Genomic DNA, 54296 nt, shown 5'->3' with positions numbered 1-54296 from the left:
CCCTTTTTCCAAGGCATCAATTTGTTCGGCAGACAGTTTTAAACGTGAAGCAACATCTTCAATATCGATTTTGGCATCAGTTCTGTGCTTGCGTAATTCATCCCCCAGTGTTTTGGCGGCTTGTGTGTCGTAGTTGATTTTATCGTTATTTTCCATTTAGTGGCCTGTTGTAACAGTTTGTAGTTCGTCTGAATAAGGGAAGTTTGCCCTAAGTTGGGCTTCGTATTCGTATGCGGCGTGTTTATTACCCAAGGCGGTAGCCAAACGCCAGCCTAAAAGCAAATCGTCAGCCTGCAGGACATCGACTTTGCTTTGGTATTGGCGGAAATAATAGTCGGCATCGTTCAGATTGCCTGCCATCATTTTGGTTCGGGCAAGCTCTTTGAAAGCAGGGAAGAATTGTGGATTGGCTGCCAAAGACCTTTCTAAATAGGCTTGAGCCAAAGAGTATTGGCCTAACCTTGCGCTGCAAATGCCTTTATTCATATTGGCAATAAAGGGGCTCGGGTAGGTCGGGTCAGCCAGTGCTTTATCAAAATAAGCCATGGATTCGGCAGGTGCATTCATTTGATTGCATAAGAACCAACCGTAATTGTTGTTAACTTCCGCACTATCCGGTTTTAAAGACAATGCTTTAAGAAAGCTTTCCTGAGCTTTATCGCGGACCTTCAGATATTGATAAATTTCAGCACGTACCAACCAAGCAATATCGTTTTTTGAATTGAATTTAAGCGCCTCTTCGATACTTTCAGTAGCTTGGCGGTAGTTTTGGCCGCGCATATATTCCACAGCAAGCTGGGTTTTGATATTGGAAACCTGAATGGCACGTTCTTTGGGGCTTGGTCCGGAAGAGGATACGCAGGCAGAAAGAGTCAGTGCGGTAAGTAAAGCGAATCCGAACTTGATTTTCATAATTAACCTTATTGTTCGACCAAAATTTGTTGCCATTTTTGTTGGCGGCGTGTTTTATCTTGTACTTGTCCGGCCAATTGTCCGCAAGCGGCATCAATATCGTCGCCGCGGGTTTTGCGGACAGTAACGACAAAGCCGGCTTGTTGCAGAATGTCGCGGAAGATGCGGATATTCTCGTTGGTAGAACGTTCGTAGCCGGAATTTGGGAAAGGGTTGAACGGAATCAGATTGAATTTGCACGGTACGTCTTTAACCAATTCAATCAATTCGCGCGCGTGTTGGGCCTTGTCGTTGATGCCGTCGAGCATAACGTATTCAAAGGTAATAAAGTCGCGGGGGGCTTTGACCAGATAACGTTGACAGGCCGCCATTAATTCTTTCAACGGATATTTCTTATTCAGCGGAACGATTTGATCGCGCACTTCGTCGTTGGAGGCGTGTAAAGATACTGCTAAAGCAACAGGCATTGCATCGCGCAGTCTGTCCATTTGCGGAACCATGCCCGAAGTGGAAACGGTCACGCGGCGGCGGCTCAAGCCATAGCCGTGATCATCCAGCATAATGCTCAAAGCGGTAACAACATTATCAAAGTTTGCCATGGGTTCGCCCATACCCATCATCACCACGTTGGAGATAACGCGTTCATTTTTAGGGGTAACACCCATGGCTTTATTGGCCCACCAAAGCTGGCCGATAATTTCTGCGGCAGTCAGGTTGCGGTTGAAACCTTGTCGTCCAGTAGAACAGAAGGTGCATTCCAATGCGCAACCTACTTGGGAAGAGATGCACAAAGTACCGCGTTCGGCTTCGGGAATGAAGACGGTTTCTACACCGTTGCCCGTGCCGACATCCAGCAACCATTTGCGTGTGCCATCCGTAGATTCTTGTGCCATCATTAATTTAGGCACTTCGATTGTGGCTTGTTCATTCAGCTTGGCGCGCAATGATTTGGCCAAGTCAGTCATTTCTTCAAAGTTTTGTGCACCGGCTTGATGCATCCAACGCATGACTTGCTTGGCGCGGAAAGGTTTTTCACCCATTTCGGCAAAGTGTTGCGTCAGTCCGTTTAAATCGTAATTCAGTAGATTGGTTTTCATGTATTTTTATGTTTCTCAATAAAGCTTTTAAAGTAAAGAGGCTTATCGGTCAGCTTTGCTTTAAAAGCCTTTAGGGGGTTTCAGACGGCCTGTCATTTGCAGGGCATACAAAGCAGTTTTGCCGTCCGATATGGAATCGGACGGCCGTATAGCGGCTACAGGCTTTTTGCTTTTATCGTGGGCAGATTTCGCTTTGGCTGAAGAAGTAGGCAATTTCAATCGCAGCGTTTTCCACGCTGTCAGAACCGTGCACAGCATTGACGCTGACAGATTCTGCAAAGTCGGCGCGGATTGTGCCTGGAGCGGCATCAGTCGGATTGGTTGCGCCCATCAATTCACGATTTTTAGCAACGGCGTTTTCACCTTCCAATACTTGAATCATGACGGGATTGCGTGTCATGAATTTAACTAAGTCTTCGTAAAAAGGGCGGCCTTTATGTACGGCATAAAACTCTTTTGCTTCGCGTTCAGACAGCTGTTTCATTTTTGCCGCAATAATGCGCAGGCCGTTTTCTTCAAAGCGGCTATAAATCTTGCCGATGACGTTTTTTTCTACCGCATCGGGTTTGATGATGGAAATCGTACGTTCGATGGCCATGTTATGTCCTTGTTTTTATTGATAGGTAAGTTGTCGCAACCAAGAGGCGAGGGAAGTGTATTCTAGCAAATTTCGCCCCTTTTTGGGAAAGGCATTATTTGCTTAAAGTCAGGTGTGGTTGTTCCAAATAGACTTCAGATTGCATTTCGATCATACGGCTGGCTGTACGGGTAAATTCTTCGGCAAAATCGCCTTCGACATAAATATCGTTTACGCCAACTGCACTGGTGGCGCACAATTTCACACGGAAATCGTATAAAACGTCAATTAACCATGTCAGACGGCGTGCTTCTGCTTTTTCTTGCGGGGTCAGGCGTTCCAATCCTGATAGAAAAACCATCTCGTAATGTTCGGCCAAATAAAGATAGTCGGCTTGTGAGCGCGGACCGAAACACAATGCACGGAAATCAAACCAGATGGCGCGTTCCGACTGGGCTTTATGAGGAATTTCCCGTCCATGAATAATGCTGATTCCTGGATTCAATTCAGAGATTCCGCTCATTTCTTTAAATAAAGTAGCCAGTTTTTGCTCGTTTTCTTCATTATTGGGCACAAAGAAAATTTCGGCAGGGCGCAATGTGCGCAATCGGTAATCTTCTCCGCCATCTACATTTAAAACGGTCAGGTTAGATTCGATAAGGGCGATGGTTGGCAGAAAGCTGCTGCGGTTTTGGCCTTGAGGATAGAGTTCGGATGGGGCGTAGTTGGAAGTGGCCACCAAAACAACACCTTCGCTCAGCAGGTTTTCCAACAAACGGCCTAAAATCATTGCATCGGCAATGTCGCTGACGTGAAATTCATCAAAGCATAATACGCGTGTTTCTTTGGCAATTTCTGCTGCAACGGCTTTTAAAGGATTCGCTTCACTCTTTAAAGCTTTCAGCCGTTGATGAATTTCGGCCATAAAGGCATGGAAATGCACGCGGCGCTTACGGCGATAAGGGAGGCAGCCAAAAAAAGCGTCCATCAGGAAACTTTTACCGCGTCCTACGCCGCCATAAAAATAGAGTCCTTTAGGTACTTGAGGGGAACGCAGGCTGCGGCCGAGAAAACGGTTGCGTTTGCGTTTGAACATCATCAGCTCGGTCCACAAGCGATCCAAATATTCAATGGCTCGTGCTTGTGCTTCGTCACGGATGAAGTTGGGTTGTTCGGCGGCGGCCTGATACCAAGTCAATGGGCTGTGGTTTTCAAATGGCGGTGGCGTAAATAGTTGGTCTCTATTGCTCATGTATAACCTTTATTATGTTTTGCTGGCGATAGTCGAAACATCATCCGCAATAATTTGGACAGTAGTCGGAATGATGTTCTCATTATGGAATAGTCGGTCTATTATAAATGATTTCAGACGGCCTGCGTTTTTTGCAAAGGCTTTGTTGTCAATATAGTTGGAAAAGTGTGCGATTAAAGTGCAAGTAAAAAGGGCTGGCTTTAGTATTTTTTGAAAAAACAAAAAAACGCCGCATTTCTGCGGCGTTTTGCTACTAAGTATTAATGAGCACTTTCTTGCAATGCCAAGTCTACACGCTCACGCAACTCTTTACCCGGTTTGAAGTGGGGAACATGTTTTTCAGGCACTTCCACACGTTCGCCGGTTTTAGGGTTGCGCCCGATACGGGCAGGGCGGTGGTTCAAGTCGAAGCTGCCGAAGCCGCGGATTTCGATACGTTGTCCACGAGCCAGTGAGCGGGTCATGGTATCAACCAAGACTTTTACACTGTATTCGACATCTTTAGCCAGTAGTTGGTTGCCATTTTTTTCGGCAAACACTTCTGCGAGGCGAACCATCAATTCAGACTTCGTCATGTCTGCAACCTTATTCTTGGTCGCCGGACAGTTTGGCTTTCAGCAAGTCGCCCAAGCTGGTAGTACCGGCATTGGCAGTTGCAGCGGCGTTAACTGAATTCAGCGCTTCGCGGTTTTCTTTAGCGTCTTTCGCTTTAACAGACAGACGGATGCTGCGGTTTTTGCGGTCAACGGTAACGATAACGGCTTCAACTTCGTCGCCTTCTTTCAGTTTGGTAGTCAGGTCTTCAACGCGGTCAGCGGCGAATTCAGAAGCAGGCAGATAGCCTTCAACTTCTTCAGACAGAGCAATTACGGCACCTTTGGCGTCAACAGATTTCACAGAACCTTTAACCAAAGAACCTTTGTCGTTTACGCTGATGAAGTTGCCGAACGGATCACCTTCAAGTTGTTTGATACCCAAAGAGATGCGTTCTTTTTCAACGTCGATGGCCAATACAACGGCTTCAACTTCTTCGCCTTTTTTGTATTTGCGTACAGCTTCTTCGCCGGCTTCAGTCCAAGACAGGTCGGACAAGTGAACCAGGCCGTCGATACCGCCAGGCAGACCTACGAATACGCCGAAGTCAGTGATGGATTTAACTGCGCCGGAGATTTTGTCGCCTTTGTTGTGGTTGGCGGCAAATTCTTCCCAAGGGTTAGCTTGGCATTGTTTCATACCCAAAGAGATACGGCGGCGGTCTTCGTCGATTTCCAGGATCATGACTTCAACTTCGTCACCCAGTTGAACAACTTTGCTTGGGTGTACGTTTTTGTTGGTCCAATCCATTTCGGAAACGTGTACCAAACCTTCGATGCCTTGTTCGATTTCAACGAACGCACCGTAATCAGTCAGGTTGGATACTTTACCGAACAGGCGGGTACCTTGTGGGTAACGACGGGTCAGACCGCTCCAAGGATCTTCGCCCAATTGTTTCATACCCAAAGAAACGCGTTGTTTGTCTTGGTCGAATTTCAGGACTTTGGCTTCAACTTCTTGACCGACTTCCAGAACTTCGCTCGGGTGTTTCACACGGCGCCATGCCAAGTCGGTGATGTGCAACAGACCGTCGATGCCGCCCAAGTCAACGAATGCACCGTAATCGGTGATGTTTTTAACGATACCTTTGATAACTGAACCTTCTTGCAGGTTTTCCAGCAAGGCTTTGCGTTCTTCGCCCAAAGTAGCTTCCAGAACAGCGCGGCGGGACACAACAACGTTGTTGCGTTTTTTGTCCAGTTTGATCACTTTGAATTCAATTTCTTTGCCTTCGAAGTGAGAAGTGTCTTTAACGGGACGTACGTCAACCAAAGAACCCGGCAGGAATGCGCGGATGCTGTTGATCATAACGGTCAGACCGCCTTTGACTTTGCCATTGATAACGCCGGACAGGATGTCGCCGTTTTCCATCGCTTCTTCCAAAGCGATCCAGTCGGCAGCGCGTTTGGCTTTTTCGCGGGACAGTTTGGTTTCGCCGAAGCCGTTTTCAACAGATTCGATGGTAACGGTAACGAAATCGCCAACTTTAACTTCAATCTCGCCCTGAGCGTTTTTGAATTCAGCAACATCAATCAGAGATTCTGATTTCAGACCTGCGTTAACGGTAACGAAGTTTTGATCGATGCCGACTACTTCGGCAGTAATCACTTCACCTGGGTTCATCTCTTGCAGGGTAAAGCTTTCTTCCAGCAGCTGGGCAAAATTTTCCATAGTCATATATACTCTTTTCGGTACACCGCCAAGGGGTGCGGGTTAGGTTTGAAATGACCTGCCGTCCTTGGCGCGGCAGGTTGGGAAATGTTTTCAGACGGCCTTGTTATACGGTTAACAGGCCGTCTGAAATGAAAACTTCGCGATTATACTCCAAATTTTAAACTTTATGATACCAATCAAGCACTTTTTTTACAGCTTCTTCGATAGAAAGGTTGTCGGTATCTAAAAGCAGGGCGTCGGGCAGCTGTTTCAATGGGGCAACAGGGCGGCGGCGGTCTGCTTCGTCGCGCGCTTCAATGTCCGACAAAATGCGCTCGAATGCCACGCCTTCGCGTGGGAGGCCGAGCTGCTTGGCACGACGTTGGGCGCGGACATTGGCACTTGCGGTCAGGAAAATTTTTAATGCGGCATTAGGGAAAATAACCGAGCCGATATCGCGGCCGTCGGCGACCAAACCTTTTTCGTTTAGAAAGTCGCGTTGGCGCTGCAAAAGGGCTGTGCGCACTTTAGGCAACTGCGCGACGGCAGATGCCCCCATGCCGATGGCTTCGGTACGGATTTGTTCGGATACATCTTCGCCGTTTAATAACACGACGCTGCCTTCAAATTGTGCGGGCAAAGTTTCTGCCAGTGTGCTGACGGCGTCTTCATCTGTCCAGGCAACATTTTGTTTTTGTGCGTAAAGCGCCGTCAGGCGGTAAAGCGCACCGGAGTCGAGGTAAACAAAACCCAAGGCTTCGGCTACGCGTGAGGCAACCGTCCCTTTACCGGATGCGCTGGGGCCGTCGATGGCGATGACTTTTTGCTTGAGGCTCATGTGTTCTCCTGAATGCGATAGGTATTTGAATTAACCGTTTATTATACGTTGCTTTGGCCGCCTGAAAACGAAAATTTTTGTGTGATTTAAATTTGAAGGAAAAGTGGCTCGGCCTTATCGGGTATAATGGCCAAAATCATAATTTAACCGCTTTGTCTGATTGTTCGGGCCGTCTGAAACAACGGGTCGGGAATAATCTTAGAATTTAGAAACATTATGTTACAAACCGATAATCTTACTTCTGCACAACCTCAGCGCATTATCACTGCTCAAAATATTTCAGCTCAGGAAGAATTGCTTGAACGCGCTTTACGTCCGAAAACTTTGGATGACTATATCGGGCAGGATAAGGCCAAAGAGCAGCTGGCTATTTTTATTCAGGCGGCGAAAAAACGTGGCGAAGCACTTGACCATACTTTGCTATTTGGCCCACCGGGTTTGGGCAAAACTACTTTGGCGCATATTATCGCCAAAGAATTAGGCGTTAATTTGCGCCAAACCAGCGGCCCTGTTTTAGAGCGCGCCGGCGACCTTGCAGCCTTATTGACCAATCTCGAGCCGCATGATGTGCTGTTTATCGATGAAATCCACCGTTTAAGCCCTGTGGTTGAAGAAATCCTTTATCCTGCGCTTGAGGATTATCAGTTGGACATCATGATAGGCGAAGGGCCGGCCGCGCGTTCGGTCAAAATCGATTTGCCGCCGTTTACATTGGTGGGCGCGACGACCCGTGCCGGTATGTTGACCAATCCGTTGCGCGACCGTTTCGGTATTGTGTCCCGATTGGAGTTTTATCAAAACAAAGACTTGGCAACTATTGTTGCTCGCTCCGCCCAATTGTTGCAGTTGGACATGGGCGAAGAGGGTGCGATGGAAGTGGCCAAGCGCAGCCGCGGTACGCCGCGTATTGCCAACCGCCTTTTGCGACGTGTACGCGATTATGCCGATGTGAAAAACAATGGCGTCATTGATGCGGGAATTGCCGATGCGGCCTTGAGTATGCTGGATGTGGACGGTCAGGGTTTGGATGTGATGGACAGGAAATTCCTTGAGGCGATTCTGCACAAATTCAGCGGCGGCCCTGTCGGTTTGGAAAACGTGGCTGCTGCGATTGGCGAATCGACCGATACCATCGAAGATGTGATTGAACCTTATCTGATTCAGCAGGGCTTTTTGCAGCGTACACCGCGCGGACGCGTAGCAACCGAACGAGCCTATCTGCATTTCGGTTTGAAGGTTCAAGAATAATAATGAAGGCCGTCTGAAAACCGCTTTCAGACGGTCTGATACTTTCAATTTCATATGATTGTCGGTAAATATCTGCCGATAATCGGTTAAAATGTCCCCCTTTTCTTTTTTGAAGTTTCCCCATGAATATCTTATCCGTAGAAAATGCTTCTTTTGCCGTCGGCCATGTCGCCTTGCTCGACAAAACTTCTTTTCAACTCGACAGCGGCGAGAAAATCGGTTTAATCGGCCGCAATGGTGCGGGTAAGTCTTCGTTTCTGAAAATCCTCTCCGGCGTGCAGAAACTTGACGACGGGCAGATTATTGTTCAAAACAACCTCAAAATCGTTTATGTGCCGCAGGAGTCCTTTTTTGATAAGGACGCAACCGTATTTGATATCGTTGCCGAAGGTTTGGGCGAAATCCGCGATTTATTGCGCCGTTATCATCACGTTAGCCATGAGTTGGAAAATGGTTCGAGTGAGGCTTTGTTGAAAGAACTCAACGAATTGCAACTCGAAATCGAAGCGAAGGACGGCTGGAAACTGGATGCGGCAGTCAAGCAGACTTTGGGCGAACTCGGTTTGCCGGAAAACGAAAAAATCGGCAACCTCTCCGGCGGACAGAAAAAGCGTGTTGCCTTGGCGCAGGCTTGGGTGCAGAAGCCCGACGTATTGCTGCTGGACGAACCGACCAACCATTTGGACATCGACGCGATTATCTGGCTGGAAAACCTGCTCAAGGCGTTTGAAGGCAGCCTAGTCGTGATTACCCACGACCGCCGTTTTCTGGACAACATCGCCACGCGCATCGTCGAACTCGATCGCGGCATTTTACGTTCCTATCCCGGCTCGTTCTCCAAATACAGCGAAAAAAAAGCGCAGGAATTGGCGGTTGAGGCGGAACATAACCGCCTCTTCGACAAATTCCATGCGCAGGAAGAAGCGTGGATACGCAAAGGCATTGAAGCGCGCCGTACCCGCAACGAAGGCCGCGTGCGCCGTTTGGAAGAACTGCGCCGCCAGCGCGCCGAACGCCGCAACGTGCAGGGACAAGTCAACTTCAAGCTCGACAGCGGCGAGAAAAGCGGCAAAATCATCGCCGAACTGGAACATGCCTCGTTTGCCTACGGCGACAAGGTCATCATGGACAAATTTTCCGCCATCTTGCAGCGCGGCGACAAAATCGGCTTAATCGGCCCAAACGGTATCGGCAAAACCACCTTCCTTAAGCTGATTTTGGGCGAATTGCAGCCGACCTACGGCAGAATCCGTATTGGCAGCAAGCAGGAAGTTGCTTATTTCGACCAGTTCCGCAGCGCGTTGAATGAAAACGACACCGTGTTTTACACGCTCGGCCAAGGCAACGATTACGTCGAAGTCGGCGGCAAGAAAAAACATGTGATGAGCTATCTGGAAGATTTTCTGTTCCATCCAGCCCGTGCACAAAGTCCTGTTTCATCGCTCTCCGGCGGCGAACGCAACCGCCTTCTGCTGGCAAAACTCTTTACCCGTCCCGCCAATATTTTGGTCTTAGACGAACCGACCAACGACTTGGACATCGATACCCAAGAGCTGCTTGAAGACTTGCTGCGCGATTACCAAGGCACGGTATTCCTTGTTTCGCATGACCGTATGTTCTTGGATAATGTGATTACCCAAAGCATTGTTTTCGAAGGACAAGGCCGTCTGAAAGAATACATCGGCGGCTATCAGGATTATATCGACGCAAAATCGCGAGAAGAGAAAATTCAGACGGCCTCTGCGCCTAAAGCGGTTGCCGAGCCTGAGAAAGTCAAACCCAAAGCCAACCGCACGGTCAAACTTTCCTACAAAGAACAGCGCGAACTCGACGCCCTGCCTGACGAAATCGCCGCTTTGGAAACCGAGCAGGCTGAAATCAATACCCAGCTTTCCGATCCTGAAATTTTTAAAGATTACGAAAAAGCAGGTGCATTGCAAAGCAGGGCTGAAGAAATCGAGATGTCGCTTTTGGAAAAGCTGGAACGCTGGGAATGGCTGGAAGCGAAACAAAATGGAGAAGCGGTTTAAATTGGGAATTTTGTCCCAAAGTAGGGCGGATATTTTTCTAAATCATGCCGTCTGAACCCCGAATATTCAAAAACAAGGTCTACAACCACATGAAAAAAGTCGAGAAAAACGTATTGGTACTGCATAGCGCTGAGGAAATGTTTGAGCTGGTGGACAAGGTCGAGGACTATCCAAAATTTTTGCCGTGGTACAGCAAGACCGAAGTCATCGAACGCAAAGGCAACGAGCTCAAAGCGCGCCTGTTTATGGACTATATGCGTGTCAAGCAGTCGTTTGCAACGCACAACCACAATATCCCGGGGCAGGAAATCCGCATGGATTTGCTCGAAGGGCCGTTTAAAACCCTGCGCGGCACTTGGAAATTTATCGACTTGGGCGATGATATGTGTAAAGTCGAATTCAGATTAGAATACGATTTCTCCAATGCCGTACTCTCTGCCATGATTTCCCCCGTATTCGGCCACCTCGCCGGCACGCTGGTGGATGCTTTTATTAAAGAGGCTGACCGCCGCTATGCTTGAGATTGAAATTGTTTACGGACTGGCTGATAGGCAAGTGTTGAAGGGTATGACCGTTGCCGAAGGGACAACCGTACGCGAAGCCGCATTGAAAAGCGGTTTGGAGGTAGAGTTTCCAGAGTTGGATTTGCAACAAGCGCCTTTGGGTATTTTCGGCAAGGCCGTGAAAGACGAGACGGTGTTGCGCGATGGCGATCGGATTGAGGTTTATCGTCCATTGTTGATCGATCCGAAAGAAGCGCGACGTAAACGCGCCGGGCAAGAATAAATCCAAGGCCGTCTGAAACTTTTCAGACGGCCTGTCAAACTGAAAGAACAGTAATGAGCTTGAAAATTAAATTAATCGTCGGTTTGGGCAATCCAGGCCAAGAATACGAACAAACGCGCCACAATGTCGGCTTTTGGCTGTTGGACGAACTGGCGTGGAAATGGAAAGTCAATTTTAAAGACGAAAAGAAATTTTACGGCGAAGTAGCGCGCGCTGCTACGCCTGATGGCGATGTTTGGCTGCTCAAACCCATGACTTTTATGAACCGCTCCGGTCAGGCAGTTGCCGCTTTGGCTCAGTTTTACAAAATCAAGCCGGAGGAAATCTTGGTGGTTCATGACGAGCTGGATATCCCATGCGGCCGTATCAAATTCAAACTTGGTGGCGGCAACGGCGGACACAACGGTCTCAAAGACATTCAGGCTCGTTTGGGTACGCCTAATTTCTACCGTTTGCGCTTAGGTATTGATCATCCTGGCGACCGTAATCTGGTTGTCGGTTATGTGTTGAATAAACCGTCGGCGGAACACAGACAGCAAATTGATGATTCCATCGCCAAATCCCTGCAAGGATTGCCGGCCGTGTTGAATGGCGAATGGGAAGAGGCAACGCGTTTTTTACACAGTAAGTAAGCGTGCCCAAATCAAACGGGCAGCCTTGCACATTAGTTCAGACGGCCTGAAAACAGACGGCGCAGTCTGGCTAGCGATAAACCAATTAAAGAAACAGTAAATATGAACGAACTGACCAGCCTGATGCAGACCGAAGCCCCAGGCATTGTTGGCGAAACATTAGACTTCTGCCTTTACGAATGCAGTATTGAAGATGCCCCGGATGCTGAAGAAGTAGCACAATGGCGTGATATTTTGAAGGCACGGGGTGGAAAATTTGTCCGCTTGGCAGACATCTGTCAAACATGGCTGGATGAAGAGGCCAAAAAATGAAAGCCTTGCCATTAAACAAATTTACTGCCGCTGCCTTGATCTGGTTTGCCGCCGCCATTTATGCCTTACTTTTCAAAGAGGGCGGCAATAGCGCTCCACCATTCCCCCATTTTGATAAAGTCGGCCATTTCGGACTGTTTTTCGGCCAGGCATGGTTGTGTGCAAAAATATTTATTCAAGACAATAGGACTATTCCCTATAAAGGCATTCTGTTTGCCGCTTTATTGTTTGCCATAGGAAGCGAGCTGGCTCAGGCATTTCTGACTGCTACGCGCCAAGGTTCAATCGCGGACGGCATTGCCGATATGGCAGGTACGGCTGCGGCACTGTGGTTTGCAGCAAAAGTAAAAGCAGCAAAAGTAAAAGCAGCAAAAAGTTAGATATATTTAAAGAAGTTAAAAGGCCGTCTGAAATCCTGAGCAACAGGTTTCAGACGGCCTTTTGTTACTTGATATTTGAAGCAATGATTGCTTCATGTCAAGTATTCAAATATTAGAATTTTACGCGTACACCGGCAGATACTTCGTGAGTATGGAGCTTAACGTTATTGATCTTGCCCCAATGGTTATAGCGATAGCCAGCGTCCAAAGCAACGTTAGGAGTTACTTCGTAGCTTACACCAGCCATTACACCCACGCCGGTTTTAGTTTCTTTACGTTCATGATATGAATTAGCTGTCTCAACTTTTGTTGAAGCATGATTAACAGCCACACGAGCACCTACCCCAACAATTATTCTGATTGTATTTTCTTGTGGAAAATTAAGCAAATCTAAAAATGTTTTAGCTGTTGTAAAACTGCATTTATAAAAAGCATTGTAACAAATCGTTTAAGAACAAACGGCCTTGCTCGGTCGGGCGGAACACGGTTGGGTCTGATTCAAGCAGGCCTTTTTGTCTGGCGGTTTCGATTTGAGCCATAATTTTTGCAGTGGGTACGCCGGTACGTTCCTGCAACGTTGCAGCAGGTACACCGTCAGTCAGGCGCAGGGCGTTCATCATGAATTCGAATGGAAGGTCTTCGGCAGCAACAGTTTTGCGTTCGACTGCTTCATGCGGATTGCTCTGCATGGCGGCAAGATAGTCGTTGGGATGACGACGGCGGACGGTGCGTTCGATATGGTCGGGATAGGAGATTTTGCCGTGCGCACCCGCGCCTATCCCTAAGTAATCGCCGAACTGCCAATAGTTCAAATTATGGCGGCACTGCATGGCAGGTTTTGCAAAAGCCGATGTTTCATAGTGGATAAAGCCTGCGCTTTCCAATGCGCCGTGTACGGCATCTTCAATATCCAATGCTGCTTCATCTTGTGGCAATCCTTTGGGCGGCGTATGACCAAAAGGCGTGTTCGGCTCCATGGTCAGATGATATGCGCTGATATGCGATACGCCTGTTGCGATAGCGGTTTGCACATCGTTTAAGGCCGTCTGAACCGTTTGGTTTGGTAGGGCATACATCAAATCGATATTAACTTTTTCAAATAATTTCAAGGCAGTGTCAATGGCTGTCAGGGCTTCTTTGCTGTTGTGAACGCGTCCCAATCGAGCAAGCATATCGTCATTAAAACTTTGCACGCCGATAGACAGACGCGTAATGCCTGCATCTTTAAATCCTTGAAATTTCTCAATTTCAAATGTGCCCGGGTTCGCTTCCAAAGTAATTTCCGCTTCGGGTTGCAAGCGCAACAGCGAGCGCACGCCGCTTAACAAGCGGTCAATCGATTCCGCTTGAAACAGGCTGGGTGTACCGCCGCCGAAAAATATGGTTTCCACCGGTCTGCCCCAAATATTGGGCAATTCAAGCTGCAAGTCGGTTAATAGGGCATCGATATAGGCTTCTTCCGGTAGGCCGTTTTTGAGACTGTGGGAATTGAAGTCGCAATACGGGCATTTTTTGATGCACCAAGGAATATGGATATAGAGTGATAAAGGAGGTAGGGCAGTTAGCTGGCCGGGGCGTTGGAAGGTGATTTGGGTCATGATATGTGTTGAGGCTCGAGGCCGTCTGAAATTTTTAGGCCGCTATTTTAACTGAAATGTCAGCTGGGAAAGTAATCAGTAGGAAATTTGCGAAGTCTAAGCGCTCAAAAAAGCTTCAATTTCTTCTTCTGATAATTTGGAATTGCAGACGGATTTTATTTTGCCTTGTGAGATTTTGAGTAATGCGGGAACAGTTTTGATGCCGTATTGTTCACGAAAAGTTTTTAAAGCTGCTTTGTTGCTGCTGTCTGTAAAGCGGATGGTAAGCTGCTTGTTTAAGGAAACGGTAAGCAGTTTTGCAACAAAACGGCGACAGTATGAACAGCTTGGTTTGCCTAAAAATATGATAGCAGTTTCTTGACCGTCAATGAGTTGCAGAAGTTCGTCAGTTGTGGTTGGGATGAAGGCAGCGACATGTTTTGCAAAGGCTGCCAATTCTTCAGGAGAGGGTTTGGGCATGGGAATGAATGTGAGGTAGGCTGTCTGAAGGCTTCAGACGGCCTGTTATTTTTATGTGGTTAAAGTCTTTTGCGTATCCAAGACGAGAGTTTGGGTGCGCCGAATAGCAGGAAAATGCCGATAAAAAGCTGCGCGATGTTGGCAAGTATACCGGCTTGGTTTTGTGCGCCGAGGTCCGCCCAAACGGATGTATGTGTGTCGATAGCAATAGACTGTACAAAAAGATAGAGAGAGAACTGGTAAATTAGGTCAGGGATGGCTTGGAAAACAGTATATATGCCTATTAATACAATACCGGTCGTCAGCCATGGTGCAGGGTGTTTGGGGGCTTCCTGTACGGTTTGCAGATGTTCGGGCAACAGGCGGTTGGCAATGGTGGCAGGGAAACACCATAGCAGCAGCCATGCAATTAAATACAAGCCGTAGAGCATCAGTACGGATGAGATTTGTTTACTGCCATACATGCTTTCTGTCTGTACGAATATGGTCGCGATGCTACCAAGTGTTTGTACGATACCGATTAAAACAACCAAGCGGATGGCGACAATCAGGATTTGCTTAGGGGACATGGATTTCTTTCATTATTTGTTGGATCTAGAACATCTAAAAAAACGTTTCAGGTTTTCAGACGGCCTATTATCGATTTATAAGGACTCAATTTTTCTCAACAATTCACGCAATGCTTGGGCGCGGTGGCTTTCGGCATTTTTGATTTCAGGGTCAAGCTCGGCGGCGGTGCAACCGTGTTCGGCCAGATAAAAATGCGGGTCGTAACCGAAGCCGTTTGTGCCGGCTGCCTCTGCCTGCCATTGTCCGCGCCAGATGCCTTCTGCGATGATGGGTTGCGGGTCGTTTTCGTGGCGGACGAGTACGAGCACGCAGACGTAGTAACAGCTTTTATCGTCTGTATCGGCAAGATCGGCAGACAGTTTGGCGTTGTTTGCGGCATCGGATTTGGGGTTTTCGCCTGCATAACGGGCGGAGAAAATGCCGGGTGCGCCGTTTAAGGCGTTGGTGCAGATGCCGGAATCGTCGGCAAGTGCCGGTAAGCCGCTGTATTTGGCGGCATGGCGTGCTTTAGCCAGGGCATTTTCAACAAAGGTATGGTACGGCTCGGGACATTCGGGCGTATTGAACTGCGATTGTGGCAGGACTTCGATGTTTAAGTCGGCAAAGAGGCGGGAAAATTCTTTGAGTTTGCCTGCGTTGCCACTGGCAAGGACGATTTTTTCAAACATGGTTTTTCCTTAATGGTTTTCGGTTTGCTGCATACGAGCCATTTGTGCGCGTGCTTTGTGGCGGATGTAAAGGGCAAGGCTGCCGATTTGGGCAAAAACGGCGGCAAAGGCAAACAGAAAGGCGGCAACGGCAAATTGTTTGCTGTGAATGCTCAGAAGATAAGCGCCCAACAGAATCAGTACGATAAACATTAGGGTAAATAGGGCGGTCAGGAGCAGATAGGCTTTTTGTCGGGTCATGGCAGCTTGGGTAAGGGGAAAATGTTTTGATTATAACGTCAGATTGAGAATTTGAAACCATGTCGGATTCGTTAAAAAGGCCGTCTGAATATTTCAGACGGCCTTAAGTTGAATAACGGATTAACGCAATTCTGTGTGCAGGCGGCTCAACAATGTGGAGGCATCGCTGCCTTTGTATGGGCTGCCGTCTTTGTTCAACAGATGGAGGCGTGCGCCATTGTTGATAGGCTCAACATATACGATAATTTCAGGATACGTTTTTGGTGCTTCTGCTTTGCCTTTGCCAAATACGCGTTTGAACAGGCCTGGTTTTTTATTGGCAACTGCTTCGCCTTCGGTTGGGGCTTGTTGAACCAAGAAGGCGCGGCGTTCGGCATTTTGACCGATAACAGTCAGGCCGATGCGGTCGAGCGCAAGGGCGGTACGGCGCCAGTTGCGGCCGTAATCGCCTGCCAGCAGCAGGGTGCCGTTGTCCAAACGGGCCAACTCGGAGGCATTGCTGCGGGCGGCAACGCTTTGGGTCAGGGCCTGTTCGGCTTGTTGGCCGTCAACGCCCAAGTATTGCATAAAGCGCGCGAGGAATGCGGCTTCGAGGTTAGGGTCGCTCTCGCTTGGCTGCCACATGGTGGTGTCTTTTTTACGGTCGGCATAAACTTCTTTCATGCCTTTATGGGCGAAGAAGATGTCGGTCGAACCGTTTTTGCCTTGTTCGATTCGGATGATGAACTTGTCGCGTTCGCTGGTGGAGTAGATGCCGCCCAAGCCGACTTTATCCAACAGGCGGCGCAGGCTGTCTTGAGGGATTTTGGCTCGGTTTTCCGCCCACTCGGTTTCCATTTGGCCGATGGCTGGTTCTTCGGATTTGATGTCGAAACCGTTTTCTTGCCAGAATACTTTCAGCAACGGCCAAATTTCGCGAGGCGATTTGCCATCGACAACCAACCAGCGTTGGTTGCCGTCACGTTCAAGGCGTACGCCTTTAACGGATTTCAAAACTTCTGCATTGGCAGGTTGTTGTACGGCTTGAGTGCGGCGTTTGTTGAAGTCGCTGGCGCGGACGGCACCGCTGCCTGCCGGTAATTGATAGAGGTTGCCTTGGTCCGGGTTATTCAAATCAGGTGGTACTTCCAGTTTGACCAGGCGGTGTGATTGACTTTGATAGTCGAGTTTGGGTTGTTCTTTTTTGCTGCCGGAACAGGCAGTCATGCTAATCAGGGCGAGGGCTACTACGATGGGTTTGATATAGGTCATCTTGTTTTCCTGTGGATGAAGTTCTTAACAGGGAGGCCGTCTGAAAAGGATGTTTTGATTTCAGACGGCCTTATTTCCGGATCAGATTTGTCCTGATTTTTCCAGAGCGGCTCGGACTTTGGCTTGACCGGCTTCGGTCAGTGCTACCAAAGGCAGACGAACATGGGGTTCGCATTTGCCCAATAAGCTCAGGCCCCATTTGGGCGCGGCCGGGCTGGGCTCGCAGAACATGGTGTTATAAATTGGGATAAGTTGCTCGTTTAGACGACGGGCGGTCGCAATATCGCCCTCAAGGGCGGCTCGGCACATGTCGGCAAAGAGTTTCGGTGCAACGTTGGCTGCGACGGTTACTACGCCGTGGCCGCCACACAGCATGAAGGGCAGGCCGGTAGGATCGTCGCCGGATAAAACGGCAAAACCTTCGGGAACGCTGTTGATCAATTCGATGTTACTGCCGATTTTGCCGCTGGCTTCTTTCACGCCGACGATATTCGGAATCTTGGCCAAACGCAAAATAGTGTCGTTGCTCATGCTGACGACGGTGCGGCCGGGAACATTATAGATCACCATCGGAATCGAAGTGGCTTCGGCGATGGCTTTGAAATGCTGGTAAATGCCTTCTTGCGAAGGTTTGTTGTAGTAGGGAACAACAGATAAGGTGTAGTCCGCACCGGCTTGCTCGGCGGCTTTGGAAAGGGCGATGGCTTCGACAGTATTGTTGGCGCCTGTGCCGGCGATAACGGGAATGCGCTTGTTGACGTGTTTGACAGTGGCTTCGATAACGGCCAAATGTTCTTCGACAGGCAGGGTGGCTGACTCGCCGGTGGTACCGACTGCGACGATGCCGTCGGTGCCGTTTTCAATGTGCCAGTCGATTAAGTCATGAAGTTGTTCGTAGTTGATGCTGCCGTCTTGATTCATCGGGGTAATCAGGGCAACCAGACTGCCTTTTAACATACGGAAACCTTTAATTTTATAATGTGGGTGGATTATTCATCGGATTGTAGCTTACTTTGTTGTTTGTGTGAAACATATCCGCTATGAGGCCGGGCCGTTTAATCGTGATTTGTCATTATCTTAATGAATAATACATTTTTAAATCATTAGTTTGTTTGTTTCAAGATGTAAAAATACTGTCAAGGATTAAAATGTGTTAAGGCTGTTTGAGGCCGTCTGAAAATGATCGGGCAAAACTTTCAGACGGCCTGATGATTTTGAATTTGCTGATACATTTTAAATTAGTTAAAATGCGCATCTTAATATTTTTTAACGATTCTTAAGAAAGGGTCATTATGGCCGAAATGACAGATAAACAGGCCGGTTCGCCTGATTTGGTTTACGGTTTGGAAGACAAGCCGCCGTTTGGGAATGCGTTGTTGAGTGCGGTTACGCACCTTTTGGCTATTTTTGTCCCGATGATTACGCCGGCGCTGATTGTCGGCGGGGCGTTGGAGCTGCCGGTTGAAATGACGGCTTATTTGGTGTCGATGGCGATGGTGGCTTCCGGTGTCGGTACTTATTTACAGGTCAACCGTTTCGGGCCGGTCGGTTCGGGCATGTTGTCGATTCAGTCGGTCAATTTCTCTTTTGTAACCGTGATGATTGCGCTCGGTGCCGGCATGAAAGAGGGCGGCTTGACTGAAGATGCGATGATTTCAACGCTTTTGGGCGTATCATTTGTCGGCGCGTTTTTGGTGTGCTTCTCCGCTTGGCTTTTGCCTTATCTGAAAAAAGTGATTACGCCGACTGTAAGCGGCGTGGTCGTGATGTTGATCGGCTTGAGCTTGGTGCATGTCGGCATTACCGATTTCGGCGGTGGCTTTGGTGCGAAAGCAGACGGTACGTTCGGCTCGATGGAAAACTTGGGTCTGGCATCGCTGGTGTTGTTGATTGTTTTGGTTTTCAACTGCTTGAAAAATCCGTTGCTGCGCATGAGCGGCATCGCGGTGGGTTTGATTGTCGGTTATATTGTTGCGCTGTTTTTGGGCAAAGTGGATTTTTCCGCCCTGCAAAATCTGCCGCTGATTACCCTGCCGGTTCCGTTTAAATATGGCTTTGCATTTGATTGGCACGCATTTATCGTTGCCGGTGCGATTTTCCTGTTGAGTGTATTTGAAGCAGTGGGTGATTTGACGGCGACTGCGATGGTCTCCGAGCAGCCGATTGAGGGTGAGGAATATACCAAACGTCTGCGCGGCGGTGTGTTGGCGGATGGTTTGGTGTCTGTGATTGCGACTGCGTTAGGCTCTTTGCCTTTGACCACTTTTGCGCAAAACAACGGCGTGATTCAAATGACCGGCGTGGCTTCGCGCCATGTGGGCAAATATATTGCGGCGATTTTGGTATTGTTGGGCTTGTTCCCCGTTATCGGGCGCGCGTTTACCACGATTCCGAGTCCGGTTTTGGGTGGTGCGATGGTGTTGATGTTTGGCCTGATTGCGATTGCCGGCGTGCGGATTTTGGTCAGCCACGGCATTCGCCGTCGTGAAGCGGTTATCGCGGCGACTTCTGTCGGTTTGGGTTTGGGCGTGGCGTTTGAGCCGGAAGTGTTCAAAAACTTGCCGGTATTGTTCCAAAACTCAATTTCCGCAGGCGGTATTATGGCGGTATTGTTGAACCTGGTTTTGCCGGAAGATAAAACCGATAAAGCGGTTAAGGTCGAAACCGATAGTTTGGATCACTAAGCAAGCCTTATTCAAAGGCCGTCTGAAGTTTCAGACGGCCTTTGGTTTTTCGGCTATAATATTGTTTTTATTTGTTATCCGAGTGGTTCGGATAGCCCTACCCGGAAAGGTTTTATATGACGGTTTATTCACTTTTTATCACTTGTCCTCGCGGTTTGGAAGCGCCTTTGACGCAGGAACTCGAAAGCATGGCATGTCAGGATATCCGCGCTGTTGACGGCGGTGTCGCATGTAAAGGCACGATGGAGCAGGTGTACCGCATCAACCTGCATTCGCGCGTTGCTAGCCGTGTTTTGCTGCGCTTGACCAAAGGCGGTTATCGCAACGAACACGATATCTACAAACTGGCACGAAATCTGCATTGGACAGGTTGGTTTAAGCTGGAGCAGACCTTTAAAGTCAAAGTCGAAGGCAAGCGCGCCAATGTGAAAAGCTTGGATTTTGTCGGTTTGAAAATCAAAGATGCCGTCTGCGATGCCTTCCGCGATATTTATGATGCGCGTCCGAGCGTGGGCAAAATCAACCCCGATATCCGCATTCATGCTTTCATCGATGAGCGCAATGTGGAAATCTTTATCGATACTTCCGGCGAAGCACTCTTTAAACGCGGCTATCGTCAGGATACCGGTGAAGCGCCATTGAGAGAGAACTTAGCGGCAGGTTTGCTGCTTTTGGCAGGCTATGACGGTACGCAGCCTTTCCAAGACCCGTTTTGCGGCAGCGGTACGATTGCCATTGAGGCTGCATGGATTGCGACACACCGTGCGCCGGGTTTGATGCGCCGTTTCGGTTTTGAAAAACTGCAAAACTTCGACAAAGAAAAATGGCAAGCGTTGCGCCATGAGGCTGAAAAACAAATCAAACCGGCCGCCGCGCCCATTTCCGGCAGCGACAACGACCGTTATATGATCCGCGCCGCATTGGCCAATGCCCAAGCCGCCGAAGTGGATAATTTCATCCGCTTTGACGTGCAAGATGCACAAGCCGCGCGCCCAAACGGCGAACACGGCATTATGATTTCCAATCCGCCTTATGGCGTGCGCCTTGCGGAGGTTCAAGCTTTGCAGGCTTTATATCCGCAACTCGGTACATGGTTGAAACAATATTACGCCGGCTGGCTGGTAGGAATGTTTACCGGCGATCGCGATATGCCGAAATTTATGCGCCTTTCTCCGAAGCGGAAAATTCCTTTGTTTAACGGTAATTTGGATTGCCGATTGTTTTTGATGGATATGGTGAAAGGTTCGAATCGGGGGTAAAACCTGAAATTAAGGCCGTCTGAAAGATGATTTCAGACGGCCTTTTTTGATTTGTTAAAACCGTCTTTGTTATAACGGAGTTTGCTTTTCTTTTTTATATTAATGCACTGAAATTGTTTTCAGACGGCCTTTATCGAGGGAGCCGTGTAGATGTAATTATTGAAATTTACAATCTATCAAATTATAAAAACCTATTACAAAATAAAGATGGATTGTTAAATAAAATACCATATCTAGTGGTATTGTGTTTTAATGCACACCATATCTTGTGTTTTATGGCATTGCAATGAGCGGTTTGAAATTCACAATCGAGCAAATTGTATGGCAGGAAGTGCCGGGTGAAGTGTCGCTGGCGTTTCTGTTTTCCGGTTGTCCGCTGCGTTGCAAAGGCTGTCATAGTGCCGATACATGGAAAGAGGGCATCGGCACGGAATTGACCGAGGATTATTTAAAAGGCCGTCTGAAACGCTATCGCGGGTTGATTACATGCGTGTTGTTTATGGGCGGAGAATGGCAGCCGGAAGCCTTGCAGAAAATGCTGGCCATCGTGACGCAGGCGGGTTTGAAAGCCTGTTTGTACACCGGCCTGGAGCGTGAAGAGCTGGAGGCAGTTTCAGACGGCATCCTGCCTTATCTGACGTATCTGAAAATCGGCCGCTGGCAGATGGAGTTGGGCGGTTTGGACAGTCCGGCCACCAATCAGAAGTTTATCAATTTGCACACGGGCGAAGTGTTGAACCGCTTGTTTATCAAAGACAAACCTGTGCCTAAGGTTTTTCCAGTGGCTTCAATTTAGCCCGGTGCTGTATTGCACTGATTTAAATTGAATTTATTGTATTCGCTGACAGCGATGTTTCAGACGGCCCAACCGTCATTGTTTAATAAATCAACCAAACCATACAGGAGAATTAACATGATTCGGCTGCATCCCGAACAGTTAAACGGAAAACTACAATTCATGCGCGACTACATCAGCGCGCAAAACGCGGCGGACGGCTCGAAAATGGACGCCAATGCCAACGTAACGCAAAAAAACATCGCTACGATGGAAGCGGAAATCATGAAAGACTTTTTCGTGCAGATTAACCGCGCCCAAGTGTCGCGCAAAATCGCCGAAATTTTCGACCAATCCGTTGCCGACGAATACATCCGCCAGATTGAGGCACATGATATTTATGTGCACGACGAAACCAGCCTCAAGCCTTATTGTGTGTCGGTGACGCTGTATCCCTTCCTGCTCGACGGCTTAAGCAAACTCGGTGGCGAATCCAAAGCGCCGCAGCATCTGGCTTCGTTTTGCGGTTCGTTTATCAACCTTGTGTTTGCCATCAGCGCGCAGTTTGCCGGTGCGGTGGCGACGGTGGAATTTCTGACCTATTTCGACTACTTCGCCCGCAAAGACTACGGCGACGATTATTTGGAAACCCATGCCAAAGAAATTGCCAACCATATGCAGCAGGTGGTGTACAGCATCAATCAGCCTGCCGCCGCACGCGGTTATCAGAGCGTATTCTGGAATATTTCCGTTTACGATCAATACTATTTTGACGCGATGTTCGGCGATTTCGTCTTCCCCGATTTCAGCAAACCGGTGTGGACGAGCGTGGCGAAGCTGCAAAACTTCTTCCTCAAATGGTTCAATCAGGAGCGCAGCAAAGCCGTTTTGACTTTCCCTGTCGTTACCGCTGCGATGCTGACCGATGGCGGCAAATGCAAAGACACCGTGTTTGCCGACGAAATGGCGAAAGAGTTGGCGGAAGGCAATTCCTTCTTCGTCTATCTTTCCGACAACCCCGACTCCTTGGCTTCCTGCTGCCGTCTGCGTAACGCCATCGAAGACCGCACCTTCAGCTACACCCTTGGCGCGGGCGGTGTGGCGACCGGTTCCATCAACGTCATCACCATCAACATGAACCGACTGGAGCAAGACGGGCGCGACCTTGCCGCCGAAGTGGCCAAAATCCACAAATACCAATACGCCTACCGCAAACTGATGGAAGAATACCAAGCCGCCGGAATGCTGCCCGTTTACGATGCAGGCTTCATCACGCTGGACAAACAGTTCCTTACCATCGGCATCAACGGTATGGCGGAAGCCGCCGAATCGCAAGGCATCAAAGTCGGCTACAACGACGACTACATCAACTTCGTCCAAGGTCGTCTGAAAACCATATTCGAAGTCAACCAAGCCGCCAGCAAACATTACGGCGTGAAATTCAACACCGAGTTCGTCCCCGCCGAAAACCTCGGCGTGAAAAACGCCAAATGGGACAAAGCCGACGGCTACAAAGTCAGCCGCGACTGCTACAACTCCTATTTCTACGTCGTCGAAGACGAAGAAATCAACGCGCTCGACAAATTCCTGCTGCACGGCAAAGAACTGGTGGACTGGCTCGACGGCGGCTCCGCACTGCACCTGAACCTCGACGAAGCCCTGCCCGAATCCGGCTACCGCTCGCTCTTGGACATCGCCGCGCAAACCGGCTGCAACTACTTCTGCGTGAACGTGCGCATCACCATCTGCAACGAATGCGGTCACATCGACAAACGCACCCTGCACGCCTGTTCTGCCTGCGGTAGCCACGACATCGACTACGGCACCCGAGTGATCGGCTATCTGAAACGCGTATCCGCATTCAGTAGCGGACGGCGCAAAGAGCACGCACTCAGGCATTATCACCGTAAAGCGGCGTAATCATTGAAAAAAGGATTCCTTACAAAAGCAAAGGCCGTCTGAAATTTCAGACGGCCTTTAGGATGTTTGGATAGACTGATTCTTTCAACTGCATGATTTTAATTAAATTAAACAACAATGATTGACATTTTAATATAATGAATTAACATATTCCTTCCTTTAACCTAAATTCAAAAAAAGCGAGAGCACATGAAAACATCAGCTTTATTGGCAGCCCTGTCCCTGTCAGCATGCGGCGGCGGTTCAGGCTCATCTTCTTCTGCCGTTTGTGACGAGTACGAAAAAGCATTTGCCGAAGCAACTAAAGACGTAGATGCAGCAACCAAAGACATGATGCAAAAATCTTTTGAACAAACCAAAGAAGCCCTGAAAAACCTGCCTGCAGACCAACGCGATGCAACTTGTAAAACTTCTTTGGACGCTTTGAAAGGCGTACCTGCTGCAGAAACGCCTGAAGAAAAAGCCGAAGAAGCCAAAGAAGCTGCTGAAGAGGCTAAAGAAGACGCAAAAGACGCAGCAGAAGATGCCAAAGAAGCTGCTGAAGACGCTAAAGAAGAAGCTAAATAATACGGCTAAGCTTTATAGAAAAACGGATTCCAATAATTTGGAATCCGTTTTTTGTTTTATGAATTAAAATGGTTGTTTTTGAACAAAGAATTATTGCTTTCAGACGGCCATCTTTAATGCCGTCTGAAAGTGTTAGTTTAAACTAAGTTGAAATTTACAACAGCAAATCGTCAATTAAGCAACCGCGTGCGCACCCTACACGTTGATTTTGAAGTTCCGTTTAATTCACAGGTCGGGTATGTGGCGCAACCACGCACGCGGTCGGTTAGATATGCAGGCTACGGCTTGCTCTTCAGTAATAACTTAAGATTCAATTAATGCACTTAGTTCATCTTTAATAAGGGATTAATGGTGAATATAATTTATGAAATGCACGCCCAATTGCTCCTGTAAACAAAACTAATTCGGGATCATTACTTCCACTTTGTAAAATATGTGTTGCAGAAATTCCTGGGTATGGATCTATATAGTAGATGCGTTTAATACCTAATTGATATGCCTTCTTTGCACATAACTCACAAGGGCTAGCTGTTGTAAATAAAAAGCCATTTTGAATCCCATTTCCACCGTATTTTGACAATTGTAAAAAAGCATTTTCTTCTGCATGCAATGCTCTAGTATGAACTTGGTTCTTATCTCCTTTTATTTTGTTATATTCGGATTTAAAACAAAATGAAGTATTTCTAGACTGTTTTATTGCGATATATTTTTCATTTCCTTTTTTTATATGTTCAATAAAAGTTTTATCATTTCGTTCAAAATATGTAAATGCTTTACTATCATTACCATCCACTAAATCAAATCTATTTCTCAAGTTACAAGAAACTTGTCCTTCTGGAACATCATTCCAACCAATAGCTTTAATTGAAAAATTTGAGTCCGTTATTGCAGCACCAACTTGTCTTGATAAGCACCCAGAATTTAATTTTGCTGTGTAAGCTATCTGCATACATCTTTCAATTGATGTTGGATTTACAATACCTGGATATTTCATTAGGGTAGTAAATTTAATTAATTGATTTGATAAAGCAATAAATTGGGTAACTTCGTCCGATGCATTTTTATTGTTTATATATAGGTCCGCTCTTTGTAAACATGCCTGAATATCTTGTGTGGTGTAAGTTTCATCATGGTCTAAGTCATGTGAGCTATATTCTTTTTCATCAATAGTTTCTATTTCTTTATCATTTATACCTAAGTTTCTAAGCCTTTGTTTACGCTCTTCATCATTACAGGTTATTGCTAATAAATAAAAAGAAGCGTACCTTTCTTGAAAAAAGAAGGCTTCCAATGGATTTCTAATAGCATCAATTACAATGAATGTAGGTTGTTGTTTATTTTTATGGTATTCCCTTATATCTTTTATAATTGAATTAATTCTTTCTGCTAGTTTAAAAAAATTGCCTTCTTCCATCGTGCTTTTAACAGGACTCCCAGATTTACGGATATTATCCCCAATTTCTTGAAATAATGCAGTAAATTCAATTCCAAGCGAATCTTTTAAATTTTTACTTTCATTTGGTAAATAGTTATCGTAGAAATTTATTAGACCTTCATTAGTAGATTCTAGATTTTCAAATTCCTTATTAATTTTTTCTAAAATGGAATTTAAATCTTCAATTTTTTCTGGTTTTAATTTGTGTTTTTGAATGAAATTTTCATATTCGCTTGCCGTTTCATTTTTTGATTCGGCAAGCATTAATGTAATAATAGATCTAACTTGTATTAGCAAAAATGGTTTCCAACTTCCTTTAAATCTATTAAAAATAATTTTTTCTACACGATGTTCATTATTTTCAGGATGACTACCCTGAAAAAGAGAATGTTTTAAATCTTCTTCTTTAGAATTTAATATATTAGCAACAGTAGAACAACCACTTCCCGTTCTGCCTGTAACTCCAATTAAAATAAAATCATCATCAGATCCATATAGTTTCTCAATAGAATTTTTGGTGTATTTACTCATGATATATTTTCTCGAAAAAATAAAAATTATTTAAATAATATCAATTATTCTTGAATATTGACAATTACCTTCAAATACTTCCCAGTATAACTCCCCTTAACCTTCGCCACTTCCTCAGGGCTACCTGAAGCAATAATCCTGCCCCCCCCATCGCCGCCTTCCGGCCCCAAATCCACAATCCAATCCGCGGTTTTAATCACATCAAGATTATGCTCGATAATCACAATCGAGTTGCCTTTGCCTTTCAGACGGCCTATTACTTCCAACAGCAAGGCGATGTCGGCGAAATGTAACCCCGTTGTCGGTTCGTCCAATATATATAAGGTGCGCCCTGTGTCGCGTTTTGAGAGCTCCAAGGCGAGTTTGACGCGCTGGGCTTCGCCGCCGGAGAGGGTGGTGGCGGATTGGCCGAGGCGGATGTAGCCGAGGCCTACGTCCATCAGGGTTTGCAGCTTGCGCGATACGGTGGGGACGGCGTCGAAAAATTCGCGGGCTTCTTCGACGGTCATGTCGAGGACTTGGCTGATGTTTTTGCCTTTGTATTGGATTTCGAGCGTTTCGCGGTTGTAGCGTTTGCCGTGGCAGACTTCGCAGGGGACGTACACGTCGGGCAGGAAGTGCATTTCGACTTTGATTACGCCGTCGCCTTGGCAGGCTTCGCAGCGGCCGCCTTTGACGTTGAAGGAGAATCTGCCGACGTTGTAGCCGCGTTCGCGTGAGAGGGGGACACCGGCGAAGAGTTCGCGGATGGGGGTGAACAGGCCGGTGTAGGTGGCGGGGTTGGAGCGCGGGGTGCGGCCGATGGGGGATTGGTCGACGTTGATGACTTTGTCGAGGTGTTCGAGGCCGTGGATGTCGTCGTATGGGGCGGGTTCTTCTTGGGCGCGGTTGAGTTCGCGGGCAGTGATTTTGGCGAGGGTGTCGTTAATCAGAGTGGATTTGCCGCTGCCGGATACGCCGGTGATGCAGGTAATTAAACCGAGCGGCAGTTCGAGGGTAACGTTTTTAAGGTTGTTGCCGCGCGCGCCTTTGAGGACGAGCATTCGGTCGGGATTGACGGGCGTGCGTTCAGACGGCACGGTAATGGATTTTTTGCCGCTGAGGTATTGTCCGGTAATGGATTTTTCGTATTTGGCGACGTTTTCGGGCGTGTCGGCAATCAGTACGTTGCCGCCGTGTTCGCCCGCACCGGGGCCCATATCGACGACGAAATCGGCTTCGCGGATGGCGTCTTCGTCATGTTCGACCACAATCACGCTGTTGCCCAAATCGCGCAGGCGTTTGAGGGTGGCGAGCAGGCGGTCATTGTCGCGCTGGTGCAGGCCGATGGAGGGTTCGTCCAAAACGTACATCACGCCGGTCAGGCCGCTGCCGATTTGGCTGGCGAGGCGGATGCGCTGGGCTTCGCCGCCGGAGAGGGTTTCGGCGGAGCGGGAGAGATTCAGGTAATCCAGCCCGACATTAATCAGGAAGCCGAGCCGTTCGGTGATTTCTTTGAGGATTTTTTCAGCGATTTGTTTTTTGTTGCCGTCCAAATCCAGCGTTTCAAAGAATTGGTGGGTTTTGGTCAGTGGCCAGGCGGAGACTTCGTGCAAAGGTTCGCCGCTGACGTAAACGTAGCGCGCTTCTTTGCGCAAACGTGCGCCGCCGCAGCTCGGGCAGGCGCGGTGGTTTTGGTATTCGCGTAATTTTTCGCGCACGGTTTCGCTGTCGGTTTCGCGGTAGCGGCGTTCGAGATTGGGGATGATGCCTTCAAAGGCGTGGCTGCGGTTGAAGGTGGTGCCGCGTTCGGACAGGTAGGTGAAGTCGATGACTTCTTTGCCCGAACCGTGCAACACGACTTTTTTGACTTTTTCCGGTAGGCTTTCCCAAGCGGCGTCGACATCAAATTTATAATGTTGCGCCAGCGATTGAATCATTTGGAAATAGAATTGGTTGCGTTTGTCCCAGCCGTCAATCGCGCCTGCTGCTAAGGATAATTCGGGATGGGCGACCACTTTTTCGGGGTCGAAAAAGTTGGTGTTGCCCAAGCCGTCGCAAGTCGGGCAGGAACCCATCGGGTTGTTGAACGAAAACAGGCGGGGCTCTAATTCGGGCAGGCTGTACGAACACAGGGGGCAGGCGAAACGCGCGGAAAACCAATGTTCTTCGCCGCTGTCCATTTCCATTGCCAGCGCACGTTCGTTGCCGTGGCGCAGCGCGGTTTCAAAGCTTTCCGCCAGCCGTTGTTTGATGTCGGCCTTCACTTTCACGCGGTCAATGACCACGTCGATATTGTGTTTGATGTTTTTTTCCAGCTTCGGTACTTCGTCGAGCTGATAGACCTCGCCGTCCACGCGTACACGCGCAAAGCCCTGAGCCTGCAAGTCGGCAAAGAAATCGACAAACTCGCCCTTACGCTCGCGCACAGCCGGCGCAAGAATCATCACGCGCGTGTCTTCCGGCAGCTTCAACACGGCATCGACCATCTGCGACACGGTTTGGCTTGACAGCGGCAGATTGTGTTCGGGGCAATACGGCGTGCCGACGCGTGCGTACAAAAGGCGCAGATAGTCGTGAATTTCCGTTACTGTGCCGACGGTGGAACGCGGATTATGGCTGGTGGATTTCTGCTCGATGGAAATCGCAGGCGACAGGCCTTCGATCAAATCGACGTCGGGTTTGTCCATCATCTGCAAAAACTGACGGGCATAGGCGGAAAGGCTCTCAACATAACGGCGTTGGCCTTCGGCATATAAAGTATCAAATGCCAGCGACGATTTGCCGCTGCCTGACAATCCTGTTACCACCACGAGCTTGTGGCGCGGAATGTCCAAATCGACGTTTTTTAAATTATGTGTACGCGCGCCGCGGATGCGGATGGTGTCATTATCGTGTGAATGTTTGGGATGATGGTTGCACATATTGTCAGGCCGTCTGAAAAATAAAATAAACGGCTATTGTAGCACTTTTCAAATGTCAGACTGGATAGATAAAGCATTTGATATAAAAGAAACAAAGAGGCCGTCTGAAAATATGTTTTCAGACGGCCTTTGATATAGATGGATCAGCTTATCAGTCGATTTTGCGGAGAATTTCGCGCAGAGCTTTTTGCCAGTCGGACGGTTTGATACCAAACTCGGTCTCTAGGCGTGAGCAATCCATAATGCTGTATGCCGGACGCGGAGCGGGCAGGGGATATTGTTCAGTGGTGATCGCGTTCAGTTCCGGAATGCGAAAGCTGTCGTCTAATTGGTGGGCCGTCTGAAAGATGGCTTTGGTAAATTCGTACCATGTTGCCGACTTATTGCCACAGTAATGGAAGATACCGCGTGGGGAGGTGGGCTGTTGCAATAAACTGATGATGGCATGAGCCAAGTCGCCTGCATAAGTCGGGCAACCGGTTTGGTCGTGGACAATGGAGAGGGAGTCACGTTCTTTGGCAAGGCGCAGCATGGTTTTGACGAAATTGCTGCCGTATTCGCTAAACAGCCATGAAGTACGGACGATTGTACTTTCCGGATGCGCGGCTAAAGCCAAAAGCTCGCCTGCTACTTTGGATTGACCGTAAGTACTGCGCGGATTGGTATAGTCGGTTTCGCGGTAAGGGCGTTTGCCTTCGCCGTCGAATACATAATCAGTGGAAATATGGATAAAGCGGGCGTGTGCGGCGCGGGCAGCTGCGGCCAGGTTGTGAACAGCGGTTGCGTTGACTGCAAAAGCGGCTTCAGCGTTTTCTTCTGCTTTATCGACGGCAGTGTAAGCTGCGGCATTAACGATGGCATCTGGTTGGAAGTTTTTGATCATGTGATGCACGGCTTCGGTATCGGTAATGTCCAGCGAAGTAGAGTCGGTAGCAATCAGTTCCCAATCTTCGGGCAGGCGGTCGCGCAGACAACGGGCAAGCTGGCCTTTGGCTCCGGTCAATAAAGTACGCATGGTTGAGTATCTCCTCTGATAGCTGTTAAATAGGTGTTCGTGTCATTATAGTGTAAATACGACAAATTCACATTATTGGCGTAGAACAAAATGCAGAGGAGGCTGTATTTGGGTAAATCGTCGATATTATCTATTCATAATAATAACCACTTATTGGTATTATGTTTGTTTACTATAACTAGAGTTAAAATTCAGCTTTTAACAAGATAGATAAAGGCTCTATGCTGTTTGAGAGATTGTGAATCAATGTTAATGTTTTTATTGTTGCTAGGATAATGGAATTTAAAAACAGGCGAAACTCAATCCTTTTGTCGGCAAATTCTACCGTTTGATATTTTTGAGTAAATATTTTGAAAAATATTACTAAAATAATAATTGAGCAAGGGCGGATTTGCTCGTTCCGCTAGCTCAATATCTTTATTAACTATTTTGGGAGTAATTATTATGGCATACTGTTACGGGGGGTATTATGCTAGACCCCTGGTTAGTTCTTACTGCGCTCCTGCGCCTAAGGCTTCCTACTCTTCTTACTACTGCGCTCCTGCAGCAAAATCTTCTGTTTCTATCGGCAGCATCGCTAGCATTGCCAGCGTCGGCGTGTCAGTAGTTAATGCGGTAACTGGTTTGGTTTCTGCTATTGCGGCTTTCTGCCCACCGGCAAAAACGCCTAACTACAAATGTGTTCCGGTTTGCCCACCTTACAACTGCGATCCAATCAAACCGATCCCATGTCCAAAACCACAACCTAAACCTCAGCCTAAGCCTCAACCAAAACCTGAGCCTAAACCTGAGCCACAGCCAGAACCGCAACCAGAACCAAAACCACAACCAAAACCTGAGCCTAAGCCAGAACCAAAACCTGAGCCTAAACCAGAACCTAAGCCAGAGCCAAAACCTGAGCCTAAGCCAGAACCAAAACCTGAGCCTAAGCCAGAGCCAGACTGCAAAGACTGTGTTGACGACCATAACCAAAACAACTCATACGGTCACGAAGACAAAAACCCAGGTAATGTCATCAGAGCTGAAGACTGCAAAGACGGCAACGTTATCCGCGGTACTGATGCTAAAGATACCATTTATGGTACTGCTTGCGAAGACATCATCTACGGTGGCAACGGCACAGACGTAATCTACGCTGGTGCTGGTAACGACACCATTTACGGTGATGCCGACGGTGACTCTCTGTACGGTGAAGAAGGTAAAGACTACCTGCAAGGTGGTGCCGGCAACGACTACCTGAACGGTGGTTCCGGTGCGGACATCATGCGCGGTGGCGACGGTAACGACGTTTACTTCGTTGACAATGCCAACGACCAAGTTATCGAGTACGGCAATGCACACGCCGGTATCGATACTGTTCGTACCGTTATCGACTACACCTTGACCGATCACGTTGAAAACCTGATTTTGCAAGGTATGCAAAACCTGAACGGTACCGGTAACTCTTTGAACAACAACATTGAAGGCAACGGCGGCGACAACCATCTGTACGGTTTGGCCGGCGACGACTGCCTGGTGGGTAAAGACGGTAACGACTACCTCGACGGCGGTGTCGGCAACGACATCCTGATCGGCGGTACCGGTAACGATACTTACTTCTTCGACAAAGGTTACGGTCACGACACTATCCGTGAAGAAAGCGGTAATGACACCTTGTTGTTCGGTAAAGGCGTTGCAGCTTCTGACGTATTGCTGAGCAAATCAGGTGCTAACTTGACTGTTTCTGTCGGTACTAACGACAGCATCACCATCGATGACTGGTTCACCGGTAACGATCACAAAGTTGAAAACTTCAAGTTTGCTGACGGTAGCACTTACCAAGTAACCGGCCACGGCGACTACTACTCTCTGTCTGCTGTGAACCAAATCCAAGATCAGACTCAGGCTCCTGCCATCTGATAGGATGATGGTTTTTAGGGTTTGTCCCTAAAATCAAAGGCTAAGGCCGTCTGAAACCGAGCTATAAGGTTTCAGACGGCCTTTATTTTGTAAACAATCTGACGAAAGATGCTAAATTGGGCTAAAATACCAAATTCTTCTGTTTACCAAAGAGATACCCGAAATGTCTGAAATCAGCTTGAAAAAAATCTACTCCGGCAAAGTCCGCGATTTGTACGAAATTGACGATAAACGTATGTTGATGGTTGCTTCCGACCGTCTGTCTGCATTCGATGTGATTTTGGATGATCCGATTCCGGGTAAAGGGGAGATTCTGGCGCAGATTTCCAATTTTTGGTTTAAAAAACTGGCTCATATCATGCCTAACCATTTTACCGGCCAAACGGTTTACGATGTTTTGCCTGAAAACGAAGCTAAAGCTTTGGAGAAACGCGCCGTCGTGGCTAAAAAACTCACTCCGGTGAAAGTGGAGGCTATTGTGCGCGGTTATCTGGCAGGTAGCGGTTGGAAAGATTATCAAAAAACCGGTTCTGTCTGCGGTATTCAACTGCCTGAAGGTATGCAGGAAGCGCAGCAGTTGCCCGAAGTAATTTTTACGCCGTCGACCAAAGCCGCAGTCGGCGATCATGATGAAAACATCAGCTTTGAAGAATGCGAACGCATCATCGGCAAAGAGCTGGCGGCGGAAGTACGCGCCAAGGCGATTCAGCTTTATACGGAAGCGGCCGAATATGCCAAATCTCGCGGTATCATTATTTGCGACACCAAGTTTGAGTTTGGTTTGGATGAAGAAGGTACTCTGACTTTGATGGACGAAGTGTTGACGCCTGACTCCAGCCGTTTTTGGCCTGCCGATCAATACAAAGTCGGAACCAATCCCCCATCTTTTGACAAACAGTTTGTCCGCGACTGGCTGGAGCAAAGCGGTTGGAACAAAAAAGCGCCTGCGCCTAAAGTGCCTGCCGATGTGATTCAGAAAACAGTCGAAAAATATCAGGAAGCATTGACTTTGCTGACTCAGGATTGATTTTGAAGACCGAAGGCCGTCTGAAAGAGATATGTTTCAGACGGCCTTTTTATTGTATCAATACTGGATTTTAAGGATGGTTGCCTTTATAATCCGCAATTGTTTTCAGCGTCCGAAAAGGCCGTCTGAAAGCTTGTTTATAACCTGCCGCACGGTCTGAAACCCTAACTATGCACATTCGGATTTTAGTGTGCATTATTAGTGTTTTAGCAGTGCGGTATTTTGAAAGGAACAATGATGTTCAATAAACACGTTAAGACCTTCCAATACGGTAATCAAACCGTTACTTTGGAAACCGGCGAAATTGCCCGCCAAGCCGCCGCTGCCGTTAAAGTATCCATGGGCGATACCGTTGTTTTGGTTGCCGTGACTACCAACAAAGAAGTGAAAGAAGGCCAAGACTTCTTCCCTCTGACTGTCGATTACCTCGAGCGTACTTACGCAGCAGGTAAAATCCCCGGCGGTTTCTTCAAACGCGAAGGCAAACAAAGCGAAAAAGAAATCCTGACCAGCCGTCTGATCGACCGTCCGATTCGTCCTCTCTTCCCTGAAGGTTTCTACCACGACATCCAAATCGTAGCGATGGTGGTGTCTGTTGACCCTGAAATTGATTCTGACATTCCTGCAATGTTGGGCGCATCTGCCGCGCTGGTGTTGAGCGGTGTACCGTTTGCCGGTCCGATTGGTGCTGCACGCGTGGGTTATGTAAACGGCGTGTACGTTTTGAACCCGACTAAAGCCGAATTGGCTAAATCACAATTAGACTTGGTGGTTGCCGGTACTTCCAAAGCCGTGTTGATGGTGGAATCCGAAGCTGACATCTTGTCTGAAGAAGTGATGTTGGGTGCGGTTGTTTACGGTCACGATCAAATGCAAGTGGCCATTAACGCCATCAATGAGTTTGCCGACGAAGTCAACCCAGAAGTTTGGGATTGGAAAGCACCTGAAACCAATGAAGAATTGGTGGCCAAAGTACGCGAAATTGCCGGTGAAACCATTAAAGAAGCATTCAAAATCCGTCAAAAACAAGCGCGTTCTGCCAAATTGGACGAAGCTTGGAATGCGGTAAAAGAAGCGTTAATTACTGAAGAAACCGACACGCTGGCAGCCAACGAAATCAAAGGCATTTTCAAACACTTGGAAGCCGATGTCGTCCGCAGCCAAATTTTGGACGGCCAACCGCGCATCGACGGTCGCGACACCCGCACCGTCCGTCCGTTGAACATTCAAACCGGCGTATTGCCGCGCACGCACGGTTCAGCACTGTTTACCCGTGGCGAAACCCAAGCTTTGGCAGTTGCAACTTTGGGTACTTCACGCGACGAACAAATCATTGATGCACTGTCTGGCGAATACACCGACCGCTTCATGCTGCACTACAACTTCCCGCCATACTCTACCGGCGAAGTGGGTCGCGTAGGCGCGCCAAAACGTCGTGAAATCGGTCACGGCCGTTTGGCTAAACGTGCGTTGTTGGCCGTATTGCCAGAACCTGAAGATTTCAGCTACACCATGCGCGTGGTTTCTGAAATTACCGAATCCAACGGCTCTTCCTCTATGGCTTCCGTCTGCGGCGGCTGCTTGAGCCTATTGTCTGCCGGTGTGCCTTTGAAAGCACACGTTGCCGGTATCGCCATGGGTCTGATTTTGGACAACAACAAATTCGCTGTCCTGACCGACATCTTGGGCGATGAAGACCATTTGGGCGATATGGACTTTAAAGTAGCCGGTACAACCGAAGGTGTAACCGCGCTGCAAATGGACATTAAAATCCAAGGTATTACCAAAGAAATCATGCAAATCGCTTTGGCTCAAGCCAAAGAAGCACGTTTGCACATCTTGGAACAAATGAAAGCCGCCGTTGCAGGCCCGCAAGAGCTGTCTGCACACGCGCCACGCTTGTTCACCATGAAAATCAACCAAGACAAAATCCGTGATGTGATTGGTAAAGGCGGCGAAACCATCCGTTCGATTACTGCTGAAACCGGTACTGAAATCAATATTGCTGAAGACGGTACCATCACAATCGCTGCGACTACTCAAGAAGCAGGCGATGCGGCGAAAAAACGTATCGAAGAAATCACTGCCGAAGTGGAAGTGGGCAAAGTGTACGAAGGTACTGTGGTTAAAATCCTCGACAACAACGTTGGCGCGATTGTCAGCGTGATGCCGGGCAAAGACGGTTTGGTACACATCAGCCAAATCGCCCACGAGCGCGTACGCAATGTCAGCGACTACCTGCAAGTAGGTCAGGTTGTAAATGTAAAAGCATTGGAAGTGGACGACCGCGGTCGCGTACGTCTGTCTATCAAAGCTTTGCTGGAAGCGCCTGCTCGCGAAGAGAAAGCCGCTGAATAATCTGATTATTCAAGCTTGAAACAAAAGGCCGTCTGAAAATTTCAGACGGCCTTTTGTTTATTTAAAAGATGAGTTTAAAAAACGGGTTTCGCCTTTACTTTGATAAAAGGGATTACTACAATGCTTGCAATCTAATAAATATATTAATCTCTCAAGGAGTATGCAATGAATGCTACGCAATTAATCAGCCGGCTGACGCAAACCGTCGGTGAAAAATACATCATCACAGACCCGGCAAAAACCGAGCAATACCGACAAGGCTACCGTTTTGGCGAGGGCAAGGCGCTGGCGGTTGTCCGTCCGGGTACGGTTTTGGAAATGTGGCAAATTTTGCAGGCGTGTGTTGAGGCTGATGTCATTGTGATTACGCAGGCTGCCAATACTGGTTTGACTGGCGGCTCGACTCCTGACGGCAATGATTACGACCGCGATATCGTGATTGTGAATACCATGCGTCTGAACATCATTCAGCCGATTAATAATAACGAACAAGTTGTCTGCCTGCCCGGTTCTACCCTGAATCAATTGGAGCTGCTGCTGAAACCTTTAGGCCGTGAGCCGCATTCCGTGATCGGTTCGTCCTGTATCGGCGCATCCGTATTGGGCGGCGTATGTAATAACTCCGGCGGTGCTTTGGTACAGCGTGGTCCGGCTTATACGGAAATGGCCCTGTTTGCGCAAATCAACGATGAGGGCAAACTGGAGCTAGTCAACCATTTGGGCATTGATTTGGGTGAAACCCCTGAAGAAATTCTGACCAATCTGCAAGGTTTCCATTATCAGAAAAAAGACATTGTTCAAAATGCAGGCAAAGGGCATGACCATGCGTACTGCGATCATGTCCGCCAAGTGAATGAACCGACTGCCGCCCGTTTTAATGCCGACCCTGCGCGTCACTACGAAGCATCAGGTTGCGCGGGCAAGCTGATGGTGTTTGCCGTACGCTTAGATACTTTTCCGCAAGAAAAACAGACTGCCGTCTTCTATATCGGCACCAATGATATTAATGAGCTGACCGATATTCGTCGCGCCGCTTTGAGTGAGTTTAAAAACCTGCCTATTTCCGGTGAATATATCCATCGTCATGCTTTTGATATTGCTGCCGTTTATGGTAAAGATACGTTTTATATCATCAAGACGTTCGGTACCCACCAACTTCCGAAACTGTTTGATCTGAAAGCCCGTGTGGATAGATTCAGCAAAAAGATAAGTTTCTTACCAAAACACTTCTCTGATAAATTCATGCAACTGATCAGTAAAATTTTGCCTGATCACTTGCCGAAATCTATGCGCAATTATCGCGACAAATACGAACACCATTTGATCTTGAAAATGGGTGGCGAGGGCGTAGAAGAAGCGCGTGCTTTCTTGAAGGAATATTTTGCAACCCATGGCGGCGCATTCTTCGAATGTAATGCCGAAGAAACGCAGGCGGCCATGCTGCATCGCTTTGCTGTAGCTTCTGCCGCGATCCGTTACCGTTCTGTACATGATGATGAAGTAGAGGATTTGGTCGCACTCGATATCGCCTTGCGCCGTGATGATCGTGATTGGTTTGAAACCCTGCCACCCGAAATCGACAATAAAATCATCCATAAATTGTATTACGGACATTTTATGTGTCATGTGTTTCATCAGGACTACATCATTAAAAAAGGCAACAACTGTATGGCTTTGGAACATGAAATGCTCCATCTGCTTGACCAACGCGGTGCGCAATATCCTGCCGAGCATAATGTCGGTCATCTGTATGAAGCGAAGCCAGAGTTGAAACAGTTCTATAAAAAACTCGACCCGACCAACAGCTTCAACCCCGGTATCGGTAAAACCAGTAAGAAGAAAAACTGGGCAGAATAAAGCATAGTTAAAATAAAGGCCGTCTGAATATTTCAGACGGCCTTTTTGTATGCTGTTTATCAGAACAAGTTGCTGACAAAAATCAGCAAAATCACCAAAGGCACAAGGTATTTCACATAGGCAAACCAGATATTGACTGTCGTATGGTTGCCTTTATAAAGTAATTCGTCCTTTGCTTCATCCTTCATCACGAAACCGACAAACAGCGCGGAGCCGAGCGCGGTCAGCATAAACAGGATATTGCCGCTGATGTAGTCAAAGGCATCAAAAATATTTTTGCCGAACACGGAAACGTCTTTCCACGGGCCATAGCTCAAAATAGACGGGATGTTGCCGAAAATGAAGATGGCAGCCAGTACAATCGTAATCGCGGCGGTACGGCGGATTTTGGTTTTTTCCTGAATCGTCGTAATCAACACTTCATAAATCGTCAGCGAAGTCGTCAGCGCAGCGATCAGGAGCAGCGAGAAGAAAATTACGGCGAACACAGGGCCTGCCCACATATTCGAGAACACAATCGGCAGGCTTTGGAATACCAAAGTCGGGCCGGAATTGGGCGCGACGCCGAAGCTGAAGAGCGACGGGAAAATCATAAAACCCGCCAACACGGCGATGATGGTATTGGTAATGGCGGTAATGACTGCGGTTTGAACCAGATTTTCGTTTTTATCCAGATAGCTGGACAAGGTAATCATCACGCCGAAACCCAAGCTCAAGGCGAAGAATACTTGACCTAAAACGAAGACGAACAGTTCGGCGGTAATTTTGCTGAAATCAGGCTTCAGATAGAAAGTAATCCCTTCCATCGCGCCCGGCAGGGTAACGTTGCGCACAACCATGGCAATCAGAAATAAAAACAGCAGCGGCATCAGGTATTTTGCCGCTTTTTCAATACCGCCAATGACGCCTTTGACCAAAATCCATTGGTTTACGACCACAAACAAGAAAGTGTAGAACGCAATTTCCCAAGGGCTGTTTTCGATGTGTTCGGTAAAGAAGCTTTTGGTAACTTCGCCACTGACAGGGCTGGAAATGTCCAAATTACCGCCGATGATGTTGACGATGTAGCTGATGACCCAGCCGCCGAGCACCATGTAATAGGCCATGATGCCGAATGCGCCGAGCAGACCCATCCAACCGACCGCTTTCCAAATTTTGGCGACTGGTTTGCCGTTCATCGAGCCGCCGAATGCATCCAGCGCGTTCACGCCTTTACGGCGGCCGATGACGTTTTCCACCAAAATCATCGGAATACCGATGACCAGCATGGCGATACAGAATAAAAACACATACGCGCCGCCGCCGTTTTCACCGACCAAATATGGGAAACGCCAGGTTGCACCAAAGCCGACAGTTGCGCCGGCAACGGTAAGGATGTAAGTCAAACGGTTGGACCAAGTTTGACGGGGTTGATTGGAAGACATAAAAACTCAGATACATGAAAATAAAGACAACATTTTACCGCAAAGATTTAACGAATCTTGACTAAAGTCTGAAAAGAATGTTAGGTAAAAAAACTATTTAATGAAGAATTTTTAGTGAGTTTTTCTAGTCTACTTGATATGGAAACGTGCAAACAGAGAATTCGGCTAAGGTAATATTGAATAAACGGCATCAGCAGAGGCCGTCTGAATGGCATACGTTTATACCTGTTTGGATAGAGCGCTCTTTTTATGAAACGATTTATTTGAAATTGAACGGGTTTGGATGGGTGCAGAAGAAATCGGAAACTAAATGGGAATATTGGCAAGCAATGAATAGGGTTGCGCGGTTTGGAAATGATGGGCTTTGATAAGGAGAGGCCGTCTGAAAGTACGTTGGCAGACCTGCCGAATTTTAGATAAAAAAAACCATCTATACTAAGGGGAAAGTATAGATGGCCAAACACATTACGGGGAAAACGTCTTACTCACTTACTCACTTCTCTCGAAGCAAGTGTTACTCAGACAGGCGAATTATACAATAGTTCAGTCCTTCTAGTGTTAAATTCTGTTAAATAAAAATAATAAGGTTTAGGTGGTTGATTTTAAATAAATTAAAAATCCATTTTGTTTAAAAAAATATCTCAAAATTTTGGAATTTTTTTAGATTTGGATGAATTTCCATTCTCCGGCGGCCAAATCGTCGACATTCCAGTCGCCGAATTGTTCTCGGTGGAGTTGTTCGACACGGTTGCCTGCGGCTGCGACCATGCGTTTGACCTGATGATATTTGCCCTCGGTAATGGTCATCATCAATGTGTTTGGGTCGGCCAACACTGCTTCGGCGGCAGCGACGGTTTCATTATCGTCATGCAGGAGGACTCCGTTTTTCAACGTAGCGCAAAGGGTATCGTCGTCAGGATACTTCAAGGTAACGCGGTAGAGCTTCGGAACTTTGTGTTTGGGCGAAGTAACGCGGTGGTTAAATTGCCCGTCGTTGGTAATCAGAATAATGCCGGTTGTGTCTGCATCCAAGCGGCCGACTGCCTGCATATCGATATTGCGCATGTGGTCGGGAAAAAGGCTGAAGATGCTCGGATATTGCTGGGGTTTGTGCGAAGTCTCGTAATCTGCAGGCTTATGAAGCAAAATGTAGAAATAGGGCATGGGTACGGCGGCAATCTCTTCGCCGTCAACAGACAGGGTGTGCACTTGAGACGGATCGATATCGTCTTTGGCACGATTATGAATTTCGCCGTTTATGGCGATACAGTCATTGTCTATCAGCCACTGGCATTGCTTGCGGCTGCCGAGGCCTTGCGCTTGGATGTATTTAAGCAGTTGCATGGTTGAAAAGTAGGAAATGTTCAGACGGCCTTTATTGTACTGGAAAACCGGTTTTAAGGCCGTCTGAAAAGCAGAGGCAAAAAAATCGCCCCTTTAAAATGTTAAGGGGCGCAAAAGGAACACAAACCACTACCAAAAACTGTTACAGGGCAAATTCTCCTATTTGATGTGTTGCCGGATAAAGTGCTTTCATCAAGTCATGTGGTGAAAGCGAGAAATCTTCGCTGTTTGTCGTCAGACGGCCTTGCTGAGGCGTAAGTTCGAGCAATCGGGCGTTTGCCGACTGGATGAACTTGTTTTTCGTGCGCTGCATTTTTCGTTGCAGGGCGGAAACAACGCGGTTGTACAGACTGTCTTTTTGCTTGACTTCGCGTGTATCGGCCACCCAGCTTAAGCGCGTATTGCCGTCTTCATCTTCAATCAGCAGGATGCCGGTTTCTGATTGGGGCGATTTGCCCATGCAAGGAAGCCAAACATAATAGCGGCCATCTAAAGTAATGAATACTGCGTCGTGTACTTCGCACTCATCGCAACACTTGGTGGCAATTAAAGAGCGGATGGCTTGTTGGTGCAGTCTCAGAATGTCAAGGGAGACTTGCTTAAAAATACTTTCGGGCATTTTCTTCTCCTTTCATTCTGTGGTGCGGTTGTTTCGTTTCGATGGGTTGTATTATACGGAGATTTTTTAAATTTGCAAATGATAATTGTTCCTATTATTTAAATAATAAGTAAGGTATTCATTATTAAAGAAATTAAATTTAAAAAAATTTGTAGAAATTGGGTTTCTACTCAAAATTGGAGTAATAGCCGGCCAATAGATGAAAAAAGAATAAAGGCCGTCTGAACAAATCCAGCGTTAAAAGGGCATTTGAAAAGCAGCTAAAGTTTTGCTGACTATACATTTCAGACGGCCTTCAGTATGATTCAGGACGTTTTGATAATTGCAGAAACCACCAACCATGAGCCAACGTCAGATTATCCTCGATACGGAAACCACGGGCCTTTATCCTGAAAACGGCGACCGTCTGGTCGAATTTGCCGGCTTGGAAATGATCAACCGCCAAATGACCGACTCCAACCTTCATTTATATGTCCACCCGGAACGCGATATGCCGGAGGAAGCAGCGAAGGTGCATGGTTTGACGATTGAAGTATTGGAAGCGAAGAATGCGCCGCCGTTTGCCCAAGTGGGTAAACAGATTGCCGACTTCATACGTGGCGCAGAGCTGATTATCCATAACGCCAAGTTTGACGTCGGCTTCCTGAATATGGAATTCCGCCGCATGGGTTTGCCTTCTATTGAGGAACTGGGTTGTAAAGTCACCGACACGCTGGCCATGGCGCGTGAAATGTTTCCGGGGCAAAAGGCAAGCTTGGATGCCTTGTGTAACCGCTTTTCCGTTGACCGCAGCAAACGTGTCTTGCACGGCGCGTTAATCGACTGCGAGCTTTTGGGTGAAGTCTATCTTGCCATGACGCGTCAGCAGTTCGACCTGATGGGCGGAGAGGTGGAAGAAGAGGGCGAAGTCAAACCAACCATTATTGCGGAAACCAAACGTACATCGCAGTTGAAAGTCATCAAAGCCGATGCGGACGAGCTGGCCGCACATGAAAAATATTTGGACGATTTGGGCGAAGCATGCGTATGGCGCAAGGCTGAAACGCCGGATGAGGCCGATGCCGGAGCGTCAGCATGATGCGCCGCAATATCGCTTTGATTCCCGCTGCCGGTGTCGGGGCGCGATTTGGCGCGGGAAAACCCAAACAATATGTTGAAATCAATGGTAAAACCGTATTGCAACACACCATAGAAATTTTTGAGCAACACTCACGCATAGATTTAATTGCCGTTATTCTTTCGCCGGAAGATTCGGTTTTTCAGACGGCCCTGTCTGAGAAAGTGCGTGTCTTCCGAGTGGGCGGTGCAAGTCGTGCCGAAACGGTACGCAACGGCGTATCTACTCTATTAGAACAAGGTTTGGCCGAGGCGCAAGACAATATTTTGGTTCATGATGCCGCTCGTTGTTGTCTGCCTGCCGAAGCGTTAACGCGTTTGCTTGATGAGGCAGGCGAGAATGATGAAGGTGGCATTCTGGCCATACCGGTGGCTGATACGCTCAAGCGGGCAGACGGCAGTCATCATATTGATGAAACCGTTGCACGTGCAGGATTATGGCAGGCGCAAACGCCGCAGCTTTTTCAGACGGCCTTATTAAATCGCGCCTTATCGGTTGATGATTTGAGTGAGATTACGGATGAAGCGTCAGCGGTTGAAAAACTGGGTATCCGGCCGCGCTTGGTGCAGGGCGATACGCGCAATTTAAAATTGACGCTGCCGCAAGACGAATACATTGTCAGATTGTTGCTCAAGGCCGTCTGAACAATCAAAACCCATTATTTAAGGAAATAATATGAATATCCGTGTCGGACAGGGCTACGATGTCCATCAGTTGGTTGAAGGGCGAGATTTGATACTCGGCGGCGTCAACATTCCGTTTGAAAAGGGCTTACTGGGTCATTCCGATGCCGATGCGCTTTTGCATGCGATTACCGATGCCCTGTTGGGCGCGGCCGGTTTGGGCGATATCGGCAGCCATTTTCCTGATACTGCCGCCGAGTTCAAAGATGCAGACAGCCGTGTGCTGTTGCGTGAGGCTTATCAAAGCGTGCAGGCATTGGGTTGGAAGGTGGTTAATGTCGATACGACCGTGATTGCGCAAAAACCCAAACTCGCGCCACATATTCCGGCCATGCGCGCCAATATTGCCGCAGATTTGGGCTTGCCTGAAAACTGCGTCAACATCAAGGGCAAAACCAACGAAAAACTCGGCTATCTGGGGCGTATGGAAGCCATTGAAGCACAAGCGGCAGTATTGCTGATTAAAGCCTAAGGGCTTAAAATCGTTTCATCATTCAAACCGAAAGACTGACAACATGGCAACTCAAGACGAACTCAAACGCATTGCTGCCGAAAAAGCGGTGGAATTTGTTCCTGAAAATGAATACATCGGTATCGGCACCGGCTCTACCATTAACTTTTTTATCGAAGCTTTGGGTAAAAGCGGTAAGAAAATCAAGGGCGCCGTATCTACTTCCAAAAAATCCAGCGAGCTTTTGGCAAAATACGAAATTCCAGAAGTTTCACTGAATGATGTGATGGGTTTGGCGGTTTATGTTGACGGCGCAGACGAAGTCAACCACGCGCTGCAAATGATTAAAGGCGGTGGCGGTGCGCATTTGAATGAAAAAATCGTGGCCAGCGCATCGGATAAATTTATCTGTATTGCCGATGAAAGCAAATATGTTTCCCGTTTGGGCAAATTCCCATTGCCGGTGGAAGTGGTTGAAAATGCCCGTTCGCTGGTGTCGCGCAAACTGCTTGCCATGGGCGGACAGCCTGAGTTGCGTGTCGGCTATACTACTTTCTATGGTAACCAAATCGTTGATGTTCACGGCCTCAATATCGACCAAGCCCTGAAAATGGAAGACGAAATCAACAAAATCACCGGCGTAGTCGAAAACGGTATTTTTGCCCGTGATGCCGCCGATGTGTTGGTTTTGGGTACGGCAGAAGGTGCAAAAGTCATCCTGCCTTGTCAGGATTAATGAAGATTAATCAATCTTAAAAGGCCGTCTGAAAGTACATCAGGTCTTTCAGACGGCCTTCAATTTGGCAAAATATGCAAATCAGTAAAATTATCAAATGGTTGCCTGTTGTTTTATCCGTTTTGGGCGCACTGGGTTACAGCTCACGCGATACCGAGTTGATTCGTAGCGGGGTAAGCGTTGCCGCAACATTGGCACAAAACGACAATATCGGTTTGGAAAAGGTCAATGAATGGCTGGGAGAAAATGTCGTCAAAGCCACATCTGACACCAAAACCGAAGCTGAGCCCAAGCAAGAACAGAAACAAAAACAAAAGGCATCGCGACAATCCTACACATACAACGGAAAAATTATCAAAATCCATGATGGCGATACCATGCACATTATCGATAGCGACGGCCGAAAACACAAAATCCGCATGGCCTATATCGATGCGCCGGAAATCAATCAGGCCTATGGTACGCAATCACGAGACAATCTGATTGATGCCGCATTAAATAAAAAAGCCAAAGTCCGCGTGTTTGAAGCCGACCGCTATCAGCGCGAAGTTGCACAAGTATCAGTCGGCACGATCGACCTGAATTTAATGCAGATACGGGATGGCGCCGCATGGCATTATGTAAGTTATGCCAAAAAACAACAAAGTAAAACCGCCTACACCGACTATTCGGCCGCACAAAAACAAGCCAAGGAAAAACGTAAGGGCTTATGGAAAAAAGACAATCCGCAAGCGCCTTGGCAATTTCGCCGTCAAAACCACGAGCAGCAGAATGCCAATAAAAAGCAGTCTGATAAACAATGGTTTGGGATTTGGTAGGTTTTAAGAAAGAGGTCGTCTGAAAACTTTCAGACGGCCTTTCATTATGATGAAATAAACGTATAGGGCAGATTTTATATCAGGGGAAAATGGTATCGGGATTTTAGGATAAATCACGAATTTTCATCAAAATGTTACTAGGGTAAGATACTTGATAAGACATTACACCCTGTTCGGATAGACGAGATCAACCATATTCAACATATTCAAAAAGAGCAGATATGAAAAAAGACACCGTTAGCTGGTGTCTTTAGTATCTGGCAGAGAGGAAGGCTATCAGATTCAATTTTAATTTATTGTTTTATATTGTATATTTTCTATTATTTGATTTAATACCAAATAAAATACCAAATAAAAAATTCAAAAAATGCCGTCGATTTGACGGCATTTTCTAGTTTTTAATCTGTTCAAAATTGGCTTTTACCATTTCCGACAAACTTGTTTTTAATTTGTTTTCCTGGCTTTTTATAATTTTAGGAAGCCCGATAATTCGTCTTGTATTTAAAAAATATTCCCATGCAATTTCTACAAATTCGTCGGCTGAAATATTATATTTTTGCACTATTGCAATCAGTAATCGCTCTGACGTCGATTTCCCCAGCTCCAAATTACTCATCATTGCATTGCTGATTCCTAATTCTTGAGCCATTTCTTCCTGTGTAATTCCTATATCTATCCGTTTCTTTCTTAAAATTTTTCTCAAAATTGTATCTTTCCCCATTTTCTCAACCTCCCAAAAACTCGTCTCGCATTCTGATGACATCTTCGCGCTTGTATAGGTTGTCTCGGCCGACTAGCTTTGGCTGCGGTATCAAACCGGCGCGGCGGCGGTGCCAGATTGTGGCTGTTGATGGCGGCTTTTTGCCCGGTATCGTCCAAAGCTCTTTGACCTGTTCAAGCGTTATGTATTCATTCATTCCTTGCCCCTCGTTTTAATCCAATTTTTCCAATTCTTCGCCGATTTTGGCCAGCAGCTCTTGGCCTCGTGCCAAGACGTCGTCAACCGTCCACACGCGTGGGCGCGGTTGGTAGCGTTGGCGGCGTTGTTGTTTGATGACCGGCGTGTCGTCGGTCAGCGGTTTGACCATGCGCAGTCCGTCTAGGCGGCGCATGTAGTCTTTAAATTTCCAAATATCCAAAGATTTTTGACGAGCCGCGTCAGCGGCTTCGCGCGCGGCGGCGATGATTTTGTCTTGATCGGCTTTTTTCAGACGGCCTTTGCCTTGCTCTTCGCCGTCGAAACCATATAAATCAAAATCCCAGCTTTCATCCGGCAAAATATCCCAGTTCGGCAGGTCGTCGATTTCCTCGCAGGCGGCGAGGGTTTGCTCAATTTCTTCGGGCGTTGACGGAATCTTATAAGTTATCGTGTCGGAAACTGCCGCCAAATCTGCCTCGGAGATTTCCGTACAGTTATTGACACGAGTCCAAGCGGCGGCGGAGCCGCCGTATTTCAAAACCCACTCTTTCTCGCGTGAAATGAGGTATTCCCCCGTTTCAAGCTCGACGACGCCGCGCAGGATTGCGGCTTTCTCTTCGCCGTATTGGTTGCGCTCGTCTGTTTCTTCTTTGTACAAAGCCAACGGCAAATCCGCGCGCTTAACGAATGCGTAGTCTTCGCCGCCCAATAAAGCGACAAATTTGCCCCAGTCGCCCTGGTCGGCCGCGTGGACGGCGCGATACAAGAGAGAATCTTCGGCGTCAACGTGGACGCGGCGCAGCTCTCGATAAAGAGTAACCGGCACGCCGCCAATTTGTTGGAATTGGCGGATGCCCCATTGCGAAGCCCACGCGCCGACGCGTTTTGCGGTTTCGGCGGCTGATGTGCCTGGCTCTGCCTCGTCATCGTCGCCCATGCTCTCGCCGGAGTTGGTCAGGCCGTCAATATTTTTGGAGACGTACTTTGCCAAATAGGCAGCGGCGCAGCCTTTGGCCGGGTCGATGTCTTTGAAGTCAACACGGGCAGACGCGCGCGATTTTTGCCAAAAGCGGAAAGAATAATTCTCCCAAAACTCGTCCTCCGTCTTCATGGCGGCTTTGAGTTGGGCGAGGCTGATTTTCTTGCCAGATTCGCGCATGATGGCTTCTTGGCGGCGTTTCGCTTCGGCGGTGCGCTCTTTGTCGGTCTCAAAATAATTTAATCCCAGCTCCTCGCGGTCGGCGCGGCAGCCGTATTTGGCGACAACGCGGCGGAAAGCCTCCTTGTGTGCCTGCTCCATGAATAGGAGCAAGTGCCAGTGCGGCGTTGCGTCATGGTGCGGCTCGGCAACGCGGAAGCCGTAGATACGGATACCGGCGCGTCCAAGATTGGCGCGGATTTGCGTCCAGACTTTTTGCAGGTAGTCTGCGCCATCGCGCGGCGTGCTGCCGTCAAATTTCGGATTGTCGGCGCTGTTTTTAGACAGTTTTTTGTGAAAGCGGCTAGGGCAGGTCAGTGTAACCATGCAGCCGTAGTGGCCATGCACGCGGCTGATTTCGTCAAAGCCTCTCATGCGCGTCATCAGCTCCATGCGGCGGATGGCAGGATTAGCCATTGAATGCTCCCACAATTCTGCCAAGACGAATGATTCGCCAGTCTCTTCGCAGATTGCTTCGGCTTGCTCGAAAAACGCGCGCGCCTTGAGCTTGCGTTGCTCAAAGCGTTTGAATGCCTCGTTTGAGATATACAAACCGGCGCGGCGGTGTACCATGCCGCATTCGCGCATGACGGCTTCAAATACGCGGTAGATAAATTTGTAGAGTTGGCGTTTCCACCATTTTTTTTCTTTCAGACGGCCTTTAATGCCGGCTATGCCTTCGGCCAGCAGCTCTTCATCGTCGCTTTCGGCGGCTTTGGCGATTTTGCGCAGTTGCTGCTCAAATACTTCGGCGGAGCGGATGCCCTCTTTGTCGGCTGCGTCCATCATGTGCTTGTAGCCCATGCCCAGCATTTCTTTTTGCTCAAACTTAGCAGCCAAAGCCTGCGCCCTGGCTTCGATGGTCTCGTTATCTGCCGACAGGTCGAGGCCGTCGGGCAGGTGTAGATTTCGCACGGCGGCAAGCGCGCGCGCCGCCTCTTTGTCGGCTTTGACAGCGGCAGCCAAATCGGCCAGCCCTGCGGCAGGGTTGGCCGTGCGCTGCCAGCTGCTGATAACCACATAGGCCAGGCCGTGGGGCAGGGTCTTTTGTATGTCTTGCTCCAATACCGGAGCCATGTGGAAATAGGTCATTTTCGTTAATCGTCCGCCCGAATCGGGCCGTAGGGTGTATCAGGGAAAGGCCGCCAGTATGTGACCTCTGCTTCGGGGAATTTGCGCCCCTCTAAATTCTCGTATCGCCGCTGGCCGTAGAAACCGGCCTGCACTTTTTCGCCGTCAAAAAATAAAATCTGTTGATATTCAGGCGGTCTGTTTTGCGTTGTCATCCAAAATCCTGCCTCGCCTATTTTTGCCCTTTGGCTCCAAGCCATCGCGGCGACTTGGGTCTCTCTCGAGTAGTAGCCGCCGCCCGGCTTTTGTTGAGGATTCATGCCGCGCTTGCGCGCCCATGCTTCAAAATTTTTGGCCTCTAGCTCTCGATTCATAGCTCGTATTCTTTCTGCGTTTCCGCCCATAAGAGATACGCGCACAATAAAACCAACAGGGCGAGGGCGACGGCTACTGCGAAAATCGTCAGCAAAACCAAAATCAGGAAAACAATATCCATCAGGCTGCCTCGCGTACCAAATAAGCTGACGGCCAGCCGCGTCGGTTTCGTACTTCATACAGTGCGGCATTGATGGTCTTGTAGGGCTTTTTCTTGCCGCCGCCGTCGGCGTTGATTTCGAGGACTGCTTCGCCGTCTGCCGTTGCGATGATTTTGCCGATTTGCACGTCGCTGCCGTGTGGCTCGTAATTCATGATTTTGTAAGTTTTCATCTTTTTCCCTTTAAACTTTTACTACTTTAAAATCGCCTTCTTGGGCTGCTCCGATACGGTAAGACCATGTTCGTTCACGTTTTTCTTTAGGTCTAACATAGGCAACTTTAAATTCACTTATGTCGGCATACACAACTCCACCCCGCAGAGGTTCGTGAGTTATTGGCAAGTTGCCATGCTCTGCCTTCAAGTCTTCCAATCGCCTGATTAAGTCTGATATGCGTGGATTACTCGGCCAAATCCCATTTTCCATTTTTTATAACTCCTTATTTTTATTTAAAAACTTCTCCAAATCAGGCTTAAAGTAGCCGTCTGTTTTGGCGATTTTGCCGTTTTCATCAAATACCGGTACGCCGTCTTTGAATTTGCTCCAGTTGGATTTATTCACTTCGTCCAACGCGCCTGCCATATCAAAGCCCATCATGTAGCCTACGCCGCAGGCTGTAACGATTTGGTCGCAAAGCGCGTCCAAAACTGCCGCTTTTTCTTTGCTGCCCATATTCTCGATACCGTGTCTATATGACAAAAGATTAGTCTTGAACCTCAATTCTTGAGTAACAACATCGTCACAATAGAGATTCATGGCATGGCACATCTCTTTAATCTCTTCAAAATGACAGCCTATCTGCATCATCTGATTTTCAATCTTCGGTTGTGGCACTGCTTTTCCGAACCACTCCTTAATACTTTCCAATGTATTCATTTTTAATCCTTTCTTTTAAATAAACGCTTACCTAAAACCTAATTAATATTCCCAATTCTCGCCGCCCAATCGGCGATTTCTTTCTCGGTGTATTCCACCTCGCTGCGGCGTTGCGCTTCTTCGTGCAACCATTCGGCGACGATTTGCGCCGCTTCGTGGGGCAGGATGTGGGCGACTTGCCAGAGTGGGATGTCGTTAAACAATTCCTGCACCGTCATCGCGCTGCCTCCGCGTCGCCCTGTGTCGGGTCGTATTCCGGGCTTTCGTAGTCGGCTGCGGCTTTGGCTTCGGCTTCGCGCGCCTGGATGTCCATGACTGTCGGCGTTTCTTCGGCGGTTTTGGCTTCAGACGGCATCATGGTCATTAATGCCCACATCGCCAAAGCCATTGCGATGATGTCGAGTATGTAGCGGATTCTGATTTTCATGATTAATCCTTTTGTTTTCTTTATTCAAAATAACTCACAATGTCTTTAATTAAATCAACAGGTATGGATGACCGCACGATATGTTTGCTTCCTTTCCAATCGCAAAATGCAAATTTCGCGCGCTTCGCCTGTTTTAAATTCATCGCCACGCCTGAAGCGAAACCAGTTCTTTTAAGCGGGAAATCATCGCTATATGCGGCATAACAGGCCACGTTCTTCACGAAACTCAATCCCTCACGCTCCAACTTGTCAAAAATCATTGATGATTGAGGATTCTCGATAACAAACGGGATTCCCAAAGCCTTGACCAATTCAGCCGTGAACAACGCTGTTAAATCGCCGTTCACTCCCTTTCTAAAATATCTGGAATAGACAGCAGGAATTTCAGGCGCGTTACGCTCAACCAATTTACGGACTGCCACATACGGATTGTTTTTCCAGTTTTGAAAAGTTCGTAATGCTAGGCTGTTTTTATCTCGGTAAGCGTTTCCGTTATCTCCTCCTGTTGCGAAGCTCCAAGATTCACACGGCGGGCTTGCCATCAGTAAATCAAACGGCTCTTTCTTGTGCATATCGACAAGTTTTTTAATATTCTTCAAGTCTGATAAATCCATCACAATGTCGGCATTCCCAATCCCTACCGACACTACATCATGCTCAGGCAGTGCCTTTTTTACGCTGCCGTTGCCATCGTCAAATAAAGCTAAAATTCTCATCTTTTTCTTTCCCCTTAATTGCCTCTGATGGCGCGGCGGTCTGTGATGGGCGGCCGCTGTTTGGCTTGTACTGTTCCAATTTTTTTGACGACTTCTTCAACGCCCATTTTGTTGGCGGCGTAGCCTGCGCTTCTGACGCGATTATCGAGGTCGAGCAGGTAGTGATTAATCTCGTTTGCGGTCAGGTTTGGCAGCCCCAGCCCGTAGGCGACATTGATGGTATTGACCGATTGCACCAACTGCCGAAGCTGGGCGACGATTTCCTGCACTTTCTCCACTTGCTCCACCTGCCCCAGCGTCATGGTCATGGCGGCCAGCTCGTTGGCTGTGTAGGCTGGTTTCGGCCGGCTGGGCATGGCGTCGCGCTCTAGGGCATTAAAAATCTTGGCTTGCTTGGATTTGGCGGCGACCAGCGTTTGGCGGATGCTTTGCATGGCTTGCGGTTGATTCATTTCCTATCCCCTATGGAAGCAGCGTTTCCTGCTGCATGAGTTTGATATCCTCTTCCACTGCCTTGAGCGTTTCGCCGTGGATTTCCGGCGGCTCTTTGCTCTTTTCGGCATAGAATCGGCTGCCTTTCTGAATCGTGCTGCTAATCTCAAAATATCCTGTTCCAGTCCATCCGCAGAGGGGATTGGTGCAGCGCAAATAATATAAGCGGGTCAGGACGGTTTGCCGGAAAGACGCGTAAATGACACAAGGCTCTTCGCAGCATGGGCAGGCTTGCTGCGCCAATTTCAGACGGCCTTTTTCGTGTTGGTTTCTATTTTTGACCGTCATGGGCTTGCTCCCTTGCATAAACTACTAGGCCGCCGCCGTGTTTGCGGTAGGTCGCCGTTGCGCGGATATTCGGAAAGCGTTTCATCGGCTCGGCGAGGCGGAAGTTTTCGGCTTCGCGGTCGGTCAGCTCATGACGCGCGATTTCTTGGTGCTTGGCGTTTACGATGATTAATTGATTGTTTGACATATCCCCACCTCTTATTTTTTTAAATTAAACCGTGTTTGATTCGGACGTCTGCGTCGGCGGCCGCCTCCATCTTTAGCCTTCGCCGTCGCCTTCGCCGCTGCCGTAGCCGCTGCCTGCGCCGCTGCCTGCGCCGCCGCCGTAGCCGCTGCCGTCGCCGCTGCCGTTGCCGTAGCCGTAGCCTTCGCCGCTGCCGCCGCCGTTGCCGTTGCCGTAGCCGTAGCCGTAGCCGGAGCCGCTACCTTTGCCGCCGCCGTTGCCGTCGCCGTAGCCGGAGCCGTAGCCGCTACCTTTGCCGCCGCCGTTGCCGTCGCCGTAGCCTGAGCCGTGGTTAATTGGCTTATCTAAGTAGCTCATGATTGTTCGATCTCCAGTGCGGTGCGGATTGATTCGGCTGCGTTGCCTGTTACCGGAATAATCTCAATCGCTTCAAGCCATACGGAAGCAAGCTCACCGCAAATCTTGCTGTCTTCTTGCTTGATGCCGTGTCGTGCGACACCTGACAGGCTGATTGATTCCTTTGCCCACCATTCATACATACGGCGCGCTTTAACCAAAATCACTTCATTGCCTGCTTTTTGTTTCAACACGCCAAACCAAACGCCTGCAGAATAAGTTCGGATGATCACTTCTTTGCCGATGGCGAAATCATTAATGCCTTTAGCCTCTGCAACTGTTACAGGCGGCAAGGTTTCTTCTTGGGCTTCTTCTGCCTGTTGCTTGCTTTCCGCGCTTGCCAAAACATTTGCAATCATCATCAGCAAATCAGAAGGGCTGTTTACTTCAAATTTTTTAATTTCCATTTTGTATTTCCTTGTTTATCAAGTGTTTAAAAAATTTACCGTCATAGGCCGTTATCTTTTTTTCGCCTGTAACCGTTTGTTCGGATTCTTGCTCCGGTTAGTTTGGTAGGCCGTCTGAAATTTGTTTGTATTGCAAGGGGAATTTCTCTTTTAAGAAGTTCATTTGCGCTTTCGGGATTCCGTTTTTCTGCCATTGAGAAACTGCTCCTCGTGTGATTCCGCAAATTTTTGCAACCGCTGAAACGCCTCCCAATTCTTTAATGAATTTGACTTGTTGGTCTGTTTTCATTTTTTGTCCTTTTTTAAAGTTTAGTGAACTATACATTCCTAAACTTGTCTAGTCAAGCATACTAAACAAATAATAGTTTAGAATTCTAAATAATCATTGTTTTTACTAAGTATTTTTTTGGCTGGGATTTTTAGTGATGGATTTGAAAGATAGACTTCAAGAGTTGATGGCTGAATACGGCCTAATCACTCAACAGGACTTGGCAGACTTCGCCGGAGTGTCTAAAGGTCTTGTCGGTCAATGGTTCAACGGTCAGACAGGGTTAGGTAAAAAACCGCTGTTAGCATTTGAAAAGAAGACAAGATTTTCTACTCGTTGGCTTGCAGATGGTCTAGGCGAAAAGTATAGAAAAGATTTAGAAATGTATAGAGAAGTTGATTTTTCAGACGGCCAAGAAACCGCGCGCCTGGATTTATTCGACGTTGCCGCCTCGTGTGGCAGTGGCCATTTGAATGCCGACTATCCCGAATTGCTGCACTCGCTGGAGATTCCTAAGTCTGCTCTTAAAGAGCTGCTCGGCACGGACAACCTGCACGGCGTGAAGCTGATGTCGCCCGACGGAGACAGCATGGAGCCGACAATACCGCCGAAGTCGATCACGCTGATTAAAACTGATGTCGTCGATTTTGAATCGAGCGGCGTGTACTTGTTCACGTTTCAGGGCTATACCTACATCAAACGCCTGGCGCGCGGCAAAGCTGGCGTGATACACGTTACAAGCGATAATCCGATTTACGGAAAATCCGACTTTGTCATCGAGCCGGAAGAATTTGACGATTTGTTTATTCACGGCAAATTCTGGAAGGTGTTGCCGTTGGATTTTTTGGATATTTAGTTTTTTAAGAAAAAGGGGATTTTATGAGCGAGGAAATGTCTGATTTGGTGGCCTTATTCGTCTTGGGCGTGTGTACGTTTTATTCTGTTTGGCTGTCGATGGAGTTTAGCCCACGAAGCAAACTGCACTTGCTCTGGACGATTCCTGTCGGCTTTTTCGGCTGCTTTGTGGCTTTGGCTATATTTTCGCTTGCGGTCAATCAGGCGAATGATTTTGTATTTATTGCGGCGGCCAGTGCGCTATTTTTGCCGTTTCCGATTTGGCGGCTGTACAACCGCCGAAAATTTGCGCCTGCACCGAAAGAGCAGGCCGCGCCCAAAGAGCCAAAACAGATTCTCACACCGTCGGCTCTGTTTGATTCCGTCCGAAACATGAAAAGCAAACTTGATTTACAGACGGCATTGCTGAAGAAAAACAACGGCGACGATTTGCCGCCGCCCGAAGTCAGCGGATCGAAATACATCAATCCGAATGACCCGGATTTAAAGGCGCGTTATGAAAACTTTGTCGCTTTTAAGGCTTGGCAGAAAAAGAGGGCGGAAACAAGCCAGCGTTATGATTCGTATTTGGACGATGACGATTTTATCCTTGACGATGACGCCGAAAGTGAAGAGCTTCCAGACGGCTTAAGTCTGGGCGACGAAATCACTTTTTCTTATACGAATGCGAAAGGCGAATTTTCTGACCGCCGCTTCGTCATTCATGGATTTGACGGCCTCTATTTAGAAGGCTGGGATTTGGATAAACATGATGGTCGGACTTTCCGAATTGACCGTATAGACGGCGGCGTCGTCAAAATAAGTACCGGCGAAGTATTTTATTTTTAATTTTTTTGAAAAAATGCTTGCATTACCGCATTAGGTGCGGCGGCAATATCTTGAGCGGAAATCGAATTAAAAACAGAGACCGTCTGAATTTCAGACGGCCTTTTTGTCGGGCTAATATTTTATTTGGCGCATGGCTTGATAATTGGCGAGTTCGCGCTCGGCGTGGTTGAATGCGTCGATGTCGGCGGCTTCGCTGGCTTCTCGGCTTTTTTGTTGCCAGTATTGGATTTGTCGGTCAATCCATGAATATGGATCATGAGTTTGGTTTTCCATTTTTTAGAATCTCCGTAATTTCGCCTGTCGGCTGGAAGTTGTTG

At 47.9% G+C, this 54296-nt stretch carries 63 protein-coding genes and 2 pseudogenes (2 of these 65 running past the window's edge); 25 read left to right on the top strand and 40 right to left on the bottom strand.

What is annotated here, in order from left to right:
* From ACTHUG_RS03865 to cmk, 8 genes are all read right to left on the bottom strand, one after another.
* Nucleotides 1–156: the 5' portion of a helix-turn-helix domain-containing protein gene (locus tag ACTHUG_RS03865; protein ID WP_440386299.1), read on the bottom strand. It extends 726 nt beyond the left edge of the window; the window shows 156 of its 882 coding nt (coding positions 1–156); the start codon lies at nt 154–156; its stop codon lies beyond the left edge, outside the window.
* Nucleotides 157–912: a type IV pilus biogenesis/stability protein PilW gene (pilW, locus tag ACTHUG_RS03860; RefSeq protein ID WP_440386300.1), complete on the bottom strand. Its 756-nt coding sequence runs from the start codon at nt 910–912 to the stop codon at nt 157–159.
* A gap of 8 nt (nt 913–920) precedes the next feature.
* A complete protein-coding gene (gene rlmN / locus ACTHUG_RS03855; protein ID WP_003747025.1) occupies nt 921–2009 on the bottom strand; it encodes a 23S rRNA (adenine(2503)-C(2))-methyltransferase RlmN in 1089 nt (362 codons plus the stop codon).
* Nucleotides 2010–2181: 172 nt separating this feature from the next.
* Nucleotides 2182–2607, bottom strand: a complete 426-nt coding sequence (gene ndk / locus ACTHUG_RS03850; RefSeq protein WP_440386301.1) for a nucleoside-diphosphate kinase — start codon at nt 2605–2607, stop codon at nt 2182–2184.
* A 94-nt stretch (nt 2608–2701) separates the two neighbouring features.
* A complete protein-coding gene (zapE, locus tag ACTHUG_RS03845) occupies nt 2702–3838 on the bottom strand; it encodes a cell division protein ZapE (protein ID WP_049336592.1) in 1137 nt (378 codons plus the stop codon).
* 260 nt (nt 3839–4098) lie between these two features.
* Nucleotides 4099–4413 (bottom strand): integration host factor subunit beta, encoded by a 315-nt coding sequence (locus tag ACTHUG_RS03840; protein WP_003678992.1) that lies wholly within the window; start codon nt 4411–4413, stop codon nt 4099–4101.
* Nucleotides 4414–4423: 10 nt separating this feature from the next.
* A complete protein-coding gene (gene rpsA, locus ACTHUG_RS03835) occupies nt 4424–6109 on the bottom strand; it encodes a 30S ribosomal protein S1 (RefSeq protein ID WP_440386302.1) in 1686 nt (561 codons plus the stop codon).
* A gap of 154 nt (nt 6110–6263) precedes the next feature.
* Nucleotides 6264–6923 (bottom strand): (d)CMP kinase, encoded by a 660-nt coding sequence (cmk, locus tag ACTHUG_RS03830; protein WP_440386303.1) that lies wholly within the window; start codon nt 6921–6923, stop codon nt 6264–6266.
* A gap of 216 nt (nt 6924–7139) precedes the next feature.
* Here cmk and ruvB point away from each other — a divergent pair, with 216 nt between their 5' ends.
* From ruvB to ACTHUG_RS03785, 9 genes and pseudogenes are all read left to right on the top strand, one after another.
* Nucleotides 7140–8171 (top strand): Holliday junction branch migration DNA helicase RuvB, encoded by a 1032-nt coding sequence (ruvB, locus tag ACTHUG_RS03825; RefSeq protein WP_440386304.1) that lies wholly within the window; start codon nt 7140–7142, stop codon nt 8169–8171.
* Nucleotides 8172–8293: 122 nt separating this feature from the next.
* A pseudogene (locus tag ACTHUG_RS03820) lies at nt 8294–9181 on the top strand (ABC-F family ATP-binding cassette domain-containing protein); the annotation flags it as partial.
* A 114-nt stretch (nt 9182–9295) separates the two neighbouring features.
* Nucleotides 9296–9688: pseudogene (locus ACTHUG_RS03815) on the top strand (ATP-binding cassette domain-containing protein); the annotation flags it as partial.
* Nucleotides 9689–9784: 96 nt separating this feature from the next.
* A complete protein-coding gene (locus ACTHUG_RS03810) occupies nt 9785–10201 on the top strand; it encodes a hypothetical protein (protein ID WP_440386424.1) in 417 nt (138 codons plus the stop codon).
* Nucleotides 10202–10290: 89 nt separating this feature from the next.
* Nucleotides 10291–10722: a type II toxin-antitoxin system RatA family toxin gene (locus tag ACTHUG_RS03805; protein ID WP_003747011.1), complete on the top strand. Its 432-nt coding sequence runs from the start codon at nt 10291–10293 to the stop codon at nt 10720–10722.
* Nucleotides 10715–10987, top strand: a complete 273-nt coding sequence (locus ACTHUG_RS03800) for an RnfH family protein (protein WP_070712674.1) — start codon at nt 10715–10717, stop codon at nt 10985–10987. The genes ACTHUG_RS03805 and ACTHUG_RS03800 overlap by 8 nt, the downstream gene beginning before the upstream one ends.
* A gap of 53 nt (nt 10988–11040) precedes the next feature.
* Nucleotides 11041–11619: an aminoacyl-tRNA hydrolase gene (gene pth, locus ACTHUG_RS03795; RefSeq protein WP_150537434.1), complete on the top strand. Its 579-nt coding sequence runs from the start codon at nt 11041–11043 to the stop codon at nt 11617–11619.
* A gap of 102 nt (nt 11620–11721) precedes the next feature.
* Entirely contained in the window at nt 11722–11931 is a 210-nt protein-coding gene (locus ACTHUG_RS03790) for a dioxygenase (protein ID WP_440386305.1), read from the top strand.
* Nucleotides 11928–12311 (top strand): VanZ family protein, encoded by a 384-nt coding sequence (locus ACTHUG_RS03785; protein WP_440386306.1) that lies wholly within the window; start codon nt 11928–11930, stop codon nt 12309–12311. Before ACTHUG_RS03790 ends, ACTHUG_RS03785 begins: the two co-directional genes overlap by 4 nt.
* Before the next feature lie 112 nt (nt 12312–12423).
* On the opposite strand, the gene ACTHUG_RS03780 is transcribed toward ACTHUG_RS03785, so the two are convergent.
* The 8 genes from ACTHUG_RS03780 to dapA form a co-directional block, all read right to left on the bottom strand.
* Nucleotides 12424–12699, bottom strand: coding sequence for an opacity family porin (locus ACTHUG_RS03780; RefSeq protein WP_440386307.1), 276 nt, complete (start codon nt 12697–12699; stop codon nt 12424–12426).
* Nucleotides 12700–12733: 34 nt separating this feature from the next.
* A complete protein-coding gene (gene hemW / locus ACTHUG_RS03775; RefSeq protein WP_440386308.1) occupies nt 12734–13909 on the bottom strand; it encodes a radical SAM family heme chaperone HemW in 1176 nt (391 codons plus the stop codon).
* A gap of 96 nt (nt 13910–14005) precedes the next feature.
* Nucleotides 14006–14368: a thioredoxin family protein gene (locus tag ACTHUG_RS03770; RefSeq protein ID WP_440386309.1), complete on the bottom strand. Its 363-nt coding sequence runs from the start codon at nt 14366–14368 to the stop codon at nt 14006–14008.
* A gap of 59 nt (nt 14369–14427) precedes the next feature.
* Nucleotides 14428–14937: a hypothetical protein gene (locus ACTHUG_RS03765; RefSeq protein WP_440386310.1), complete on the bottom strand. Its 510-nt coding sequence runs from the start codon at nt 14935–14937 to the stop codon at nt 14428–14430.
* A gap of 75 nt (nt 14938–15012) precedes the next feature.
* Nucleotides 15013–15606, bottom strand: coding sequence for an RdgB/HAM1 family non-canonical purine NTP pyrophosphatase (gene rdgB, locus ACTHUG_RS03760; RefSeq protein ID WP_440386311.1), 594 nt, complete (start codon nt 15604–15606; stop codon nt 15013–15015).
* Nucleotides 15607–15615: 9 nt separating this feature from the next.
* On the bottom strand, nt 15616–15846 hold the full coding sequence (locus ACTHUG_RS03755) for an NGO_0222 family membrane protein (protein WP_003679018.1): 231 nt from the start codon (nt 15844–15846) through the stop codon (nt 15616–15618).
* A gap of 120 nt (nt 15847–15966) precedes the next feature.
* A complete protein-coding gene (gene bamC, locus ACTHUG_RS03750) occupies nt 15967–17097 on the bottom strand; it encodes an outer membrane protein assembly factor BamC (RefSeq protein ID WP_070585472.1) in 1131 nt (376 codons plus the stop codon).
* Between the two features lie 81 nt (nt 17098–17178).
* Nucleotides 17179–18054, bottom strand: coding sequence for a 4-hydroxy-tetrahydrodipicolinate synthase (gene dapA, locus ACTHUG_RS03745; RefSeq protein ID WP_314552739.1), 876 nt, complete (start codon nt 18052–18054; stop codon nt 17179–17181).
* A 335-nt stretch (nt 18055–18389) separates the two neighbouring features.
* On the opposite strand from dapA, the gene ACTHUG_RS03740 reads away from it, so the two are divergent.
* The 5 genes from ACTHUG_RS03740 to ACTHUG_RS03720 all read left to right on the top strand — a co-directional run bounded on the left by ACTHUG_RS03740 (nt 18390) and on the right by ACTHUG_RS03720 (nt 24302).
* Nucleotides 18390–19781 (top strand): nucleobase:cation symporter-2 family protein, encoded by a 1392-nt coding sequence (locus tag ACTHUG_RS03740; protein WP_315612067.1) that lies wholly within the window; start codon nt 18390–18392, stop codon nt 19779–19781.
* Nucleotides 19782–19897: 116 nt separating this feature from the next.
* Nucleotides 19898–21040: a THUMP domain-containing class I SAM-dependent RNA methyltransferase gene (locus ACTHUG_RS03735; protein ID WP_440386312.1), complete on the top strand. Its 1143-nt coding sequence runs from the start codon at nt 19898–19900 to the stop codon at nt 21038–21040.
* Nucleotides 21041–21326: 286 nt separating this feature from the next.
* Nucleotides 21327–21836 (top strand): anaerobic ribonucleoside-triphosphate reductase activating protein, encoded by a 510-nt coding sequence (nrdG, locus tag ACTHUG_RS03730; protein ID WP_440386313.1) that lies wholly within the window; start codon nt 21327–21329, stop codon nt 21834–21836.
* Between the two features lie 54 nt (nt 21837–21890).
* Nucleotides 21891–23735 (top strand): anaerobic ribonucleoside-triphosphate reductase, encoded by a 1845-nt coding sequence (gene nrdD / locus ACTHUG_RS03725; protein ID WP_440386425.1) that lies wholly within the window; start codon nt 21891–21893, stop codon nt 23733–23735.
* Nucleotides 23736–23924: 189 nt separating this feature from the next.
* Entirely contained in the window at nt 23925–24302 is a 378-nt protein-coding gene (locus ACTHUG_RS03720) for a DUF5339 family protein (protein ID WP_440386314.1), read from the top strand.
* Between the two features lie 334 nt (nt 24303–24636).
* Here the strand turns inward: ACTHUG_RS03720 and ACTHUG_RS03715 are convergent, their stop codons facing one another.
* The 3 genes from ACTHUG_RS03715 to rfbD all read right to left on the bottom strand — a co-directional run bounded on the left by ACTHUG_RS03715 (nt 24637) and on the right by rfbD (nt 30186).
* Nucleotides 24637–26268, bottom strand: coding sequence for an anti-phage dCTP deaminase (locus tag ACTHUG_RS03715; RefSeq protein WP_440386315.1), 1632 nt, complete (start codon nt 26266–26268; stop codon nt 24637–24639).
* A gap of 44 nt (nt 26269–26312) precedes the next feature.
* The gene (gene uvrA / locus ACTHUG_RS03710; RefSeq protein WP_440386316.1) at nt 26313–29171 is read right to left on the bottom strand and encodes an excinuclease ABC subunit UvrA; all 2859 of its coding nucleotides are present in this window, start codon (nt 29169–29171) and stop codon (nt 26313–26315) included.
* A 151-nt stretch (nt 29172–29322) separates the two neighbouring features.
* On the bottom strand, nt 29323–30186 hold the full coding sequence (gene rfbD, locus ACTHUG_RS03705) for a dTDP-4-dehydrorhamnose reductase (RefSeq protein ID WP_285069944.1): 864 nt from the start codon (nt 30184–30186) through the stop codon (nt 29323–29325).
* Nucleotides 30187–30630: 444 nt separating this feature from the next.
* On the opposite strand from rfbD, the gene ACTHUG_RS03700 reads away from it, so the two are divergent.
* The 4 genes from ACTHUG_RS03700 to dld all read left to right on the top strand — a co-directional run bounded on the left by ACTHUG_RS03700 (nt 30631) and on the right by dld (nt 37327).
* Nucleotides 30631–32085 (top strand): calcium-binding protein, encoded by a 1455-nt coding sequence (locus ACTHUG_RS03700; protein ID WP_440386317.1) that lies wholly within the window; start codon nt 30631–30633, stop codon nt 32083–32085.
* A gap of 163 nt (nt 32086–32248) precedes the next feature.
* A complete protein-coding gene (locus ACTHUG_RS03695) occupies nt 32249–33112 on the top strand; it encodes a phosphoribosylaminoimidazolesuccinocarboxamide synthase (protein WP_440386319.1) in 864 nt (287 codons plus the stop codon).
* A gap of 234 nt (nt 33113–33346) precedes the next feature.
* Nucleotides 33347–35470, top strand: a complete 2124-nt coding sequence (gene pnp / locus ACTHUG_RS03690) for a polyribonucleotide nucleotidyltransferase (protein WP_156102680.1) — start codon at nt 33347–33349, stop codon at nt 35468–35470.
* Nucleotides 35471–35635: 165 nt separating this feature from the next.
* Entirely contained in the window at nt 35636–37327 is a 1692-nt protein-coding gene (gene dld, locus ACTHUG_RS03685; protein ID WP_440386320.1) for a D-lactate dehydrogenase, read from the top strand.
* Between the two features lie 59 nt (nt 37328–37386).
* On the opposite strand, the gene ACTHUG_RS03680 is transcribed toward dld, so the two are convergent.
* From ACTHUG_RS03680 to ACTHUG_RS03670, 3 genes are all read right to left on the bottom strand, one after another.
* On the bottom strand, nt 37387–38751 hold the full coding sequence (locus tag ACTHUG_RS03680; RefSeq protein ID WP_440386321.1) for a sodium-dependent transporter: 1365 nt from the start codon (nt 38749–38751) through the stop codon (nt 37387–37389).
* Between the two features lie 660 nt (nt 38752–39411).
* Complete coding sequence (locus ACTHUG_RS03675) at nt 39412–40095, bottom strand: 16S rRNA pseudouridine(516) synthase (RefSeq protein ID WP_440386322.1); 684 nt, start codon at nt 40093–40095, stop codon at nt 39412–39414.
* 142 nt (nt 40096–40237) lie between these two features.
* Nucleotides 40238–40714, bottom strand: coding sequence for a hypothetical protein (locus ACTHUG_RS03670; RefSeq protein WP_003746951.1), 477 nt, complete (start codon nt 40712–40714; stop codon nt 40238–40240).
* Between the two features lie 340 nt (nt 40715–41054).
* Between ACTHUG_RS03670 and dnaQ the strand changes: the two genes are divergently transcribed.
* From dnaQ to ACTHUG_RS03645, 5 genes are all read left to right on the top strand, one after another.
* Nucleotides 41055–41792, top strand: a complete 738-nt coding sequence (gene dnaQ, locus ACTHUG_RS03665; RefSeq protein WP_036490680.1) for a DNA polymerase III subunit epsilon — start codon at nt 41055–41057, stop codon at nt 41790–41792.
* Nucleotides 41789–42475: a 2-C-methyl-D-erythritol 4-phosphate cytidylyltransferase gene (gene ispD, locus ACTHUG_RS03660; protein ID WP_315093620.1), complete on the top strand. Its 687-nt coding sequence runs from the start codon at nt 41789–41791 to the stop codon at nt 42473–42475. Before dnaQ ends, ispD begins: the two co-directional genes overlap by 4 nt.
* 31 nt (nt 42476–42506) lie before the next feature.
* Nucleotides 42507–42986, top strand: coding sequence for a 2-C-methyl-D-erythritol 2,4-cyclodiphosphate synthase (gene ispF, locus ACTHUG_RS03655; protein ID WP_003679071.1), 480 nt, complete (start codon nt 42507–42509; stop codon nt 42984–42986).
* Between the two features lie 43 nt (nt 42987–43029).
* Nucleotides 43030–43701 carry a ribose-5-phosphate isomerase RpiA gene (gene rpiA, locus ACTHUG_RS03650; RefSeq protein ID WP_440386323.1) on the top strand — a complete coding sequence of 224 codons (672 nt, stop codon included), beginning with the start codon at nt 43030–43032 and terminating at the stop codon, nt 43699–43701.
* A 74-nt stretch (nt 43702–43775) separates the two neighbouring features.
* Nucleotides 43776–44519 carry a thermonuclease family protein gene (locus tag ACTHUG_RS03645; protein ID WP_440386324.1) on the top strand — a complete coding sequence of 248 codons (744 nt, stop codon included), beginning with the start codon at nt 43776–43778 and terminating at the stop codon, nt 44517–44519.
* Nucleotides 44520–44910: 391 nt separating this feature from the next.
* On the opposite strand, the gene ACTHUG_RS03640 is transcribed toward ACTHUG_RS03645, so the two are convergent.
* From ACTHUG_RS03640 to ACTHUG_RS03565, 16 genes are all read right to left on the bottom strand, one after another.
* Nucleotides 44911–45240 carry a helix-turn-helix domain-containing protein gene (locus ACTHUG_RS03640; RefSeq protein ID WP_440386325.1) on the bottom strand — a complete coding sequence of 110 codons (330 nt, stop codon included), beginning with the start codon at nt 45238–45240 and terminating at the stop codon, nt 44911–44913.
* A gap of 211 nt (nt 45241–45451) precedes the next feature.
* Nucleotides 45452–47728, bottom strand: a complete 2277-nt coding sequence (locus ACTHUG_RS03635; RefSeq protein WP_440386326.1) for a replication endonuclease — start codon at nt 47726–47728, stop codon at nt 45452–45454.
* 5 nt (nt 47729–47733) lie between these two features.
* Nucleotides 47734–48081, bottom strand: coding sequence for a hypothetical protein (locus ACTHUG_RS03630; protein WP_440386327.1), 348 nt, complete (start codon nt 48079–48081; stop codon nt 47734–47736).
* Nucleotides 48078–48203 (bottom strand): hypothetical protein, encoded by a 126-nt coding sequence (locus tag ACTHUG_RS03625; protein ID WP_440386328.1) that lies wholly within the window; start codon nt 48201–48203, stop codon nt 48078–48080. The genes ACTHUG_RS03630 and ACTHUG_RS03625 overlap by 4 nt, the downstream gene beginning before the upstream one ends.
* Entirely contained in the window at nt 48203–48415 is a 213-nt protein-coding gene (locus tag ACTHUG_RS03620) for a hypothetical protein (RefSeq protein ID WP_440386329.1), read from the bottom strand. Before ACTHUG_RS03620 ends, ACTHUG_RS03625 begins: the two co-directional genes overlap by 1 nt.
* Before the next feature lie 10 nt (nt 48416–48425).
* Entirely contained in the window at nt 48426–48668 is a 243-nt protein-coding gene (locus tag ACTHUG_RS03615; protein WP_440386330.1) for a head morphogeneis protein, read from the bottom strand.
* A gap of 3 nt (nt 48669–48671) precedes the next feature.
* A complete protein-coding gene (locus ACTHUG_RS03610) occupies nt 48672–49118 on the bottom strand; it encodes a nucleoside triphosphate pyrophosphohydrolase family protein (protein WP_440386331.1) in 447 nt (148 codons plus the stop codon).
* A 38-nt stretch (nt 49119–49156) separates the two neighbouring features.
* Complete coding sequence (locus ACTHUG_RS03605; protein ID WP_107832002.1) at nt 49157–49336, bottom strand: hypothetical protein; 180 nt, start codon at nt 49334–49336, stop codon at nt 49157–49159.
* On the bottom strand, nt 49333–49545 hold the full coding sequence (locus ACTHUG_RS03600) for a hypothetical protein (protein WP_440386332.1): 213 nt from the start codon (nt 49543–49545) through the stop codon (nt 49333–49335). The genes ACTHUG_RS03605 and ACTHUG_RS03600 overlap by 4 nt, the downstream gene beginning before the upstream one ends.
* 20 nt (nt 49546–49565) lie before the next feature.
* The gene (locus tag ACTHUG_RS03595; protein WP_440386333.1) at nt 49566–50261 is read right to left on the bottom strand and encodes a DNA methyltransferase; all 696 of its coding nucleotides are present in this window, start codon (nt 50259–50261) and stop codon (nt 49566–49568) included.
* A 14-nt stretch (nt 50262–50275) separates the two neighbouring features.
* Nucleotides 50276–50713: a hypothetical protein gene (locus ACTHUG_RS03590; RefSeq protein WP_440386335.1), complete on the bottom strand. Its 438-nt coding sequence runs from the start codon at nt 50711–50713 to the stop codon at nt 50276–50278.
* Between the two features lie 10 nt (nt 50714–50723).
* A complete protein-coding gene (locus ACTHUG_RS03585) occupies nt 50724–51041 on the bottom strand; it encodes an ogr/Delta-like zinc finger family protein (protein ID WP_314575466.1) in 318 nt (105 codons plus the stop codon).
* Nucleotides 51025–51228: a hypothetical protein gene (locus ACTHUG_RS03580; RefSeq protein WP_440386336.1), complete on the bottom strand. Its 204-nt coding sequence runs from the start codon at nt 51226–51228 to the stop codon at nt 51025–51027. Before ACTHUG_RS03580 ends, ACTHUG_RS03585 begins: the two co-directional genes overlap by 17 nt.
* A gap of 72 nt (nt 51229–51300) precedes the next feature.
* A complete protein-coding gene (locus tag ACTHUG_RS03575) occupies nt 51301–51582 on the bottom strand; it encodes a hypothetical protein (protein WP_440386338.1) in 282 nt (93 codons plus the stop codon).
* A complete protein-coding gene (locus ACTHUG_RS03570) occupies nt 51579–52028 on the bottom strand; it encodes a DUF6948 domain-containing protein (protein ID WP_440386339.1) in 450 nt (149 codons plus the stop codon). Before ACTHUG_RS03570 ends, ACTHUG_RS03575 begins: the two co-directional genes overlap by 4 nt.
* 97 nt (nt 52029–52125) lie before the next feature.
* A complete protein-coding gene (locus tag ACTHUG_RS03565) occupies nt 52126–52317 on the bottom strand; it encodes a Cro/CI family transcriptional regulator (protein ID WP_440386340.1) in 192 nt (63 codons plus the stop codon).
* Nucleotides 52318–52678: 361 nt separating this feature from the next.
* On the opposite strand from ACTHUG_RS03565, the gene ACTHUG_RS03560 reads away from it, so the two are divergent.
* On the top strand, nt 52679–53152 hold the full coding sequence (locus ACTHUG_RS03560; RefSeq protein ID WP_440386341.1) for a S24 family peptidase: 474 nt from the start codon (nt 52679–52681) through the stop codon (nt 53150–53152).
* A 23-nt stretch (nt 53153–53175) separates the two neighbouring features.
* Nucleotides 53176–53979 (top strand): WYL domain-containing protein, encoded by an 804-nt coding sequence (locus ACTHUG_RS03555; RefSeq protein ID WP_440386342.1) that lies wholly within the window; start codon nt 53176–53178, stop codon nt 53977–53979.
* Between the two features lie 111 nt (nt 53980–54090).
* On the opposite strand, the gene ACTHUG_RS03550 is transcribed toward ACTHUG_RS03555, so the two are convergent.
* Together ACTHUG_RS03550 and ACTHUG_RS03545 are read right to left on the bottom strand one after the other, a co-directional pair.
* The gene (locus tag ACTHUG_RS03550) at nt 54091–54252 is read right to left on the bottom strand and encodes a hypothetical protein (RefSeq protein ID WP_440386343.1); all 162 of its coding nucleotides are present in this window, start codon (nt 54250–54252) and stop codon (nt 54091–54093) included.
* Nucleotides 54233–54296, bottom strand: the final stretch of a protein-coding gene (locus ACTHUG_RS03545) for a contractile injection system protein, VgrG/Pvc8 family (RefSeq protein ID WP_440386344.1). Its footprint extends 1289 nt past the window's final position; only the last 64 of its 1353 coding nucleotides appear in the window; the start codon falls outside the window, past its right edge; it ends in the stop codon at nt 54233–54235. The genes ACTHUG_RS03550 and ACTHUG_RS03545 overlap by 20 nt, the downstream gene beginning before the upstream one ends.

This window comes from Neisseria sp. P0022.S009, from assembly GCF_051956675.1.
Lineage (GTDB): Bacteria > Pseudomonadota > Gammaproteobacteria > Burkholderiales > Neisseriaceae > Neisseria.
This window is presented reverse-complemented; position numbering and strand designations above follow the sequence as displayed.

Excerpts from the sequence above, each read along its gene's own strand:
- pilW (WP_440386300.1), bottom strand. The coding sequence starts at position 912 with ATGAAAATCAAGTTCGGATTCGCTTTACTTACCGCACTGACTCTTTCT.
- rlmN (WP_003747025.1), bottom strand. The coding sequence starts at position 2,009 with ATGAAAACCAATCTACTGAATTACGATTTAAACGGACTGACGCAACAC.
- ndk (WP_440386301.1), bottom strand. The coding sequence starts at position 2,607 with ATGGCCATCGAACGTACGATTTCCATCATCAAACCCGATGCGGTAGAA.
- zapE (WP_049336592.1), bottom strand. The coding sequence starts at position 3,838 with ATGAGCAATAGAGACCAACTATTTACGCCACCGCCATTTGAAAACCAC.
- ACTHUG_RS03840 (WP_003678992.1), bottom strand. The coding sequence starts at position 4,413 with ATGACGAAGTCTGAATTGATGGTTCGCCTCGCAGAAGTGTTTGCCGAA.
- rpsA (WP_440386302.1), bottom strand. The coding sequence starts at position 6,109 with ATGACTATGGAAAATTTTGCCCAGCTGCTGGAAGAAAGCTTTACCCTG.
- cmk (WP_440386303.1), bottom strand. The coding sequence starts at position 6,923 with ATGAGCCTCAAGCAAAAAGTCATCGCCATCGACGGCCCCAGCGCATCC.
- ruvB (WP_440386304.1), top strand. The coding sequence starts at position 7,140 with ATGTTACAAACCGATAATCTTACTTCTGCACAACCTCAGCGCATTATC.
- ACTHUG_RS03810 (WP_440386424.1), top strand. The coding sequence starts at position 9,785 with ATGTTCTTGGATAATGTGATTACCCAAAGCATTGTTTTCGAAGGACAA.
- ACTHUG_RS03805 (WP_003747011.1), top strand. The coding sequence starts at position 10,291 with ATGAAAAAAGTCGAGAAAAACGTATTGGTACTGCATAGCGCTGAGGAA.
- ACTHUG_RS03800 (WP_070712674.1), top strand. The coding sequence starts at position 10,715 with ATGCTTGAGATTGAAATTGTTTACGGACTGGCTGATAGGCAAGTGTTG.
- pth (WP_150537434.1), top strand. The coding sequence starts at position 11,041 with ATGAGCTTGAAAATTAAATTAATCGTCGGTTTGGGCAATCCAGGCCAA.
- ACTHUG_RS03790 (WP_440386305.1), top strand. The coding sequence starts at position 11,722 with ATGAACGAACTGACCAGCCTGATGCAGACCGAAGCCCCAGGCATTGTT.
- ACTHUG_RS03785 (WP_440386306.1), top strand. The coding sequence starts at position 11,928 with ATGAAAGCCTTGCCATTAAACAAATTTACTGCCGCTGCCTTGATCTGG.
- hemW (WP_440386308.1), bottom strand. The coding sequence starts at position 13,909 with ATGACCCAAATCACCTTCCAACGCCCCGGCCAGCTAACTGCCCTACCT.
- ACTHUG_RS03770 (WP_440386309.1), bottom strand. The coding sequence starts at position 14,368 with ATGCCCAAACCCTCTCCTGAAGAATTGGCAGCCTTTGCAAAACATGTC.
- ACTHUG_RS03765 (WP_440386310.1), bottom strand. The coding sequence starts at position 14,937 with ATGTCCCCTAAGCAAATCCTGATTGTCGCCATCCGCTTGGTTGTTTTA.
- rdgB (WP_440386311.1), bottom strand. The coding sequence starts at position 15,606 with ATGTTTGAAAAAATCGTCCTTGCCAGTGGCAACGCAGGCAAACTCAAA.
- ACTHUG_RS03755 (WP_003679018.1), bottom strand. The coding sequence starts at position 15,846 with ATGACCCGACAAAAAGCCTATCTGCTCCTGACCGCCCTATTTACCCTA.
- bamC (WP_070585472.1), bottom strand. The coding sequence starts at position 17,097 with ATGACCTATATCAAACCCATCGTAGTAGCCCTCGCCCTGATTAGCATG.
- dapA (WP_314552739.1), bottom strand. The coding sequence starts at position 18,054 with ATGTTAAAAGGCAGTCTGGTTGCCCTGATTACCCCGATGAATCAAGAC.
- ACTHUG_RS03740 (WP_315612067.1), top strand. The coding sequence starts at position 18,390 with ATGGCCGAAATGACAGATAAACAGGCCGGTTCGCCTGATTTGGTTTAC.
- ACTHUG_RS03735 (WP_440386312.1), top strand. The coding sequence starts at position 19,898 with ATGACGGTTTATTCACTTTTTATCACTTGTCCTCGCGGTTTGGAAGCG.
- nrdG (WP_440386313.1), top strand. The coding sequence starts at position 21,327 with ATGAGCGGTTTGAAATTCACAATCGAGCAAATTGTATGGCAGGAAGTG.
- nrdD (WP_440386425.1), top strand. The coding sequence starts at position 21,891 with ATGTTTCAGACGGCCCAACCGTCATTGTTTAATAAATCAACCAAACCA.
- ACTHUG_RS03720 (WP_440386314.1), top strand. The coding sequence starts at position 23,925 with ATGAAAACATCAGCTTTATTGGCAGCCCTGTCCCTGTCAGCATGCGGC.
- ACTHUG_RS03715 (WP_440386315.1), bottom strand. The coding sequence starts at position 26,268 with ATGAGTAAATACACCAAAAATTCTATTGAGAAACTATATGGATCTGAT.
- uvrA (WP_440386316.1), bottom strand. The coding sequence starts at position 29,171 with ATGTGCAACCATCATCCCAAACATTCACACGATAATGACACCATCCGC.
- rfbD (WP_285069944.1), bottom strand. The coding sequence starts at position 30,186 with ATGCGTACTTTATTGACCGGAGCCAAAGGCCAGCTTGCCCGTTGTCTG.
- ACTHUG_RS03700 (WP_440386317.1), top strand. The coding sequence starts at position 30,631 with ATGGCATACTGTTACGGGGGGTATTATGCTAGACCCCTGGTTAGTTCT.
- ACTHUG_RS03695 (WP_440386319.1), top strand. The coding sequence starts at position 32,249 with ATGTCTGAAATCAGCTTGAAAAAAATCTACTCCGGCAAAGTCCGCGAT.
- pnp (WP_156102680.1), top strand. The coding sequence starts at position 33,347 with ATGATGTTCAATAAACACGTTAAGACCTTCCAATACGGTAATCAAACC.
- dld (WP_440386320.1), top strand. The coding sequence starts at position 35,636 with ATGAATGCTACGCAATTAATCAGCCGGCTGACGCAAACCGTCGGTGAA.
- ACTHUG_RS03680 (WP_440386321.1), bottom strand. The coding sequence starts at position 38,751 with ATGTCTTCCAATCAACCCCGTCAAACTTGGTCCAACCGTTTGACTTAC.
- ACTHUG_RS03675 (WP_440386322.1), bottom strand. The coding sequence starts at position 40,095 with ATGCAACTGCTTAAATACATCCAAGCGCAAGGCCTCGGCAGCCGCAAG.
- ACTHUG_RS03670 (WP_003746951.1), bottom strand. The coding sequence starts at position 40,714 with ATGCCCGAAAGTATTTTTAAGCAAGTCTCCCTTGACATTCTGAGACTG.
- dnaQ (WP_036490680.1), top strand. The coding sequence starts at position 41,055 with ATGAGCCAACGTCAGATTATCCTCGATACGGAAACCACGGGCCTTTAT.
- ispD (WP_315093620.1), top strand. The coding sequence starts at position 41,789 with ATGATGCGCCGCAATATCGCTTTGATTCCCGCTGCCGGTGTCGGGGCG.
- ispF (WP_003679071.1), top strand. The coding sequence starts at position 42,507 with ATGAATATCCGTGTCGGACAGGGCTACGATGTCCATCAGTTGGTTGAA.
- rpiA (WP_440386323.1), top strand. The coding sequence starts at position 43,030 with ATGGCAACTCAAGACGAACTCAAACGCATTGCTGCCGAAAAAGCGGTG.
- ACTHUG_RS03645 (WP_440386324.1), top strand. The coding sequence starts at position 43,776 with ATGCAAATCAGTAAAATTATCAAATGGTTGCCTGTTGTTTTATCCGTT.
- ACTHUG_RS03640 (WP_440386325.1), bottom strand. The coding sequence starts at position 45,240 with ATGGGGAAAGATACAATTTTGAGAAAAATTTTAAGAAAGAAACGGATA.
- ACTHUG_RS03635 (WP_440386326.1), bottom strand. The coding sequence starts at position 47,728 with ATGACCTATTTCCACATGGCTCCGGTATTGGAGCAAGACATACAAAAG.
- ACTHUG_RS03630 (WP_440386327.1), bottom strand. The coding sequence starts at position 48,081 with ATGAATCGAGAGCTAGAGGCCAAAAATTTTGAAGCATGGGCGCGCAAG.
- ACTHUG_RS03625 (WP_440386328.1), bottom strand. The coding sequence starts at position 48,203 with ATGGATATTGTTTTCCTGATTTTGGTTTTGCTGACGATTTTCGCAGTA.
- ACTHUG_RS03620 (WP_440386329.1), bottom strand. The coding sequence starts at position 48,415 with ATGAAAACTTACAAAATCATGAATTACGAGCCACACGGCAGCGACGTG.
- ACTHUG_RS03615 (WP_440386330.1), bottom strand. The coding sequence starts at position 48,668 with ATGGAAAATGGGATTTGGCCGAGTAATCCACGCATATCAGACTTAATC.
- ACTHUG_RS03610 (WP_440386331.1), bottom strand. The coding sequence starts at position 49,118 with ATGAATACATTGGAAAGTATTAAGGAGTGGTTCGGAAAAGCAGTGCCA.
- ACTHUG_RS03605 (WP_107832002.1), bottom strand. The coding sequence starts at position 49,336 with ATGACGGTGCAGGAATTGTTTAACGACATCCCACTCTGGCAAGTCGCC.
- ACTHUG_RS03600 (WP_440386332.1), bottom strand. The coding sequence starts at position 49,545 with ATGAAAATCAGAATCCGCTACATACTCGACATCATCGCAATGGCTTTG.
- ACTHUG_RS03595 (WP_440386333.1), bottom strand. The coding sequence starts at position 50,261 with ATGAGAATTTTAGCTTTATTTGACGATGGCAACGGCAGCGTAAAAAAG.
- ACTHUG_RS03590 (WP_440386335.1), bottom strand. The coding sequence starts at position 50,713 with ATGAATCAACCGCAAGCCATGCAAAGCATCCGCCAAACGCTGGTCGCC.
- ACTHUG_RS03585 (WP_314575466.1), bottom strand. The coding sequence starts at position 51,041 with ATGACGGTCAAAAATAGAAACCAACACGAAAAAGGCCGTCTGAAATTG.
- ACTHUG_RS03580 (WP_440386336.1), bottom strand. The coding sequence starts at position 51,228 with ATGTCAAACAATCAATTAATCATCGTAAACGCCAAGCACCAAGAAATC.
- ACTHUG_RS03575 (WP_440386338.1), bottom strand. The coding sequence starts at position 51,582 with ATGAGCTACTTAGATAAGCCAATTAACCACGGCTCAGGCTACGGCGAC.
- ACTHUG_RS03570 (WP_440386339.1), bottom strand. The coding sequence starts at position 52,028 with ATGGAAATTAAAAAATTTGAAGTAAACAGCCCTTCTGATTTGCTGATG.
- ACTHUG_RS03565 (WP_440386340.1), bottom strand. The coding sequence starts at position 52,317 with ATGAAAACAGACCAACAAGTCAAATTCATTAAAGAATTGGGAGGCGTT.
- ACTHUG_RS03560 (WP_440386341.1), top strand. The coding sequence starts at position 52,679 with ATGTATAGAGAAGTTGATTTTTCAGACGGCCAAGAAACCGCGCGCCTG.
- ACTHUG_RS03555 (WP_440386342.1), top strand. The coding sequence starts at position 53,176 with ATGAGCGAGGAAATGTCTGATTTGGTGGCCTTATTCGTCTTGGGCGTG.
- ACTHUG_RS03550 (WP_440386343.1), bottom strand. The coding sequence starts at position 54,252 with ATGGAAAACCAAACTCATGATCCATATTCATGGATTGACCGACAAATC.